This is a genomic window from Cupriavidus sp. KK10, from assembly GCF_018223725.1.
In the GTDB taxonomy this organism is placed as follows: Bacteria; Pseudomonadota; Gammaproteobacteria; order Burkholderiales; family Burkholderiaceae; genus Cupriavidus; species Cupriavidus necator.
The window spans coordinates 4,691,670-4,746,511 of record NZ_CP073677.1; the positions used below are offsets into that span (position 1 = coordinate 4,691,670).

The 54,842-nt window shown below is 66.1% G+C and carries 58 protein-coding genes and 2 pseudogenes (2 of these 60 cut by a window edge); 18 read left to right on the plus strand and 42 right to left on the minus strand.

Going from position 1 to position 54,842, the window contains the following annotated elements:
• The 3 genes from prpF to KB879_RS21845 form a co-directional block, all read left to right on the plus strand.
• Positions 1-437, plus strand: the final stretch of a protein-coding gene (gene prpF / locus KB879_RS21835; RefSeq protein ID WP_013956857.1) for a 2-methylaconitate cis-trans isomerase PrpF. The gene continues 754 nt to the left of window position 1, outside the view; the window shows 437 of its 1,191 coding nt (coding positions 755-1,191); its start codon lies off the left edge, out of view; it ends in the stop codon at positions 435-437.
• Positions 438-463: 26 nt separating this feature from the next.
• On the plus strand, positions 464-1,918 hold the full coding sequence (locus KB879_RS21840; protein WP_153955944.1) for a bifunctional 2-methylcitrate dehydratase/aconitate hydratase: 1,455 nt from the start codon (positions 464-466) through the stop codon (positions 1,916-1,918).
• Positions 1,919-2,144: 226 nt separating this feature from the next.
• A complete protein-coding gene (locus KB879_RS21845) occupies positions 2,145-3,269 on the plus strand; it encodes an asparaginase (protein WP_013956859.1) in 1,125 nt (374 codons plus the stop codon).
• A 28-nt stretch (positions 3,270-3,297) separates the two neighbouring features.
• On the opposite strand, the gene KB879_RS21850 is transcribed toward KB879_RS21845, so the two are convergent.
• The 3 genes from KB879_RS21850 to KB879_RS21860 all read right to left on the minus strand — a co-directional run bounded on the left by KB879_RS21850 (position 3,298) and on the right by KB879_RS21860 (position 4,777).
• Positions 3,298-3,774: a helix-turn-helix transcriptional regulator gene (locus KB879_RS21850; RefSeq protein WP_371827421.1), complete on the minus strand. Its 477-nt coding sequence runs from the start codon at positions 3,772-3,774 to the stop codon at positions 3,298-3,300.
• 28 nt (positions 3,775-3,802) lie between these two features.
• Positions 3,803-4,081: a hypothetical protein gene (locus KB879_RS21855; protein WP_153955946.1), complete on the minus strand. Its 279-nt coding sequence runs from the start codon at positions 4,079-4,081 to the stop codon at positions 3,803-3,805.
• 225 nt (positions 4,082-4,306) lie between these two features.
• Entirely contained in the window at positions 4,307-4,777 is a 471-nt protein-coding gene (locus KB879_RS21860; RefSeq protein ID WP_013956862.1) for a PaaI family thioesterase, read from the minus strand.
• 211 nt (positions 4,778-4,988) lie between these two features.
• On the opposite strand from KB879_RS21860, the gene KB879_RS21865 reads away from it, so the two are divergent.
• The gene (locus KB879_RS21865) at positions 4,989-5,240 is read left to right on the plus strand and encodes a DUF1289 domain-containing protein (protein ID WP_013956863.1); all 252 of its coding nucleotides are present in this window, start codon (positions 4,989-4,991) and stop codon (positions 5,238-5,240) included.
• Positions 5,241-5,251: 11 nt separating this feature from the next.
• On the opposite strand, the gene KB879_RS21870 is transcribed toward KB879_RS21865, so the two are convergent.
• The 4 genes from KB879_RS21870 to KB879_RS21885 form a co-directional block, all read right to left on the minus strand.
• Positions 5,252-5,971 carry an MOSC domain-containing protein gene (locus tag KB879_RS21870; protein WP_211979758.1) on the minus strand — a complete coding sequence of 240 codons (720 nt, stop codon included), beginning with the start codon at positions 5,969-5,971 and terminating at the stop codon, positions 5,252-5,254.
• Positions 5,968-6,675 (minus strand): glutamine amidotransferase, encoded by a 708-nt coding sequence (locus KB879_RS21875; protein WP_153955948.1) that lies wholly within the window; start codon positions 6,673-6,675, stop codon positions 5,968-5,970. The genes KB879_RS21870 and KB879_RS21875 overlap by 4 nt, the downstream gene beginning before the upstream one ends.
• 121 nt (positions 6,676-6,796) lie before the next feature.
• Positions 6,797-9,259: a penicillin acylase family protein gene (locus tag KB879_RS21880; protein WP_211979759.1), complete on the minus strand. Its 2,463-nt coding sequence runs from the start codon at positions 9,257-9,259 to the stop codon at positions 6,797-6,799.
• A gap of 122 nt (positions 9,260-9,381) precedes the next feature.
• Positions 9,382-10,815, minus strand: a complete 1,434-nt coding sequence (locus tag KB879_RS21885; protein WP_153955949.1) for an aldehyde dehydrogenase family protein — start codon at positions 10,813-10,815, stop codon at positions 9,382-9,384.
• Between the two features lie 206 nt (positions 10,816-11,021).
• Here KB879_RS21885 and KB879_RS21890 point away from each other — a divergent pair, with 206 nt between their 5' ends.
• Positions 11,022-11,651 carry a hypothetical protein gene (locus tag KB879_RS21890; protein ID WP_211979760.1) on the plus strand — a complete coding sequence of 210 codons (630 nt, stop codon included), beginning with the start codon at positions 11,022-11,024 and terminating at the stop codon, positions 11,649-11,651.
• Positions 11,652-11,697: 46 nt separating this feature from the next.
• On the opposite strand, the gene KB879_RS21895 is transcribed toward KB879_RS21890, so the two are convergent.
• The 6 genes and pseudogenes from KB879_RS21895 to KB879_RS39470 form a co-directional block, all read right to left on the minus strand.
• Entirely contained in the window at positions 11,698-13,320 is a 1,623-nt protein-coding gene (locus KB879_RS21895) for an ABC-F family ATPase (protein WP_013956869.1), read from the minus strand.
• A 274-nt stretch (positions 13,321-13,594) separates the two neighbouring features.
• Entirely contained in the window at positions 13,595-14,554 is a 960-nt protein-coding gene (gene ldcA / locus KB879_RS21900) for a muramoyltetrapeptide carboxypeptidase (protein WP_211979761.1), read from the minus strand.
• Positions 14,551-15,153, minus strand: a complete 603-nt coding sequence (gene tadA / locus KB879_RS21905; RefSeq protein ID WP_013956871.1) for a tRNA adenosine(34) deaminase TadA — start codon at positions 15,151-15,153, stop codon at positions 14,551-14,553. The genes ldcA and tadA overlap by 4 nt, the downstream gene beginning before the upstream one ends.
• Positions 15,154-15,162: 9 nt before the next feature.
• Positions 15,163-15,639, minus strand: a complete 477-nt coding sequence (locus KB879_RS21910; protein WP_013956872.1) for a 6-carboxytetrahydropterin synthase — start codon at positions 15,637-15,639, stop codon at positions 15,163-15,165.
• 123 nt (positions 15,640-15,762) lie between these two features.
• Positions 15,763-16,398 carry a 7-carboxy-7-deazaguanine synthase gene (gene queE, locus KB879_RS21915; RefSeq protein ID WP_013956873.1) on the minus strand — a complete coding sequence of 212 codons (636 nt, stop codon included), beginning with the start codon at positions 16,396-16,398 and terminating at the stop codon, positions 15,763-15,765.
• A gap of 286 nt (positions 16,399-16,684) precedes the next feature.
• Positions 16,685-16,923: pseudogene (locus tag KB879_RS39470) on the minus strand (hypothetical protein); the annotation flags it as partial.
• A 137-nt stretch (positions 16,924-17,060) separates the two neighbouring features.
• Between KB879_RS39470 and KB879_RS21920 the strand changes: the two are divergent.
• From KB879_RS21920 to KB879_RS39475, 3 genes are all read left to right on the plus strand, one after another.
• Positions 17,061-18,269, plus strand: coding sequence for an MFS transporter (locus KB879_RS21920; RefSeq protein ID WP_211979762.1), 1,209 nt, complete (start codon positions 17,061-17,063; stop codon positions 18,267-18,269).
• Between the two features lie 12 nt (positions 18,270-18,281).
• Positions 18,282-18,569, plus strand: a complete 288-nt coding sequence (locus tag KB879_RS21925) for an aldo/keto reductase (RefSeq protein ID WP_371827371.1) — start codon at positions 18,282-18,284, stop codon at positions 18,567-18,569.
• A gap of 232 nt (positions 18,570-18,801) precedes the next feature.
• Positions 18,802-19,029, plus strand: coding sequence for a hypothetical protein (locus KB879_RS39475; protein WP_080569570.1), 228 nt, complete (start codon positions 18,802-18,804; stop codon positions 19,027-19,029).
• 517 nt (positions 19,030-19,546) lie between these two features.
• Here the strand turns inward: KB879_RS39475 and KB879_RS21930 are convergent.
• The 7 genes from KB879_RS21930 to KB879_RS40435 form a co-directional block, all read right to left on the minus strand.
• Complete coding sequence (locus tag KB879_RS21930; RefSeq protein ID WP_211979763.1) at positions 19,547-20,032, minus strand: hypothetical protein; 486 nt, start codon at positions 20,030-20,032, stop codon at positions 19,547-19,549.
• A gap of 135 nt (positions 20,033-20,167) precedes the next feature.
• Positions 20,168-20,941, minus strand: coding sequence for an anti-sigma factor (locus KB879_RS21935; RefSeq protein ID WP_211979764.1), 774 nt, complete (start codon positions 20,939-20,941; stop codon positions 20,168-20,170).
• On the minus strand, positions 20,938-21,459 hold the full coding sequence (locus KB879_RS21940; RefSeq protein WP_013956879.1) for a sigma-70 family RNA polymerase sigma factor: 522 nt from the start codon (positions 21,457-21,459) through the stop codon (positions 20,938-20,940). The genes KB879_RS21935 and KB879_RS21940 overlap by 4 nt, the downstream gene beginning before the upstream one ends.
• A gap of 37 nt (positions 21,460-21,496) precedes the next feature.
• On the minus strand, positions 21,497-21,655 hold the full coding sequence (locus KB879_RS21945) for a hypothetical protein (RefSeq protein ID WP_153955951.1): 159 nt from the start codon (positions 21,653-21,655) through the stop codon (positions 21,497-21,499).
• A gap of 211 nt (positions 21,656-21,866) precedes the next feature.
• On the minus strand, positions 21,867-22,373 hold the full coding sequence (locus KB879_RS21950; RefSeq protein ID WP_153955952.1) for a DUF1993 family protein: 507 nt from the start codon (positions 22,371-22,373) through the stop codon (positions 21,867-21,869).
• A 103-nt stretch (positions 22,374-22,476) separates the two neighbouring features.
• Entirely contained in the window at positions 22,477-23,220 is a 744-nt protein-coding gene (locus KB879_RS21955) for a LysR substrate-binding domain-containing protein (RefSeq protein WP_319609857.1), read from the minus strand.
• On the minus strand, positions 23,207-23,419 hold the full coding sequence (locus tag KB879_RS40435; RefSeq protein WP_319609856.1) for a LysR family transcriptional regulator: 213 nt from the start codon (positions 23,417-23,419) through the stop codon (positions 23,207-23,209). The genes KB879_RS21955 and KB879_RS40435 overlap by 14 nt, the downstream gene beginning before the upstream one ends.
• 93 nt (positions 23,420-23,512) lie before the next feature.
• Here KB879_RS40435 and KB879_RS39480 point away from each other — a divergent pair, with 93 nt between their 5' ends.
• Complete coding sequence (locus tag KB879_RS39480; RefSeq protein ID WP_249221176.1) at positions 23,513-23,647, plus strand: hypothetical protein; 135 nt, start codon at positions 23,513-23,515, stop codon at positions 23,645-23,647.
• A gap of 168 nt (positions 23,648-23,815) precedes the next feature.
• Positions 23,816-24,217: a hypothetical protein gene (locus KB879_RS21965; RefSeq protein WP_013956882.1), complete on the plus strand. Its 402-nt coding sequence runs from the start codon at positions 23,816-23,818 to the stop codon at positions 24,215-24,217.
• Between the two features lie 18 nt (positions 24,218-24,235).
• Here the strand turns inward: KB879_RS21965 and KB879_RS21970 are convergent, their stop codons facing one another.
• From KB879_RS21970 to KB879_RS39485, 6 genes and pseudogenes are all read right to left on the minus strand, one after another.
• A complete protein-coding gene (locus KB879_RS21970) occupies positions 24,236-24,856 on the minus strand; it encodes a DUF2239 family protein (protein ID WP_211979765.1) in 621 nt (206 codons plus the stop codon).
• Positions 24,857-24,950: 94 nt separating this feature from the next.
• Positions 24,951-26,564 (minus strand): ABC-F family ATP-binding cassette domain-containing protein, encoded by a 1,614-nt coding sequence (locus KB879_RS21975; RefSeq protein WP_153955954.1) that lies wholly within the window; start codon positions 26,562-26,564, stop codon positions 24,951-24,953.
• A 182-nt stretch (positions 26,565-26,746) separates the two neighbouring features.
• Positions 26,747-28,519: an alkaline phosphatase family protein gene (locus tag KB879_RS21980; protein WP_013956885.1), complete on the minus strand. Its 1,773-nt coding sequence runs from the start codon at positions 28,517-28,519 to the stop codon at positions 26,747-26,749.
• A gap of 179 nt (positions 28,520-28,698) precedes the next feature.
• On the minus strand, positions 28,699-29,640 hold the full coding sequence (locus KB879_RS21985; protein WP_013956886.1) for a nucleotidyl transferase AbiEii/AbiGii toxin family protein: 942 nt from the start codon (positions 29,638-29,640) through the stop codon (positions 28,699-28,701).
• The gene (locus tag KB879_RS21990; RefSeq protein ID WP_013956887.1) at positions 29,624-30,445 is read right to left on the minus strand and encodes a type IV toxin-antitoxin system AbiEi family antitoxin domain-containing protein; all 822 of its coding nucleotides are present in this window, start codon (positions 30,443-30,445) and stop codon (positions 29,624-29,626) included. The genes KB879_RS21985 and KB879_RS21990 overlap by 17 nt, the downstream gene beginning before the upstream one ends.
• Positions 30,446-30,562: 117 nt before the next feature.
• Positions 30,563-30,754, minus strand: a pseudogene (locus KB879_RS39485) (Zn-dependent oxidoreductase); the annotation flags it as partial.
• Between the two features lie 19 nt (positions 30,755-30,773).
• On the opposite strand from KB879_RS39485, the gene KB879_RS21995 reads away from it, so the two are divergent.
• On the plus strand, positions 30,774-31,355 hold the full coding sequence (locus KB879_RS21995; RefSeq protein WP_371827372.1) for a TRAP transporter substrate-binding protein: 582 nt from the start codon (positions 30,774-30,776) through the stop codon (positions 31,353-31,355).
• Between the two features lie 137 nt (positions 31,356-31,492).
• Here the strand turns inward: KB879_RS21995 and scpA are convergent, their stop codons facing one another.
• Genes scpA through KB879_RS22040 form a run of 9 tightly spaced genes read right to left on the minus strand, consistent with a single transcriptional unit; the run spans position 31,493 to position 40,197 of the window.
• The gene (scpA, locus tag KB879_RS22000) at positions 31,493-33,586 is read right to left on the minus strand and encodes a methylmalonyl-CoA mutase (protein ID WP_211979766.1); all 2,094 of its coding nucleotides are present in this window, start codon (positions 33,584-33,586) and stop codon (positions 31,493-31,495) included.
• Positions 33,583-34,419 carry a Pnap_2097 family protein gene (locus tag KB879_RS22005; RefSeq protein ID WP_153955956.1) on the minus strand — a complete coding sequence of 279 codons (837 nt, stop codon included), beginning with the start codon at positions 34,417-34,419 and terminating at the stop codon, positions 33,583-33,585. Before KB879_RS22005 ends, scpA begins: the two co-directional genes overlap by 4 nt.
• Before the next feature lies 1 nt (position 34,420).
• On the minus strand, positions 34,421-35,707 hold the full coding sequence (locus KB879_RS22010) for an MSMEG_0569 family flavin-dependent oxidoreductase (RefSeq protein WP_153955957.1): 1,287 nt from the start codon (positions 35,705-35,707) through the stop codon (positions 34,421-34,423).
• Positions 35,708-35,742: 35 nt separating this feature from the next.
• Complete coding sequence (locus KB879_RS22015) at positions 35,743-36,030, minus strand: MSMEG_0570 family nitrogen starvation response protein (protein ID WP_153955958.1); 288 nt, start codon at positions 36,028-36,030, stop codon at positions 35,743-35,745.
• A gap of 8 nt (positions 36,031-36,038) precedes the next feature.
• Positions 36,039-37,034, minus strand: a complete 996-nt coding sequence (locus KB879_RS22020) for a sll0787 family AIR synthase-like protein (protein WP_211979767.1) — start codon at positions 37,032-37,034, stop codon at positions 36,039-36,041.
• Positions 37,031-37,585, minus strand: coding sequence for an MSMEG_0567/Sll0786 family nitrogen starvation N-acetyltransferase (locus KB879_RS22025; protein WP_211979768.1), 555 nt, complete (start codon positions 37,583-37,585; stop codon positions 37,031-37,033). Before KB879_RS22025 ends, KB879_RS22020 begins: the two co-directional genes overlap by 4 nt.
• Positions 37,582-38,685 carry an MSMEG_0568 family radical SAM protein gene (locus KB879_RS22030; protein WP_013956895.1) on the minus strand — a complete coding sequence of 368 codons (1,104 nt, stop codon included), beginning with the start codon at positions 38,683-38,685 and terminating at the stop codon, positions 37,582-37,584. The genes KB879_RS22025 and KB879_RS22030 overlap by 4 nt, the downstream gene beginning before the upstream one ends.
• Positions 38,678-39,694 carry a Nit6803 family nitrilase gene (locus tag KB879_RS22035; protein WP_013956896.1) on the minus strand — a complete coding sequence of 339 codons (1,017 nt, stop codon included), beginning with the start codon at positions 39,692-39,694 and terminating at the stop codon, positions 38,678-38,680. Before KB879_RS22035 ends, KB879_RS22030 begins: the two co-directional genes overlap by 8 nt.
• Positions 39,695-39,714: 20 nt before the next feature.
• Complete coding sequence (locus tag KB879_RS22040) at positions 39,715-40,197, minus strand: MSMEG_0572/Sll0783 family nitrogen starvation response protein (protein WP_013956897.1); 483 nt, start codon at positions 40,195-40,197, stop codon at positions 39,715-39,717.
• 414 nt (positions 40,198-40,611) lie between these two features.
• On the opposite strand from KB879_RS22040, the gene KB879_RS22045 reads away from it, so the two are divergent.
• Entirely contained in the window at positions 40,612-42,003 is a 1,392-nt protein-coding gene (locus KB879_RS22045) for a PLP-dependent aminotransferase family protein (protein WP_211979769.1), read from the plus strand.
• Between the two features lie 87 nt (positions 42,004-42,090).
• Here the strand turns inward: KB879_RS22045 and KB879_RS22050 are convergent, their stop codons facing one another.
• The 6 genes from KB879_RS22050 to catA all read right to left on the minus strand — a co-directional run bounded on the left by KB879_RS22050 (position 42,091) and on the right by catA (position 47,690).
• Complete coding sequence (locus tag KB879_RS22050; protein WP_013956899.1) at positions 42,091-42,786, minus strand: alpha/beta hydrolase; 696 nt, start codon at positions 42,784-42,786, stop codon at positions 42,091-42,093.
• Positions 42,787-42,882: 96 nt separating this feature from the next.
• On the minus strand, positions 42,883-43,668 hold the full coding sequence (locus KB879_RS22055; protein WP_211979770.1) for a 1,6-dihydroxycyclohexa-2,4-diene-1-carboxylate dehydrogenase: 786 nt from the start codon (positions 43,666-43,668) through the stop codon (positions 42,883-42,885).
• Between the two features lie 17 nt (positions 43,669-43,685).
• Positions 43,686-44,705 (minus strand): benzoate 1,2-dioxygenase electron transfer component BenC, encoded by a 1,020-nt coding sequence (gene benC / locus KB879_RS22060; RefSeq protein ID WP_211979771.1) that lies wholly within the window; start codon positions 44,703-44,705, stop codon positions 43,686-43,688.
• 21 nt (positions 44,706-44,726) lie between these two features.
• The gene (benB, locus tag KB879_RS22065) at positions 44,727-45,242 is read right to left on the minus strand and encodes a benzoate 1,2-dioxygenase small subunit (RefSeq protein ID WP_013956902.1); all 516 of its coding nucleotides are present in this window, start codon (positions 45,240-45,242) and stop codon (positions 44,727-44,729) included.
• Positions 45,239-46,663, minus strand: a complete 1,425-nt coding sequence (gene benA / locus KB879_RS22070) for a benzoate 1,2-dioxygenase large subunit (RefSeq protein ID WP_211979772.1) — start codon at positions 46,661-46,663, stop codon at positions 45,239-45,241. The genes benB and benA overlap by 4 nt, the downstream gene beginning before the upstream one ends.
• A 103-nt stretch (positions 46,664-46,766) precedes the next feature.
• On the minus strand, positions 46,767-47,690 hold the full coding sequence (catA, locus tag KB879_RS22075) for a catechol 1,2-dioxygenase (RefSeq protein ID WP_041227938.1): 924 nt from the start codon (positions 47,688-47,690) through the stop codon (positions 46,767-46,769).
• A gap of 147 nt (positions 47,691-47,837) precedes the next feature.
• Here catA and KB879_RS22080 point away from each other — a divergent pair, with 147 nt between their 5' ends.
• From KB879_RS22080 to KB879_RS22100, 5 genes are all read left to right on the plus strand, one after another.
• A complete protein-coding gene (locus KB879_RS22080; RefSeq protein WP_010811734.1) occupies positions 47,838-48,755 on the plus strand; it encodes a LysR family transcriptional regulator in 918 nt (305 codons plus the stop codon).
• 113 nt (positions 48,756-48,868) lie between these two features.
• A complete protein-coding gene (locus tag KB879_RS22085; RefSeq protein WP_211979773.1) occupies positions 48,869-50,014 on the plus strand; it encodes a muconate/chloromuconate family cycloisomerase in 1,146 nt (381 codons plus the stop codon).
• Between the two features lie 45 nt (positions 50,015-50,059).
• Positions 50,060-50,338: a muconolactone Delta-isomerase gene (gene catC / locus KB879_RS22090; protein ID WP_153955966.1), complete on the plus strand. Its 279-nt coding sequence runs from the start codon at positions 50,060-50,062 to the stop codon at positions 50,336-50,338.
• Positions 50,339-50,351: 13 nt separating this feature from the next.
• Positions 50,352-51,134 carry a 3-oxoadipate enol-lactonase gene (pcaD, locus tag KB879_RS22095; protein WP_013956907.1) on the plus strand — a complete coding sequence of 261 codons (783 nt, stop codon included), beginning with the start codon at positions 50,352-50,354 and terminating at the stop codon, positions 51,132-51,134.
• Positions 51,135-51,160: 26 nt separating this feature from the next.
• Entirely contained in the window at positions 51,161-52,015 is an 855-nt protein-coding gene (locus tag KB879_RS22100) for a 3-keto-5-aminohexanoate cleavage protein (protein ID WP_211979774.1), read from the plus strand.
• 241 nt (positions 52,016-52,256) lie between these two features.
• Here the strand turns inward: KB879_RS22100 and KB879_RS22105 are convergent, their stop codons facing one another.
• On the minus strand, positions 52,257-52,952 hold the full coding sequence (locus KB879_RS22105) for a TetR/AcrR family transcriptional regulator (RefSeq protein ID WP_013956909.1): 696 nt from the start codon (positions 52,950-52,952) through the stop codon (positions 52,257-52,259).
• A 291-nt stretch (positions 52,953-53,243) separates the two neighbouring features.
• On the opposite strand from KB879_RS22105, the gene KB879_RS22110 reads away from it, so the two are divergent.
• A protein-coding gene (locus KB879_RS22110; protein ID WP_211979775.1) for an AMP-binding protein crosses the window boundary here: on the plus strand, positions 53,244-54,842 show its 5' portion. The gene runs 126 nt beyond the window's last position; 1,599 of the gene's 1,725 nt are visible here — the first part of the coding sequence; its start codon is at positions 53,244-53,246; its stop codon lies off the right edge, out of view.

Below are 54,842 nucleotides of genomic sequence, written 5' to 3' on the forward strand. Positions count from 1 at the left end.
CCATCCGTGCCTATGGCGCGCTGCGCATGGGCCTGATCAAGAACGTGGACGAGGCCGCCAAGCGCCAGCACACGCCCAAGGTGGCCTTTGTCGCCAAGCCGGTCGACTACGTCGCCTCCAGCGGCAAGAAGGTGGCCGCGGCCGATGTGGACCTGCTGGTGCGCGCGCTGTCGATGGGCAAGCTGCACCACGCCATGATGGGCACGGCAGCGGTGGCGATTGGCACCGCCGCGGCCATCCCCGGCACGCTGGTCAACCTGGCCGCCGGCGGCGGCGAGCGCAACGCGGTGCGTTTCGGGCATCCGTCCGGCACGCTGCGCGTGGGCGCCGAGGCGCAGCAGGTCGATGGCGAATGGGCGGTCAAAAAGGCCATCATGAGCCGCAGCGCGCGCGTGCTGATGGAAGGCTGGGTGCGCGTTCCCGGCGACGCGTTCTGAGCTGAGCCGCACCCGCGAGGCCGTTCATGTCCACCGACACACCGTCCGCGCAACGCCCCGATCCGGACCAGGTGCTGGTCGACATCGTCGACTATGTCACCCGGTACGAGATCAAAAGCGGCCTCGCCTACGACACCGCCCGCAACTGCCTGATCGACACGCTCGGTTGCGGGCTCGAAGCCCTTTCCTACCCGGCCTGCACCAAGCTGCTGGGTCCCATCGTTCCGGGCACGATCGTGCCCAACGGCGCGCGCGTGCCGGGCACCCAGTTCCAGCTCGATCCGGTCCAGGCCGCGTTCAGTATCGGGACGATGATCCGCTGGCTGGACTTCAACGACACCTGGCTCGCGGCCGAATGGGGTCATCCGTCGGACAATCTCGGCGGCATCCTGGCCACCGCTGACTGGATCTCGCGCAACCACATCGCCGCCGGGCGCAAGCCGCTGACGATGAAGACGGTACTGGCGGCGATGATCAAGGCGCACGAAATCCAGGGCTGCATCGCGCTGGAGAATTCGTTCAACCAGGTCGGGCTGGATCACGTGGTGCTGGTCAAGGTGGCTTCCACCGCCGTGGTCGCGCAGATGCTCGGCCTCACGCGCGACGAGATCCTCAATGCCGTGTCGCTGGCCTGGGTCGACGGCCAGAGCCTGCGCACCTACCGCCACGCCCCCAACACCGGCAGCCGTAAGAGCTGGGCCGCCGGCGACGCCACCAGCCGCGCAGTGCGGCTGGCGCTGATCGCCCGCACCGGCGAGATGGGCTATCCGTCGGCGTTGACGGCAAAGACCTGGGGCTTCTACGACGTGCTGTTCAAGGGGCAGCCGTTCCGCTTCCAGCGGCCGTACGGGTCGTATGTGATGGAGAACATCCTGTTCAAGATCTCGTACCCGGCTGAATTCCACGCGCAGACCGCGGTGGAGGCAGCGATGCAGCTGCACGGTGCGCTGGCGCTCGCGGGGCGCAGCGCGGCGGATATCGCCGCCATCACCATCCGCACCCACGAGGCCTGCCTGCGCATCATCGACAAGCAGGGTCCGCTCAGCAATCCGGCAGATCGCGACCACTGCATCCAGTACATGGTGGCCGTGCCGCTGCTGTTCGGCCGCCTGACCGCCGCCGACTACGAAGACAAGGTTGCAGCCGACCCGCGCATAGACGCGCTGCGCGGCAAGATCACCTGCGTGGAAGACCCCGCACTGACGCGCGACTACCACGACCCCGGCAAGCGCTCGATCGCCAACGCGCTGACCGTGACGCTGGCAGACGGCACCGTGCTGGACGAGGTGCTGGTCGAATACCCGCTCGGCCACAAGCGCCGCCGCGCCGAGGGCGTCCCGCTGCTGGTGGAAAAATTCCGCACCAACCTCGCCCGCCGCTTCCCGCCGAAACAGCAGCAGGCCATCCTGGCCGCGTCGCTGGACCAGGCGCGGCTGGAGGCCATCCCGGTCAATGAGTACCTCGATATGTATGCGATTTGAGTTATCGCCCAGGCATTTTCATGCCGAATCGGCATAACCCTTGCAGCGCCCCTCCCGCGCCAAATTCTCCTCACGTATAGTCACTGCCGCTGCCTGAACGGGCCCTGCACCACAGGCCCCGTTCAGGCAGCCACCGACTGAACACGGACGGCACCATTCCACCCATAAGGTATGTCGTGCCGATTCCAGTACGGGCCACACGTTCGTATAAATACCGAGGAGAAACATGAAACACTTCGCCCGCGTCACCACGCTGGCCGCCGCCCTGCTGTCGGCGAGCCTGATCACCGGCACTGCCCACGCGCAGCTCGCACCCGCCGCACAACCAGGCGTCGCACCCGCCACGGCCCAGGCCGAAGCCCGCAAGGCCAATATCGTCATCATCGGCACGGGCGGCACCATTGCCGGCGCCGGCGCATCGGCGACCAACACCGCGGCCTACCAGTCCGCCGTGGTGCCGGTCGACAAGATCATCGCCTCGGTGCCCGAGATCTCCAAGGTGGCCAACGTCAAGGGTGAGCAGATTTTCCAGATCGGTTCGGAGAGCTTCAATAACGAACGCCTGCTGAAGCTGGCCAAGCGCGTATCGGAACTGCTCAAGCAGCCGGACGTGGACGGCATCGTCATTACGCACGGCACCGATACCATCGAGGAAACCGCTTACTTCCTGAACCTGACGCTCAAGAGCGACAAGCCGGTGGTGGTGGTGGGCTCGATGCGCCCGGGCACCGCGCTGGGCGCCGATGGCGCGCTCAACCTGTACGACGCCGTGCTGGTCGCGTCCAACCCTGCCTCCAAGGGCAAGGGCACGCTGGCCGTGCTGAACGACGAGATCCACACCGGCCGCGACGTCACCAAGAGCAACACCTTCAAGACCGAGACCTTCCGCTCGCCGTTCGGCCCGCTGGGCTACGTGGTCGAAGGCCGCACGCTGTTCTATCGCCTGCCGGCGCGTCCGCACACGCAGCAGACGCAGTGGGACATCGACAAGATCGACAAGCTGCCTGAAGTGGCAGTGCTGTACGCCTACGGCAACGCCAATCCGGCCGCGGTCGACGCCGCGGTGAAGAGCGGTGCCAAGGCCATCATCTATGCCGCCACCGGCAACGGCAGCGTCGGCGACTACATGGTCGAGTCGCTCAAGGCCGCGCGCGCCAAGGGCGTGCAGATCGTGCGCGCCTCGCGCACCGGCAGCGGCGTGGTGGTGCGCAATGCCGAGCAGCCGGACGACAAGTACGACTGGATCGTCACCGACGACCAGCTGCCGCAGAAGGCACGCATCCTGATGGCGCTGGCGCTGACGCAGACTAACGACTCCAAGGCACTGCAGCAGGTCTTCTGGAAGTACTGATGGGGTCGTGGAGCAAGCGGTATCGCCGCTAGACGCTCCTGCCCTCTCCCCCCGCCCCTCTCCCGCACGCGGGAGAGGGAAGCAAACCGGCGGCTGCATCGGCTGGCACCAGTTTCCCGGCCTCCTCCCCTGCGTTTTCCCCTTCTTCCCGTTCCAGCCATTGCCTTGGCGATTGGCCCATCCGTGCCGTAAACGCGCGCGACAGCGCCGACGCATTGGCATAGCCCAGCTCCAGCGCCACGGATTTAACCGGGCGGCCCAGCCGCAGTTGCGCCTGCGCCAGCGTCAGGCGCCAGTCGGTCAGGTAGTCGGCCGGCGGCTGCCCCACAGTGCGCCGGAAGCTCGCGGCAAAGGCGCTGCGCGACATGCCTGCGCGCACCGCCATGCGCGGCAGGTCCCACGGCTCGCCCGGCGCCTCGTGCAGCGCCACCAGCGCACGTGCCAGGCGCGGGTCGGACAGCCCGGCTGACTGGACCGCGGGGTCGTCCAGCACGATCTGGCGCATCGCCACCGCCATCTCCTTGTCGATTCCCTCACCCACCAGCAGGCAGGATCAGCAGCGTGGCCACGCCCGCCAGCAGCAGCCCGATCAGCAGTGATGGCGCCCCATCCAACACCGGCATATTGAGCCGATGGCTCACATACACCCCCAGTGCGGCGATCACCAGGCCGGCCAGCGCCGTGGCGTCCTCGGCCAGCACGGTCACCGTGGTCGGATCCTTGCTATTGCGCACTGCCCGCCAGAACGGCACATCACGCTTTTCCTGCAGGAACGCGCGCAGCGCAATGCTGAAGCTGATGCTTTCGAACACCAGCGCAAAGCCCAGCGCGATGTAGTTCCAGTACGGCTCATAAGCCGAGATGGCGCCGCCGTTTCAGGCCCATGCTGCATCGCTTTCCTCCAGGAAGCTGCCCCTTTGCATTGGAAGCAGTTCGCGCCAGCGTACTGGCGCGCTTGGGTGTGAAGGTGAAAATACGGCGGTTAATTGCGTTTTATGGACTGAAAAAAACGGACCTCCGATGCATCCACTCCGGAATCAGAACATGGCGCTGCTCATCAATGCCTTGGCCACCAGAACGCCCTCGTCCGGGGCTTGCGCATAGACCGACACGTCCGTGACCACCTGCCGGCGCCCACGCCGCACCACCATCGCCACCGCGCGCAGCGCCGCTCCCTGTGCCGGGGCCAGGTACTGGATAGACAGCGAACTGGTCGCCCCGCCCTTCACGTCGTCGGCACTGGCGCCAGAAGCTGCCGCCGCGGCGCCGGCGATATCGATCAGCGTGGCAATGACGCCGCCATGGACGATGCTGCCGTGGGTCACGTTGGTCGGCAGGAACGGCATTTCCAGCTCGACATGATCGGGCGCCAGGCTGGCCAGCCGCACGCCGAGGGCGCGCGCCACCGGGGAGCCTATCAGGACGTTGTCGATCATGGCACGCATGCGGGGGGCAACGGAGGCTTGGCGATCACATTGGCGAGGGAAGCTGGCAAGGGCTTGGGACATGGCTGGGCTCCTGGTTCAGGGTGGAGCGTAGCGAGTGAGAGGAACTCGCTCAATTACGTAAGACGTAGTTGTCCGTCCATGCATGCCAGCCGTTGGCAGCTCTCACCACATAGACGACGGGACATTGCGGGCGCAGTAGCGACCCCAGAGAGCCGCCCCCTTCCGACCCCGTATAATATCCCCCCGTTTCACCCCAATCCCTCCCGCCATCATGCCGTCGCCCTCAGAATCCGCCCCGCTCCGCTCTGAACCGGATCACGGCACCACGGATTCCACGCTGTCCGAGCGCCCGGACAGCCCCTGCATCGGCATCTGCTCGACGCTGTTCGACGATATCTGCCAGGGCTGCGGCCGCACCGCGGCCGAGGTCAGCAACTGGGTGTTCTTCAGCGAAGAGGAAAAGCAGGTGGTCTGGGAGCGCATTACCCGCGAGGGCACGGGGAAGCGGTTCCGCCAGGGCTGAGGCTGCGGCATTCAGCCGCCCGCCAGCCGCCGCTCCATATCTTCGATTTCGCGCCGTTCCACGCGCTGCCGGGCAAGCTTGCGCCAGTTCTCGGCCAGCGGTGCCAGCTCTGACATTTCCGCGAGCGCGGCATAGTCCAGCCGGTCGACATACAGCACCTGCAGCAGGCGCTGCAGCGACCATCGCGGACAGGGGCGCGCCACCAGTTCCAGCGTATCCCCCGCCGCCACGTCGCCAGTCTCCAGTACACGGTAGTACCAGCCGGTGCGCAGGCTTTGCTGCACGGCGCGCGACATGCCTGCATAGCCGAATCGATGATTGAGCTTCCAGCATGGCTGGCGCGCCTGCGATACCTCCACCAGCGCCGTGCCCAGACGGAAGCGGTCGCCGATGCAGACGGCGGCCTCGGTCAGCCCGGTGGTGCTCAGGTTCTCGCCGAAGGCGCCCGCAACGTCAAGCACACCGTTGCCTTGCGCACCCTGCGCAGCCAGTTCCTCACGCCACGCCGGGTAATGATCGAAGGCGTAGTGGTGCAGTGCCTTTTCCGGGCCACCGTGATGGCGCGGATCGCCCTGCCCATCGCCTTCAAGTCCAAGCGCAGTCACGCGAATCCGATCGAATGCCGCGGTCTTGGCGATGCCGCTGGGCACGCCCTTGGGCCCGAACGGGCGCACCTGTCCCATCAGCACAGCGCCGATCACCGCGCGCACGGGCGATGCCGGCTGGCTCATAGCCCGGCTTCCTCCAGCCAGCGCGCGAACATGCGCTCGCCCGCGGCCGCCACGGTGGCGCCGACTTCGGCAGTACGCGCGCGGATGGTGCGCGGATCGACGCCGGCCTTGGCCAGCTCGACGGTATGGCCGATCAGCCAGGCCTCGATATCGCGCGGCATGACCTCGGGGTGGAATTGCAGCGCCAGCACCTGGTTGCCGATGGCATAGGCCTGGTTCTGTACCGCGGCGGTGGACGCCAGCAGTTGCGCGCCGGGAGGCAGGTCGAAGGTATCGCCATGCCAGTGCAGCACCTCCCAGTGGGCGCTGGCCAGTTCGGCCAGCGCGGAATCCTGTCCCGCCGGCGTGGGCAAAATCGGCGCCCAGCCGATCTCGCGCGTGCCCGCGTAGACCCGCGCGCCGGCAGCACGCGCGATCAGCTGCGCGCCCAGGCAAACCCCGATCATCTTGCCGCCAGCCGCCAGGCGTTGGCGGATCAGGGCGATCTCGGCCTCCAGCCAGGGATAGGCATCGGTTTCATAGACACCGATGGGGCCGCCGAGGATCAGCAGCAGGTCGGCGGGATTATCCGCGATGGGTGCCAGGTCATCGACACCGGCCTGAAACACCTGCAACGTGTGCCCGCGCGCGCGCAAGGCATTGCCGATCACGCCCGCATGTTCAAATGCGACGTGCTGGATCACATGAGTGGTACGCGTTGCCATCCGGGACTCCTGCCAGTCGAAAGGGGTCCCCATGGTAGCGTCAATTGCTGCGCCCCGCGAAGACCATGGCAGGATCTCGCCTATTTGCGAGCATTCTCAGCACGACATGTCATGCCCTGCGCTATTTTTTCCCAGCCGGCACCAGGATCAGCGTATCCGGCGCAGCCTGCTGCGGCAGCGATGGCACGGGCGGGATGGTCACGTACTCGACCGCCGCCCATTTTCCGGTCCAGTCGCGGTAGCGCGGCAACAGCGCGTTGCCTGACTGCCCGGTGGAGTCCATGAACCGCGACGCCTCCAGGTTCGCCAGGTCATAGAGCGCACGCACGCTGGCCGCGTGGGTGTTCTCGAACGGCGCCTTGTCGTCGCGCAGGTTATGCCGGCCGACATTGACCGTATAGGTATCGCCGCCGGTCGGCACGCGCAGGTTGAACAGCGGCGACAGGTGCGCGATCTTGCCGAAGGGCTTGTGCTCGGAGCGGGCCGTGTGCGCCTCGCCCCAGCGCCAGCGGGCGGCGTCGTCGCCGTAGCGGCGCGACAGGTCCGCCATGGCCTGGGTCCAGGCGTCTGCGATGGCGTCGTCGCAGGTCTCGGCCGGGCGCGTATGCTGCCGGTCGCACCAGAACGCGCCCAGTGTGCGCGGATCGCGCAGGATGTTGAGCATGGGCTGCTGGACGTTACGCTGCTCCCACAGGCGGACAAAAATCGCCTCGCCCGCTTTCTCCTCGAACAGCCGCCGCGACAGCTCGCGCAGCCAAGCGGTGACCACCAGCGGCTCGGCGCGCGCCGGGTCCATGGTGCCGTCCCACTTGCGCAGCGCTTCCAGCAAGGCGCGTTCGCGCTCGGGCCGCGCTGCGTCCCGGCCGACGGGCGCGGCCAGCAGCAGCGGCAAGGCATCGCGCACGGCCAGCGAGACTACGTCTTTCTGGATCGCCGCAAAGCTGTCGAAGCTGTGCCTGGGCGTGGCCGCCAGCAGCGACTGGATCCGGTCAAAGCGATACGGCACGGTCCATTCGCTGGTGATGAAGTACGGGTAGTCCGGCGCAACGATGCGCTGGTTGGCCGTCACGATCACGCCGTCGGCCGGGTTGTAGCGGTGCGGCAGTGCCTCGAACGGAATAAAGCCGGTCCAGTCGTAGCGCGCATCCCAGCCGGGCGCCGGAGCCAGCCCCTTGAGGTCGTTGTCGGCACGGCGCAGCGGCACGCGTCCGGGCGCATAGAAGCCGATATTGCCGTCGACATCGGCATAGACAATGTTCTGCTGCGGCGAATGGAAGTCGCGCAGCGCCGCGGTGAAGCCGGCCCAGTCGCGCGCTTCGTTCATGCGTAGTCCGGCCTGGAAGGTGCGGTCGTCCGGGCGCAGCGCGGTCCACTGGAAGGCCACCACATACTGTGCGCCCAGCGGTCCTGCGGCAGCCGAAAGCGGCTCGGCCACATCGGAAATCACCGGGCCGTGGCGCGTGGCGCGGACCTTCAGCACCACGTCCGGGGCGCCCTTGACGCGGATGGTCTCGGTGCGGGTCTCGAATGCAGCCCAGCCGTCCGGGGTCTGGTACTGCGTGTCGTTGCCGGGGCGCAACCGTTCGATATACAGGTCCTGCACGTCGGGCGCGGTATTGGTCAGCCCCCAGGCGATGCGGTCGTTGTGTCCCAGCACCACCAGCGGCATGCCGGGCAGCGTGGCGCCGGTCACGTCCAGGCCGGGCGCCGTCATCCTGGCGAAGTACCACAGCGCGGGCGCCTGCAGCCCCAGGTGCGGGTCATTGGCCAGCATCGGCTTGCCCGATTGCGTATGCGCGCCCGACACCACCCAGTTGTTCGAGCCCATGCCCTCGACATAACCCGGCGGCGCCTTGTCGCCGACGCTGGCCATGGCATTCGCCAGCGGTGCCAGTTGCTTGTAAAGGTGGCCGTAATCCATGGTGCGCACCGGCTGCTCGCCCGGATACGGCGCCAGCAACTCGCTGATGCGGGCCACCGGCAGCACTTGCGCCAGCCGCATGCGCAGGGTTTCCTGGGTCCAGTTGCCGCCCAGGTCCCAGGCCATCATGGTCTGCCAGCCCAGCGTATCGGCCGGCTCCCAGCGCTCGGGCTGCGCGCGCAGCAGCAGGAATTCAGGCGGCAGCGGGCCCTTGCGATGGTCGATCCAGGCATTGACGCCGTCGGCATAGGCCTGCAACGCGGCACGGGTCTCGGGCGAGGCCTGCGCCAGGATGGCCTCGGCATTGCGCCGCACGCCCAGCGTTCGCAGGAACTTGTCGGTATCGAGCGCGGACGGCCCCAGGATCTCCGCGAGCCGGCCTGCCACGACGCGCTTGTTCATCTGCATCTGCCACAGCCGGTCCTGGGCATGGACGTAGCCCAGCGCAAACCAGGCGTCCGCCTTGCTGGCGGCGCGGATATGCGGCACGCCATGGCCGTCGCGCACGACCGCGACCTGGCCGCGCAAACCCGCCAGCGCTTCCTGGCCGGAAGCCGGCGGCTGCGCCGCATGGCGATACCAGACCAGGGCCCCGACGGCGCCGGCCACCGCCAGCACCAGCAGCCCCACCACAAACCTGGCCAGCCGACCAAACCAGCGCATCGTTGCTCCCCCAATGACTTTTGTCGTTATGTTTTGCGTGTTTTCCGCGCATTATCCGCACGAAAAAAATGCCCGGGCCAGCCGGGCATTTCCCATATTGCATCAACGCGCTCAGCGCCGCATCAGGCTGCCGGCTTCTTCAGCTGCAGCGACTTGTACTCCAGGAATTCCTCCAGGCCGTACTTGCCCGCTTCGCGCCCGTTGCCGGACTGCTTGTAGCCGCCGAACGGCGCCTGCATATTGAACGGACCGCCGTTGATATCGACCTGGCCGGTGCGGATACGGCGCGCCACGCGGATCGCGCGTGCCTCGTCACCGGACCAGACCCCGCCGCCCAGGCCATAGATGCTGTCATTGGCGATGCGCACCGCGTCTTCCTCGGTGTCATAGCAGATGATCGACAGCACCGGCCCGAAGATCTCTTCTTGCGCCACGGTGGCACGCGGCTCCACGTTGCCGAGCACGGTCGGCTTGACGTAGAAGCCCTTGTCCAGCCCTTCCGGGGTGTCCGGACCGCCAGCCACCAGTTCGGCACCCTCATCCAGGCCCCGGCGGATATAGCCGGTCACACGGTCCTTCTGCACCGCGGAAATCAGCGGTCCCAGCTTGCTGGTTTCCTGCAGCGGATCGCCCACGGTAAAGCCCGCGACCACCTTCTGCGCGATCGCCTTCACTTCATCGTAACGGGCCCGCGGCACCAGCATGCGGGTATGCGCCGAACAGGTCTGGCCGGAATTCAGGAAGCAGGCATTGATGGTGCCCTTCACCGCCGACGGCAGGTCGGCGTCGTCCAGGATCACCGAAGCGGACTTGCCGCCCAGCTCCAGCGCCACGCGCTTGACGGTCTGCGAGCCCAGTTCCGAGACGCGCTTGCCGGCGCGGGTCGAACCCGTGAACGACACCATGTCGACTTCCGGATGGCTGGCCAGCACCTCGCCCACCACCGGGCCATAGCCGGTCACCAGGTTGAACACGCCCGGCGGCAGGCCGGCGGCCTCGATCACCTCGGCCAGCACGAAGGCATTGAGCGGCGCCACCTCGGAGGGCTTGAGCACCACGGTGCAGCCGGCGGCCAGGGCCGGCGCCACTTTCAGCGTGATCTGGTTGAGCGGGTAGTTCCACGGAGTAATGGCACCCACCACGCCCACGGGCTCGCGCACCACCAGGGAGTTGCCGACCTCTTCCTCGAAGCGGAAACCGTCCAGCAGCTTGGCGGCCTGGCCCCAGTTGTAGACCGGCCCGCCCACCTGGATCGCGCGCGCCAGCTTGATCGGCATGCCGACTTCGCCGGCAATCAGCTGGGCCAGCTCTTCGCTGCGCGCCTTCAGGCCTTCGGCGATCTTGGCGATATAGCCGGCACGCACCGCCGGCGGCGTGGCCGACCAGCTGTCGAAGGCCGCGCGGGCCGCCTGGATGGCATCCTCGGCGTCGCGCGCCGAGCCTTCGGGGATGGTGCCCATCACCGCCTCGGTGGCGGAGTGGATGACGTCGATCTTGCCGTTGCCGTGGGGAGCGACCCACTTGCCGTTAATAAAGAGTTTGTCTCGTTGTTGCATGGCCACAGTTCTCGGTTTGGTGAATTGGCGATTGCAATTTTTTGTTACTTTTATGGTGCACGCACATTGTAGAGCGGATTCGGGACTATGTTTTTGCGCCGCGGAAAGCCGCGCATACCGCTCTGGACAAGAAGATGGCGATAATCGGCCGCAGCACCTGACGGGGACTCTCGCCAAAGGCGGCCGGACATAACAAGGGGTGAGACATGGTCGATCCGATCTACCGCAAGACGGATGCGGGACAGGACGAGATCCGGACGCGTGCACGCAAGCTTGACCACAAGCTGCGCGCGCTGCTGCTGATGGTCAACGGCGAGCGCCGCGGGCAGGAATTGCTGGCGCAGGTAGCCGGCATGGGGGTGGCCCCCGAGGCCATGGACACACTGGTGGCACAAGGCCTGGTCGAAGCCGTCCCGGAGCCGGCACGACCGCCCGCTGCAGTGGCACAGACGCAGGCACCGGCGCGTGTCACGCCTGCCGCCGACACCAATATGTTCTCCGTGTACGCAATGCGGCACGCGCCCGCCACCGAGGTGCCGGAGGCACCGCAACCGGCCGATACCGCGACCCATTCGCCCGCAGACATCGCGGCCTTCGAGAGCCTGTATCACTTCTATACCGACGTGATCGGGCAGCATCTCGGCCTGCGCGGCTACATGATGCAGGTGAAAGTCGAAAGGGCCACCGACCTGCCCGCGCTGCTGGCGCTGCGCGAACCGCTGCATGCGGCGCTGCTCAAGGCCAAGGGCGACATCACCGCGCGTGCCATCACGAGCCAGCTCGACCAGATCGCCGATCGCATCGCCGCTGGCTGGCATTCCGGCGCAGCAATGTAAAAGGCCGCCCGGAGGCGGCCTTCTTGCATCATCAAGGTCCCGACGCTCAGCCGTCGATACCCTGCGACTGCAGGTACTCGTCATACGTACCCAGGTAGTCCGTCAGCGTGCCGTCCGTGCGCACTTCAATCACGCGCGTCGCCAGCCCGCTGATCAGCTCGCGGTCGTGCGAAACGAAGATCAGCGTGCCCGTGAACTTGTCCAGCGCGATCTGCAGGGATTCGATCGACTCCATGTCCATGTGGTTGGTCGGCTCGTCCATGGCCAGCACGTTGTGGCGGCCCAGCATCAGCTTGCCCCAGATCATGCGGCCCTTCTCGCCGCCGGACAGCACCTTGACCGACTTCCTGATGTCGTCGGCCGAGAACAGCAGGCGGCCCAGGGTGCCGCGCAGCGAGGTCTCGTCGTCGCCGGCCTGCGTCCACTGGCTCATCCAGTCCATCACGTCACGGTTGTCCGGAAATTCCTCGTAGGTATCCTGCGGCATGTAGCCGACGTTGGCGTTCTCGGCCCACTTGACCGTGCCGCGGTCCACTTCCACGCCGCGCTGCACGCCGGTCTGCACCGCGCCGTTGAGCAGGCTGCGCAGCAGCGTGGTCTTGCCGGCGCCGTTTTCGCCGATGATCGCCACGCGCTCGCCGGCCTGGATCGCCAGCGACAGGCCGTCGATGATCTTACGGTCGTAGGTCTTGGTGATGTTCTCCACTTCCACGGCCAGGTTGTGCAGCTTCTTCTCGAACTCGAAGCGGATGAACGGGTTCTGGCGCGACGACGGCTTGATGTCGTCGACCTTGATCTTCTCGATCTGCTTGGCGCGCGAGGTGGCCTGGCGGGCCTTGGACTTGTTGGCCGAGAAGCGGCGCACGAAGTCCTGCAGCTCGCTGATGCGCTCCTTGGCGCGCGCGTTGGCGGCGACTTGGCGCTCGCGGGCCTGCATCGACGCTTCCATGTAGTCGTCGTAGTTGCCCGGGTAGACCTTGAGCGTGCCGTAGTCCATGTCGGCCATGTGGGTGCAGACCGAGTTCAGGAAGTGGCGATCGTGGGAGATGATGATCATGGTGGAGTTGCGCTCGTTGAGCACGGTCTCCAGCCAGCGGATCGTGTTGATGTCCAGGTTGTTGGTCGGTTCGTCCAGCAGCAGCACGTCCGGGTTCGAGAACAGTGCCTGTGCCAGCAGCACGCGCAGCTTCCAGCCGGGGGCCACGTCGCTCATGTTGCCCTGGTGCTGAGTGGTGGGGATGCCCACGCCCAGCAGCAGCTCGCCAGCGCGGGCCTCGGCGGTGTAGCCGTCGTATTCGGCGTACTTGGCCTCCAGCTCGGCGGCCTTCATGTAGTCTTCGTCGGTCGCTTCCGGGTTGGCGTAGATGGCGTCGCGCTCCTGCGCGGCACCCCACATTTCGGTGTGGCCCATCATCACCACGTCCAGCACACGCATGTCTTCATAGGCGAACTGGTCCTGGCGCAGCTTGCCCAGGCGCACGCCCGGCTCCAGCATGACGTTGCCCGACGACGGTTCCAGGTCGCTGCCCAGGATCTTCATGAACGTGGACTTGCCGCAACCGTTCGCGCCGATCAGGCCGTAGCGGTTGCCCTCGCCGAACTTGACCGAGATATTCTCGAACAACGGCTTGGGGCCGAACTGCATGGTGATGTTTGCGGTAGAAAGCACGTCTTGAACCTTGTCTGGAGATTGTGGCGCCGCGGCGCTGGCCGCGGCTTGCCGGTTTTGCACACGAGGCGCACCCCATGCCGCTCAGGGACGGGCCTTGCCGGAGATGCATCGCGCTGGCTCGGAGTATTCCGGCGGCCATGGCTGGCGATGCGGCACGGGCCGCGCCCGGTTCATGTGAGAACCCGGCAGGAAGTCAGGAAATAACCGCACATTCTATCATCCGGACGCATTCCTTGCGACCCGGATGCGCGGCATCGGACGATGCGGCCGGTTAGGCCAGTGGCGGCAGCACCGGATAGCCGGAAAACGCCATGCTGAAGCCATCCGCACGTGCGGCCAGCCGCACCTGGGCGCCGACCGGCAGCGTCAGCTTGCGCGCGCAGTGGCCGAACGGCAGCCCGGTCAGCACCGGCACCGGCAGCTGTTCGTGCACGTAGGCCACCACTGCGTCCATGTCGTAGCCGTTATCGTAGTCGGTGACGCGGTAATTGGAGAAATCGCCCAGCACGATGGCGCGTTGCGCGCCCAGCACGCCGGCCTGCTGCAACTGGATCAGCATGCGCTCCACCCGGTACGGCGGCTCGTTGATGTCTTCCAGGAACAGCACCCCGCCCTCCACCTGCGGCATGAAAGGCGTGCCCAGCAGGCTGCACAGCATGGCCAGGTTGCCGCCCCAGAGCGTGCCTTCCACGCTGCCGGAGAACGGTTGGCCGCCCGGCTGCGGCGCTGCCACGTCGACGCTGTACGCAGGGTTGCGCAAGATGCCTTCGAAATGCTCCCACATGAAGGGATCCACCACCTCGGCACCAAAATCCGCCAGCAGCATCGGCCCGGCAAAGGTGACGCCACCCGTCGCCGCCAGGTAGGCCAGTTGGAACGCGGTGAAGTCGCTGTGGCCGACGATGGGCGTGCCGCTGGCACTGGCCTGCGCGGCGATGCGGGCAAAGTCGACTTGCGCCAGCAGCCGCGCGATGCCATAGCCGCCGCGCACCGCCAGCGTCAGCGCGTGCGGCGCGCCAGTGCCGATGGCATGCAGATCGGCCAGCCGCTCCGCATCCGTGCCGCCAAAGCGCAGGTAGCGCCGCGCCAGCACGTCGGGGTTGGTCATGTGGTAGCCATGATGCTTGAGCCAGGCACAGCCGCGCGCGGCGATGGCGACGTCGTGCGGATACCCGGACGAGGCGATCAGTCGGACTTCGGTATGCGGCGGCCTGCTGTTCGGCGTGCTCATGCTTCAATATCGTTGTTCTTGTCGGGATCGGTGACAGGCGCGGCGGCGTCCTGCTGTGCCGCCTTCTGCGCGGCTTTCTGGGCCCGGCGGCGCGCGCCGAAGAAATCCTTCAGCATCTGGCCGCAGGTGTCGGCCAGCACCCCGCCGGCAATGGTGGTCTGGTGGTTGAGCTGCGCCTGCTCGAACAGGTTGAGCACGCTGCCGGCCGCGCCGGTCTTGGGGTCGGTTGCACCGAACACCACGTGGCGCAGCCGCGCGTGCAGGATCGCGCCGCTGCACATGACGCACGGTTCCAGCGTCACGTACAGCTCGCACTCTGGCATGCGGTAGTTACCGATCACCTGGGCGGCGGCGCGCAGTGCCTGCATCTCGGCATGGGCGGATGGGTCCACCGAGCGGATCGGCAGGTTGTGGCCGCGCGCGATGATGGTGTCGTTCCAGACCACCACCGCGCCCACCGGCACCTCGCCGGCGGCTTCGGCCAGGCGGGCTTCTTCCAGCGCGGCGCGCATGTAGCGCGCATCGCGCTCGGCAGCCTCGACCGGGTCTTCAGGCAGGGCGCGCAGCGCGCGCAACGGCAGCGGTGGCGTCTCTGTCATCGTCCCCGCTCAGTCCTGCGCCGGCAGCACGGCGGGCGCGCTCACTTCCGCCCAGCAGTTGGGCGTTTCGAACAGCACCAGCCTGGTCAGCTGCAGCTGGTGGCCGAAGCAGTCCTTGAACACCGGCGCCAGGATGTCGAACGCGACCTGGGCCAGGTTCTCGACCGTCGGGATCGCGTCCAGCACCACGGTCTTGTGCCCTTCCATCGATTGCAGGAAGTTCAGCAGCGCGGTGTCGCCACGGTAGATCAGGAAGGCGTGGTCCCACTTGTTGACCAGGTGCTCGTTGGCCAGCGCCTTGATGTCGCCGAAGTCCAGGATCATGCCGTCATCCGACGCGCCCTCGCGGTGCAGGACCTCGCCCGACAGCGTCAGGTCCAGCCGGTAGCGGTGGCCGTGGATATTGCGGCACTGGCCGCAGTGGTTCGGGATGCGGTGGCCGGAGTCAAACTCCAGCCGGCGGGTAATGGAAACTTGTTTGCTCATGTGTACCGGCGCCGGTGCCGGCCGCCTGCGTTGGAACGGACGCTGCGCGCGCGCCCGAAGCCTGTATTGTGTACGTTTTGCCGCCCCTTGGGCGACCTGTCGATACTGTCGATGCCGCGCCGCTCAGCGGATGCCCAGCAGCTTGTGGGTCTGCAGCGACAGCCGCCAGCGCGGATGGCGCTGGCAGAACGCCACCGCGGCGGCGGTATTTTCCCTCGCCAGCGGGCCATCCATGGCCTGCACCAGGAAATGGCGGAAATCAAGCTGCTCGTATGCGGCAAAGTCCTGGCCCTCTTGCGGGATCACGACCTTCAGCTCGTCACCACGCGTGACCACCAGTTCCGAGCCCATCTTGGGGCTGACGCAGACCCAGTCGACCCCCGGCGGCACGGCGATGGTGCCGTTGGTTTCGATCGCGATCTCGAAGCCCTGCGCATGCAGCGCGTCGATCAGCGGCGCGTCGAGCTGCAGCAGCGGCTCGCCCCCGGTGCAGACCACCAGCGGCTGGCCGCCGGCGCCCTGCGGCCATTCCGACGCGACCACCGCGGCCAACTCTTCGGCCGTGCGGTACTTGCCGCCGCGGGTGCCATCGGTGCCGACGAAATCCGTATCGCAGAACTGGCACACCGCGCTGGCGCGGTCGTCTTCGCGGCCGCTCCACAGGTTGCAGCCCGCAAAGCGGCAGAACACCGCGGCGCGGCCGGCGTTGGCGCCTTCGCCCTGCAGCGTATAGAAGATTTCCTTGACGGCGTAAGTCATGCGTGGGGGTCTCTCTGGGACCGTTCTGGGACCGTTTTTGGACCGTTAACGGGCATTCGGCCGCCCTTGGGCTGGCCGGGGTTTCAACAGGTATTGGGCAAAGGCCGGATAACAAGTATCACGGATCCGGGCTCGGGCTCCCGGATCGGCGCCGCAGGGCTGGCAGCGCGGGCGGTGTGCACCGGGTTTTCCGTGCAGGGCTCCGGGCACTGCCGGAGGAACCGCCTGAGGCCTGTCGCAGGCTGCGTCCGGCCGGTCCGGACGTAGCGCAAGTATACCAGAGGGGTCAGGGTTTTCGCTTAGAGGCTGGCGGGATGCGGTCCCCACCGCCGGCCAGGGCCAGGTGGCGCAAGGTTTCGCCGCTGGGTGCCGCCAGATGTGGCCGGATCGGCAGCTCCAGGCCGTCGTCGGTACGCAAGGGCAGCGGTTGAGCCCCTCCGGCTGCGTAAAGCCCAGCAGCGCATGCAGCGTTGAATCGCGCAGCCTGCCGATGCGGATGGCGACATCGGTGCGGTGCTCGATCAGGCATGGTCAGCTTCATTCTTGAATTTTAGTCAAATATCTTCTGCAGATCACCGGGTTTTTCTGCAAAAGCATCCCAGGCACACTCCGCCCTGTTCCTGGCTCCTTTTGCCATTGTTGCCCTTACCGGAGACTGCATCATGCCCATTGCCCTGTTCGCGCTGACCATCAGCGCCTTTGCCATCGGCACGACCGAGTTCGTGATCGTTGGCCTGATTCCCACCATTGCCGCCGACCTGCATGTTTCCCTGCCATCGGCCGGGCTGCTGGTCAGCCTGTATGCGCTAGGTGTCGCGATCGGCGCCCCGGTGCTGACCGCGCTGACCGGCCGGCTGCCGCGCAAGCTGCTGCTGTTGTCGCTGATGGCGCTGTTCACCCTCGGCAACCTGCTGGCGTGGAAGGCGCCCGGCTATGAATCACTGGTGCTGGCGCGCGTGCTGACCGGCCTGGCCCACGGTGTGTTCTTTTCGATCGGTTCGACCATCGCCACCGGGCTGGTGCCGCGCGAGAAGGCCGCCAGTGCCATCGCCATCATGTTCACCGGCCTGACCGTGGCGCTGGTGACCGGCGTGCCGCTTGGTACCTTCATCGGCCAGCACTTCGGCTGGCGCGAGACCTTCCTGGCCGTCTCGGCGCTGGGCGCGGTGGCCTTTGTCGGCAGCCTGCTGTTCGTGCCGCGCACCATCACGCATACGCCGCCGGCGTCGCTGCTGCAGCAGGCGCGCGTGCTGGCCGAGCCGCGGCTGCTGCTGGTCTACGCCAAGACCGCGATCGGCTATGGCGGTTCGTTCATCCCTTTCACCTTCCTCGCCCCGATCCTGCAGGACGTGTCCGGCTTTGACGCCGGCGCGGTCGGCCTGGTGATGCTGGTGTATGGTGTCTCGGTCGCCGCCGGCAACATCTGGGGCGGCCGCCTGGCCGACCGCCACGGGCCGATCCCGGCGCTGAAGCTGGTGTTCCTGCTGCTGGCCCTGGTGCTGTTCGTGCTGACCTTCACCGCGCCGCATCGCTGGCTGGTGGTGGCGACCGTGCTGGCCTGGGGTGCCGTGGCCTTCGGCAACGTGCCCGGCCTGCAGGTCTATGTGGTCAAGCAGGCGGAGCGCTTCACGCCTGACGCCGTGGACGTGGCTTCGGGCCTGAATATTGCCGCCTTCAATCTCGGCATTGCCGGCGCGGCATGGGCCGGCGGGCTGATCGTGACCCACCTGGGGCTGATGCAGACCCCGTGGATTGGCGCGCTGGTCGTGCTGGTGGCACTGGCCCTGACCGAGCTGAGCGGGCGCCTGGACCGCGCCGCCGGCTTCGATGCCCGCAGCGGCGGCGTTCCGGCCAGTGCCATGACGCACTGATAGCAGATCGAAATGCCCCCGTTCCTGCAGAACCGCAAGCTTGCCGACTTCACCCGCGCGCAAGGCATCCACATCACCGCATACGTGCCGCTGGCCTACGCCAAGGTGATGCACGACCCGGTGCTGCAGCGGATTGCACTGGCGCACGACGCATCTCCCGCGCAGGTCGCGCTGGCCTGGCTGCTGCAGCAGGGCTGTGCGGTGATTCCGTCGTCGACCAGGCGCGCCAAACTGGAGAGCAACTGCCGGAGTTCGCGCCCCCGCGGCGTGGGGCATTGTCAATGCTTTGCAAGCGCATGATGCGCTGTCGAATGTACTTCGCGTCGACACCAGTGGGCTGTTAAAAGGCAAGGGTCAACCTCCGGCAAATTCTGGCCGTTACCCCGATGGGAGCATGACGATTTGTGCTCGGTCGCACATTCCGCATGCATCAATACAGCGCCCTGGAGGCGCATGGAGGGGGCGATTCTGACAATTGTTGGGCGCTCTAGGAATGCTGCGACAGACAAGAACCGGGGTAATGGAGGGGGACATGAAAAGCACAAATGAGCAGTCACTGCGCTTTCAGGTCGATAAATGGCTCGCGCCTAGCCCAACGTCGTCCATCCACGTAGTCGAATTCAGTCGCACCCTATCGGGCCGGCGACGCTACGTATGCGTTGAGACCGTGCATCCGGCCGGTTTGCGCGCGTTGTTCTTCTTTAGGCACGATGACGGCTGCTGGCACGTGTTTCCGCCTGCAGTCGATGCCTGCCAATGAGTACTGACATTGTGCCGTTGTGAGCAGCCATTGCCAGTTCGTTTCAAATAGTCCGCCTCTGGTCGGCCGAATTGCCGCGCGGCAACTCGTACTGGACCGGGGCATGGTTGCGCACCACATCAAGGTCTCCCTCGGCTGGCTCGACGGGCGTACAGCTTGCTTGCGCCAATCCAGGTGCGCGAGAAATTCCTATGCTTGAAGCGTCCCCTCTAGTCTCGTTCACTTTGGCAGGACAATATGAAGCCGACAATTCACTATTTCCATACGCATCCACCCCATCACGGTGCACGGTACTACTTGACGCTAGCAGCTTGTCTTCTGATGCCCGCCGCTATCTACGCGCTCGTGGCGCTTTGGTCAAAGCTCTAACGGGCTTCCACGCTGGAATCACCAGGCACCGGGTTCACATCTGAACCGATACGCGCCTCGCGGACGGGAGAATGCCATCGGCCCTACAACCTGATCTCAGCGTTGGTTGGCCGTGCCGGCCGGGCGCTCAGCGCGCTGTGGATAGCCATCAGTGGTGCATGCCGCCGCCATGAAAGCCACCATGCGAGCCACCATGCGAGCCACCTCCACCCCCACCGTGGAACCCCCTATGGAAACCGCCATGGGAGCCGGAATGAAAGCCGCCATGGAAACCACCACGAACGATCACGCCCGGCCTGCGGACGAACACATGGTGCATATGGTGGAAGTGATGGAAGCGGTCAACAAAGATCACGCTGGCACCAAAGCCCACGCCGACCGGCGCCCAGTACCAAGGATCATAGTAATAGGCCGGGGCCGCATAGGTGACCACCCCGCTCGCTCCGTCGACCAACTGCCACGTCCCGTCCGGCTGCAAGCAAGCCACCCCTGAGATCACCTGCAGCACGCCGTCAATCTCGGCATGTCCAACCACTTGCTGGCAGGGCGCCGACACCAGTTCCTCGGCCGGCGCCGCCACGCCAAAGCTGAGGCCTGCGCACACGGCCGCTGCGGCCGCCAAAACCTTGCCCATGATTGTCACCCTGACCTCAAAGTCCCGACGTATGTCCTCGCGGAGCGCATGGCACATCGGTTTGCCGCCGGCCCGCACTGCATGAAGTAAACGGATTAGCGGCACGTTTTATTCCACAGGCGGTGAGGTTGCGCCTCACTGCCATCCCTGCGGATTTCCGCCCACGCTGCTGCAGACGTCCATCGCGATCTCGCGCAGGCGCGGCTCGCTGCGCTGGCCCGAGAGCGCGTAACCGGCACCCGCGCTGGCCCAATAGAACGTGCGCCGGTCCTCCTGGCGCAGCAAACGGAAGGAGGCGTGCTGCGGCGCAGCCTCGGTGATATACAGCGTGAGGCGCCTGCCCGCCTGGTTCTGATACATCAGCTGTGCCGCCGGGCCGGCCGCGCCGGGCAAGAGCCGCCCACCCATCAGCGTGTAGCCGTATTCGTTCAGCGCTGGAATCGTCAGCGTGCGCGCCAGCCGGCGCGACAGCCACTCCACCAGGTGCGCCTGATCGGTGGCAGCCACTTCTACCGGGTGGCGCTGCTCCGGCGCGTAGACCGCGTAGGCAAGGTCGGCATGGCGGGAGAAAGCCCAGGGATCGGCCTCGCGCGTCGACAGCCACACGCCGCCGGTGCCGAGGATCATCCCCGCGCCGGCCCAGGCCAGCGCAGCCGACACGCGCCGCCACCACGTACGGCGCGGCAGCACCAGTACATAGCGCACATCCGTCGGCAACGGAAACAACGACCTGAGTGCGGCACCCTGACGCCGGTAATCCTCCACACGTGCGGAGGCCTGTACATCGTGCGCCAGCGCGGCCGCGACCTCGGCCTGCTCGTGCGGCGCAAGCTCGCCATCGACCAGAGCCGAGAGCCGCTCCAACTCCGGGCCTGTCGTCAGCGCGGTGGAACTTCGATCATCAGTCATGGCCTCTGCCTCACGACTTTGAAAATCCCGGGCCGGCTTCCAGCATCGCTGCCGAGCAGCACGCGCAGGTGCTCGCGTGCCCGCGACAGCCGCGACATCACCGTCCCCACCGGCACCTGCAGGATGGCGGCAGCTTCCCGGTAGCTCAGTTGCTCCAGCGTCACCAGCAGTAGCACGTCGCGCTGCTCCAGCGGCAGGCGGTACAGCGCGCGCTGCAAATCGAGCAGCAGCAGCCCACCGACCTCCCCGACCGGCGCTTCCAGCCTCTGCCACACAGGGTCATCGGCATCAAGCGCTAGCTCGCGGTGCTTGCGCAACTGATCGATATAGAGGTGACGCAGTATGGTCATCAACCAGGCGCGCGTATTGCTGTGGGCGCGCAGCATCGAGGTGCGCGCGAGCGCGCGCTCGAGCGTGTCCTGCACCAGGTCATCCGCCCATGCGGCATCACCCGTCAGCGCGCGCGCGTAACGGCGCAGCTGCGGCAGGCAGGCGGCGAGGTCGTCGCGCAAGCTCACCGGGATGGATACTCCTCGGGCTGGCGGCCAGGACCAATTAGTAGCCGCCGCGATACATTGCGCCGCCAGAGCTCCGGCTACTGCCACTGCGAGATGAGGACGAACCGCCCGCCGGATCCGTGCCACTGTCGGTGGAGCACGCCGCCACCGCCATCATGGCAAGCAGCAGGCCAGAAATCAGATGGGGCACTTTCATTTCAGTCTCCAGGAGGCAGGCCGCGGCGCAGCATTCTCCACGTCGGGAACGCCGCGCCCGGGCAGCGCGATGTTGCTGCCGCCGGAGCCTGTCAACTGAGTAAACGCGCCGCGGCGGCGCTTTATTCCACTGTCATGGATTTTGTCCCACAAGCCCCGCCGCGTGGGAGGCTTCGCGCCCGGCATTTTTCCTACTGGCCCTGCTCGGCTTCTTACTTCAGCCCCAGATAGTCGCGCTTGCCGATCTGCACACCCTTATGGCGCAGGATGTCGTAGGCCGTGGTCACGTGGAAGTAGAAATTGGGCAGCGCAAAGCCCAGCAGGTAGGACTTGCCGTCGAACGTCATCGGCCCCTGGCGCAGCTTCAGCTCGATCGTGCGCTGCTCGCTGCCTTCCAGCTGCTCGGGCGCGATCTGCTCCAGGAACACGATGGTGCGGGCGATGCGGTCCTGCAGTTCGGCAAAGGTGGTTTCGGTATCGGCGAACGACGGCACCTCGATGCCTGCCAGCCGCGCGGCACAGCCCTTGGCGGCGTCGCTGGCGCGCTGCACCTGTGCCGGCAGCGCATCCATGTCGGCGATCAGGCGGGTCTGGATCAGGTCGGCCGGGTCCATGCCCTGCGCCTGGGCGTGGGCCGCGCCCTTGTCCAGGATCTCGGCCAGGTTGGCGAGTGCGCGGATGAACGGGGGAATCGAAACGTCGTACATCGAGAGTGCCATGGGGGATCTCCTGTGCAGGCCTTGGTTGGAAATTCTCATCGTCGGGGGCCGTCGGGCCGCACCGCTGCCGCGAGCATAGACCGGATCGGCATTTGCTGCCGGACTACCCCTGCGCACACGCGGCAGGCGGCTGGATGTCGCGCAGCACCTTGCCGACCGCGGCCAGGAAGCGGCGCCCCGCCAACGGCAACGGCGCCAGGCTGAAATGGGTCGCCCAGATTTCCAGGCCGACCGCGGGCAACACCGGCCGCACCGCCAGGGCCGCGCGCATGGCTGGCGTCACGCTCCACGCATCCACCAGCGCCAGCCCCAGGCCCTGCTGCACAAAGGCGCATGCCGTGACCGGGGAATGCACCTCGATGGCGGGCGCGCCGCTGTCGCTGTCGCCGAAGAAGCCGGCCAGCGCACGGCCCAGCGGCGTGTCGGGCGGATAGCCGATCCACGCGCTGCCGGCGAAATCCTCCGGCGTCACCGCCTCGCGGCCTGCCAGCGGATGGTCCGGCGGCAGGACACACAGCATCGGCTGGCGCCCGAGCAGCGTGGACGACAGCGTCAGATGCCCGGCCGGCACCATCGACACGCCGACATCGGCCCGACCGCTCAGGAAAATGCCGACCAGTTCGTCGAAGGTGACGCTGCGGTAGTCAATGCGCGTGGGCACGCCGCCCGCGCGCAGCTGCGCCAGCGCACGCGGCACCAGCTGCTGCGCGAACGCGGCGCTGGCCACTACGCGCAGCGTGCCGGCGCCTTCGCGGTGCAACGCCGCAGCCAGCTCGTTGACGCGCCGTACGCCGCTGTAGACCTGCTCGACCTCGGCAAACAGGCGCCGCGCTTCAGGCGTCGGCAACAGCTTGCCGCGCGCGCTCGAACAAGGGGTAGCCGAGCCGGCTTTCGGTCAGCGCCAGCACCCGGCTGACCGCGGGCTGCGACACAAGCAGCATGCGTCCGGCACCGCTGACCGAGCCCGCCAGCATGATGGCCTGGAACACCTCGATCTGGCGCAAGTTGAGCGGCCGGCCCGATGGCGCAGCCACCCCTGCTCCCATGCACTCGCCTGTGCCTGCCACTGCGTCCGACCGTCCGCGCTGCCTCATGCCAGCCCTAACGCAGCGCTGCAAGCTGCGCTGCAGGCATCGGACGTGCGCAAGGGCCTGGCGGCGCTGGGCGCCGAGCCGGCCGGCGGCTCGCCCGCGCAGTTCCGGAAGCTGATCGATGCCGAGACCGCCAAATGGCGTGCCCTGATTAAGTCGGCCCATATAGAGCAGCTGGACTGAACCATGCCCGCGCGGCCAGGCCAGGTGCCGCGGCCGGGGACCTGAGGGGCGCCTGAGGGGCGGCGGGCAAGATGGCGCACCCGCAGCGGGCAACCGGCGACCGGCAACCTGAATTAACATATCCGGTCATCGTCCCCGCTATCTTGCGGCCTTGTGGCCGCGCCCCACATGAATGCGCCGCTCCCTCTTCGCACGGAATGCCCGCCCGGCGCCTGCATCTGCGGGCGCGAAGCCTTGCTGAGTGACCCCAACGCCGACTTGCGCGTGCTGCGGCTCACCCGCGCCGAGGAAAAGCGGCTGGTCGAACGGCTTGAGAGCCTGACCAGCCTGGCGGAATTGCAGCGCATGGAAAGCCTGATGCAGGCCCAGCTGGGCATCGTGCTGACCATCACCCCCAGCGCCCGCGGCGTGCGCACAGTGCGCGGCATCAGCATCCAGGTGCAGGAGCAGCCCGGCCTGTGCCGCAAGATCCGCCAGTCGATCCCCGCCGCCATCCGCCGCAGCATGGAAGAGCATCCCGAGATCGCCTATGCGATCGTGGATGCGCATGACCTGCTGGGCGGCATCTGAACGGGACCGCGCAGCCGTTCAGGCGTTGCTGTCCGCAAGGCGCATCACGTGCTCGCGGATATCCACCGGCCATGTCTCGAGCCGCTGCGCAAAGCCCGCCACATCGCCCGCGAACAAGGCCCGCGTAGCTTCCTCGAAGCCGGGCAGATCTCCCGCCATCACCACCATGAAGTGGTAGGCGCGTTCGCTGGCGCGGCGGCCGCGGTCCTTGTCCGCGTTGTCCCGGCGCGCCTGCTCGACCAGCTTGCGCAGGGCCACGGATGCCCCGCCTGGCTGGGCGGCCAGCCATTCCCAATGGCGCGGCAGCAGCGTCACCTCGCGCGATACCACGCCAAGCTTCGGGCGCCCTCGGCCCCGCGGCTCGGCCACATCCGCTGCTTCGTCGTTGTCGCCGGCTGGCTGCCGCGGGGATTCGAGCTGCGCGGCGCGCTCGGCAGTCCGCTCAAGTAAGGCGGCCTCCGTCCCGCTCGTATCCAGGTCGATCGAGCGCCCGCTGCTGTCGTCGAAAACCAGCACGGGTCCGCCCGCGCCGGCTTCCAGCGCGCGCTTGAGCGCCAGCGCATTGGCTTGCAGCGAGCCCGTGGCGATACGCCGGTGGCCGTCGAAGGTGGTGTAGTTGTGAAGCGTTGCGTTCGTCATGGGGATGTCCCTTGGAGACGATTCCCGAATATTACCCGGATAAAATAAGATGTCAATATCATCCGGGTATAAATAAAACCACCCCGCTGTCGGGTCACCAGGGTTCCAGGTTCCAACCATCCGACGTAGCCGCCAGGCGATGGGTCAGCCCCAGGCTGCCCATGAACACATCGTCGTGGGACACCACCACCAGTGTGCCCTGATAGCCGCGCAGCATCGTTTCCACTGCCTGCACAGACGCCAGGTCCAGGTGGTTGCTGGGCTCATCGAACAACAGCAGCTGTGCCGGCGGATCGGCATACAAGGTACAAGCCAGCGCGGCCTTCAGGCGCTCGCCGCCACTGAGCAGGCCGCTGGGTGCGGTGACCTTCTGCGCATCGAGATCCAGCAGCGCAAGCCGCGTGCGCAAGGCCGCCTCCCCGGCGGTGTGGTTGGCGGCCAGCATCTGTTCGATGGCTGAGCGCTGCGGCAGCAGGCCGGCCAGCTGCTGGTCGAGGTAGGCGTTTTCGACATGCACCGCGCAGCGGCCAGCCAGCGGCTGCAACTGGCCGGCAAGCAGCTTGAGCAAGGTGGATTTGCCGCAACCGTTGGGGCCGACGACGCCCACGCGCTGCTGGCCAGTCAGCACCAGGCTGATGCGGCGCGTGGCGGCCGGCACGAACGGCAGATCGACCTCCTCCAGTTCAGCTACGCGGCGTTGCGCGGTCTGGCTGACAGGCAAGGCGAGCAATACGATCGCGGCATCGTCCTCCACCTGTTGCGCGGCGTCGCGCACGCGCGCATCGAGCGCTTCGCGCGTGGCGGCTTGCTGCAGGCGCAGCCTGCCTGCCGATGCCTGGCTGCGCTCCTTCTGCCGGCCCAGCAGGATGCTGGCCTGGTTGGCATCGTGCGCCTGCCGGTTGCCACGGGCCTGCCGCCGCTCCTGGCGTTCACGCTGCGCACGCAGCGACTGTTCTTCCCGCTTGCGTTCGAGCTTGCGCTGGTCCAGCTGCCGCAAGGCGTTCTCTCGCTCCTGCGCCTTGCATTGCGCATAGAACGAATAGCCGCCGCCATAGCTGCGCAACCCGAGCGACGACAGCTCGACGATGCGCGCCATGCCCTCCAGCAACCGCCGGTCATGGCTGACCACCAGCAGGCCGCGCTGCCAGCGTTGCAGTTGCGCGATCAGCGCCAGCCGGTTCGGCCGGTCCAGATGATTGCTGGGTTCGTCGAGGATCAGGAAATCGGCATCCGACAGCAACGCGCCGATCAGTGCCACGCGCATGGCTTCGCCGCCGCTCAGGGTGCTCGCCGGGGTATCCGCCTGCAGGTGGCCCAGGCCATTGCGTTCCAGCTCCTGCCGCAGCCGTTGCGGCATGTTCCAGTGCTCGCCGACGTCATCGAAGTCTTGTGCCGCGGTGCTGCCGGCCTCAAGGCGTTGCAGCGCATCCAGCACCGGTTGCACGCCAGCCAGCCCCGCCACCGACGTCTGCACGGCATGCGCAGCCTGCTGAGACAGGTAATGCAAGCTGCCCGACCGCACGCAACGCCCCGCGGAGGGCTCAAGCTCCCCGCCCAGGATGCGTGCCAGCACGGACTTGCCGATACCGTTGCGCCCGACCAGGCCGGTGGGGCGAACGTCGAATTGTTCGGACAGTTCAGAGAAGAGCGTCCGGCCGTCGGGCAGGACATAGGAAACGCTTTCCAGCGTCAGCTTGGGATTTGACATGCAAGATTCCAGGGATGCCAGGAACTCCCCCTGCTTTGGGGGCGGTGGAGACTGGCCGTCATGCAGACGGCGGCATCAATGGCGCATGGCTTGAATCCTCCGCGGATGGGGTTTGAATCGGCGAGGCATGGGGACGCATGCCTGAGTACGTCGCCCCGCCCTACTCTCTGACTCGGCTAAAACTATAAGTTCACCGGATCGGTAGCCAGCAGGTGATTGGAGAATGCTGCCTTGGTCTCGCACCGCCACGTCGCCCACAGCTTGCAGCCGTTCGGGTTGTCCGTGCCCCGGTCCAGCTCAATGGCAAGCCAGTTCCTGGCCGGCATCACGTACCGGTTGGATCCGGGAAAGAGCATCATTTCCGCAGACAGGTTGACATCCAGCGCCTGCTTCGACTGGGCAACGTTGTTCAGCACATGGAAGAACAGACGCTCCATGACCCCGACCAGCGAGGGATGCACCACGGCAGTACTGGTCAGCTGCTGTATCTGCGCCCAGTTGTCCTTCGGCCCCACGTCTTTCCTGTAGGCGACACCCCAGGCCGCGACATGGACATCACCAGAGATGATCGTCACGCGCAGCTGCTTCTGGCTGGCTGTCTTGAGCAACGTCTCTACCAGGCGCTTCCTCTCGCCCTCGTGATCGTCGTGGGTCCAGTGGTCCTTCAGGTCATCGGCACTGCTGTCGAGCACATGATCCTGGCCAAAGTTGTCCAGGAAGGCTTCGGCCAGCGACAGCTTGGGATGGACCACCGGCACGGAGGACAGCAGCAGCAGATGCTGGCAATTGATGCCGCCAGGGTTGACGGCGTGGCCCGATTCGACACCCGACAGCCACCGCTGCAGTGCGCCCCAGGTACCGGGTCCAAGCACCTGCTCCTGGGATCGTTCGGTCCTCAGGTCAGCAACGATCAGACTGACTGGGCCAGCCGAATGCGTGAACGTGAACCCCGGCTGCTCGTCCAGCAACGGCAGCGCAAGCTTGTCACCGGACAGCACCTGAGACCACTTGACCGGTTCGAACAATGGATCGTCAGACCGGACCCTGACGTCAGTGCGCGGCACCAGGTCGGGAAGCTGTTCGACAGCATGCTGCATCTGGAAGACCCAGAACGCCCGGCGCGCATGGAAGAACAGCCGCTGGAACAATGGACTGCGCTGCATCTCGGGGCTATAGGAACCCCAGCCGTCGAAGATGTCATGGTCATCCCACATCATCACCGTGGGGATCCGTGCCATGGCCTGGGCAGCGTCGAGCGGCTTCTCTGCACTACCCCACCCTGACCTGGCATGAGGCAGCCAGCGCTCGCTGTAGAGCTTGAAATAGTAGTCCTCGATTTCTTTCTCGAGGTCAGCGTCCACCGGGTACTGCAGCTGCTCCTCCCGCGTCAACCCGATCCAGCGCTTCAGCAGCTTGATGTCTTCCCAGATCGAATCGAAGTAGATCTGGTCGCCGCCCATCAGCATCAGATGGAAGCGCTGATTGCCCTGGTCATGGGTACGCGCCTCGTGCCAGAGCTGCTCCTTGTCCAGCTCATAGCCTGGCGGACGGATTTCCTTGTCGTGGTTGCACAGCAAGTCCGCCCATACCGCGTTCTCGGCCTTGACCAGCTTGCGCATGCCGCCCGGGTCGGAGAATCCGTTGCACGAAACATAGGCCATGCGCGGCGCGTAGCCCTTGCCGGGCACGGTAAAGTGCCACGCCTCCCCGACACCTTCGATGCTGTACGGTACCCGCCGTTCGTTCTTGCGCAGCTTGCAGGACAGGTCGTAGCGCAGATAGGTGCGGCCCGCATGCTGCAGCAGGGTCACCGGCTTGCCGGCCTTGCGGCCTTCCACGGTGACCTGAGGAACCCTGGCTTGATCTTCTATGCCAACGAGCGCCGTCACCTTCCATGAGCCATCCGTTCCGAGGCCACGAAACGACAGCACGGGTCCGAGCAGTAGCTTGCTCATTTGTGATGGTCTCCCTTTGGTCACCTTTTGTTGTTCGCCCGCGGGCTGCGCTGGCGCGATCGCCGCGAAAGGCCTGGCGCCGGCAATGGGACGCCTGGCCATCCATGCCGGGGACATAAGGTGAACGAAGAGAGAATGCGCGTCAAGCGCCACCTGCTGGCTCGCCAGGGGCCTGTGCTTCAGGCACCCCGCCCTGTGAGCCGCGCCAGCGTCTGTTCCAGCTCGCGACGATCCGCCTGCCGCTTGGCTGGCGAGCGCTGGGCCAGGTTATGCAACTTGCGCCGTATGCCCGGCAACTCAACTGCGTGAGGAAGCCCGATGAGCCCGAAATCCGGCTTTTCATCCTCCACGGATCCAAGAAACGCACGGGATGGCTCATCCAGCCACTCCGCCACTCGCGCCAGCAGGCGCTCGCGGCTTTCCAGCAGCGCTTCCGCACTGACAGGCTCGGCAGTCATCCCTTTGAAATGCGCGTCGAACGTTGCCGCGAAATCCGCCGGCGCGCGAGGGGCCAGCATCTCCCAGGCAGGTTTGGGGCTGCAGGTCAGGTACACCAGGAAAGTCCGCCAAAGCCTCTCATCCGCACGTTCGTCCTCCAGCAGCAGACTGACATCAAACAGATCGCGCGGATGCTGCCTCGACAACGCTGCGGCCAGCTTGCCGGCATAAAGATCGGCGAAATCAAGCACCTGCACGGAGGCGAAGCCAAAAGCCTCCTCCACCTTCGGCCTGACCACCATGCTGCGCACCGGATGCACTGTGCCGCGCATGACCGGTGTTGTCTCGACCTGCACGCGCGCGCGGCCACGGCTGGCCACCAATCGCGTCACCGACCGCGTACCCTCGCCCGCCGACGACTGCACCTGCAGTTGTAGCGGGCGGGCGCGCAGTGCATCGGCCAGTTGCTCCAATGCCGCAGCAATCGAGGCCGCATCCTCGGCGAAGTCATGCACGGGCAACCAGGCCAGGTCGATGTCCACCGACAACCGCGGAAGGTCATGCTCGAACAGGTTGATCGCCGTGCCCCCTTTAAGTGCGAAGCGCGGCTCTTTCGCCAGGACCGGCAGGATCTCGACCAGCAATTGCACCCGGTCGGTATAGCGCTTATCCCAGATGCTCATCCAGGTCTCCAGGCAAAGTAATCTGGTAGGTCGGATGCAGGCGTCCACCGGGCACCAGCGCGCGCTTGCCCCGGCCCAGATCGACGCCATCGAGTGGCACATGCGCTAGCCATGCATGCCGGTGGCGTTCGGCCAGCGCCAGGAACAGGCGCTTGGCCTTGATGCTGCGGCAATGGCGCAGCATCATGCCGACCCGTTGCGGCCGCAGCGTCGTCATCGCCTGCATCAGCGCATCGACCTCATAGACCAGGGCCGCATTTGCCACGCCATCGCACAGTTCCAGCATGGCCCGCTCCGGCGTGGAACAGGCCAGGGCATCGGTGCCTGGGCTGACCTCGTGCCATGTCAATCCCTGATCGAGCAACGCCTTTTCCGGCAGCTCGGGCATGAAGTGCAACGCAGTCAGTTCGAAAGGCCCCTTGCCGTGAAACTCGAAGTGTTCGTTCAATGGCAGCTTGCCCACCCAGCCTGGCAGCCGTTGTGGCCCGTAAAGCGTGATCGTGCCCGCTTCGCCCAGGCGCAGGTAGTGCTCATGCCCCTGCATGGCCAGCGCAAAGCGCCCACCGACGTGCACAGCCAATGCCTCGTTGGCCTGAAGGGAATGGACCACGCCTTGCCACTGCAGGCGCCCGCCCTGCCTCATGTAGACACCACGCGCTGGCGAAACCAGCCAGCCACTGGCCACATAGCGTGCGACAAGGCTGTTGGAATACCCATGCGCGCGCAGCCATCGGCTGGATACCAAGGTGGTATCACCAAGCCTTACCAGAAGCTGGTTTAGTTTTCCGTGATTTTGATCACTCATGGTGTTCAAAATACACGCTTAGCAAACCCTTGCCAACGAAAGGTTTATCCCGATGCCGATTTGAGCACTATAAGTGATCTTTTTTCAACAATTATAAACCAGCGTCGTTGTGCAATGTCAGCCACCATGGCCAAAATCAAGCAGCACCTTGCAGCATTCGCCCGGATTGCCCTCGGCCAGTGCAAACGCGCCGGCAACATCGCGAAAATCGACGTGGTGCGTGACAATTTGCCCGGGATTGACCAGGCCTTTCGCGATCTAGTCAATCACCGTCGGGAACATCGCGCAGTTCAGCCGCGAGGCCGGCAGTCTCGCGCTCGCATTGCCGGTGCGCCATGGCTTTGCCCAGGCTGCCAGCATCCGGCTCAAATACGGCACGGCATTTCTGGCGGACCACCCTGGCACGTTGCGCATCAAGGAAGCCGCGGAAGCCATCCGCAAGGACACCGGCGGCAAGGTGGATCTCCAGGTATATCCCGCCAGCCAGTTGGGCACCGAGCCCGACATGATCTCGCAGACCCGCGCCGGGGCCATGGATTTCATGTCCACCGCCGGTACCAACCTGCAGACACTGGTGCCGACCGCCGGCATCAACGGCGTTGCCTTTGCCTTCAAGGACTACGACACAGTCTGGGCGGCCATGGATGGTGACGTCGGCGCGCACGTGCGGGCAGCGCTGGGCAAGGTCAACCTGCACGTGTTCGACAAGTGCCTGGACAACGGCTACCGCAATATCACCTCGGCCAGCCGGCCGGTTCAGACACCTGCGGACCTGAAGGGCTTCAAGATCCGCGTGCCCGGCATCCCGCTCTGGATCTCGATGTTCAAGGCGCTTGGCGCCTCGCCGACCGCCATTGCGTTCGGCGAGCTCTACTCCGCGCTGCAGGCGTCTATCGCCACCCACTTCTAGGGATTGGCTGTGAGGCCTTACCGTCACTCTTACCGCCAACTGCACTGAGGATTTGCTGGCGCGGGAGGTGGCGCGATTTGCGGGGCGACGACTCCTGGACGCATGACGGAGGCGCTTGCCCACCGAACGCGCCGGTGTCAATGAAAGGGCGCGGACGCGGTAGGCATCCTAGACAACGTGAGCGCAGCCACGATGGTGCTCACGATGATCTCCATCGGCGTGCCCGGTCCGAAAATTCCCTGCACACCGCACTGGCGCAGCAAGCGCCTGTGGTCTGCCGGAACAATGCCGCCGACGAAGACCGGCACATCGAGCGCGCGCTGCCGCAAGGCGTGTAGCAACGCCGGCAGCAGTTCCAGATGCGCGCCGCCCAGCGTGGAGATGCCGATCGCATCGAAGTCGCCATCGCAAGCAGAAGACGCAACCGCCTCGGCGGACTGGAACAGCGGTGTCAGTTCGACCACGAACCCGGCATCGGCAAGCCCGGCCGCCACCGCCCTCGCACCACGGTCGTGGCCGTCCTGGCCGAGCTTGGCCACGAGGATCCGGGGCGCGCGGCCAAGCCGCTCGTGCAGCGCACTGACGCAATCGCAGGCCGCCAGCCATTCCGTGTTGCCGGCGCGAGCCGTGCCATACAGCGCTGCGTCGTAGGACGACTGGACAGTATGGCGCGGCCAGACCTGGAGCAGCGCCCGGGTACATTCCCCGACCGTGGCGCGGCAACGCATGGCGTCGATCGCACAGGCCAGCAGGTTGCGCTTGCCCCGCCTGGCCGCCTCGGTCAACGCCGCCAGCGCATGCCGGACCGCCCCGTCATCGCGGCGGCTGCGCAGCGCGTCCAGGCGGCATGCCTGTTTCACGCGCACCTGGGTACCGTCGATCTCCAGGCATTCCTGACCATTGTCGTCGGGCTCCTGGTAGCGGTTGACACCCACCACGACCTCTTCCACCGCATCGAGCCGAGCCTGCGTCCGCAGCGCGGCCTGGTGGATGCGCCGCTGCACCCAGCCGGATTCGAGGGCTGGCAGGATGCCACCCTGGGCATCGATGTGCGCCAGCACCGCGCGAACCTCCGTCACCATGCGGCCGGTCAGCGACTCGATCAGGTAGGAGCCCGCCCACGGGTCCGCCACCTCGCACAGGCCAAATTCATGCTGGAGGATCAGCTGCGTGTCGCGGGCCAGCCGCGAGGCCTGCGCGCCCGGCAATGCCAATGCCTCGTCAAAGCCGTTGGTATGCAGCGACTGCGTACCGCCAAAGATCGCAGCCATCGCCTCGACCGTGGTGCGCGCGATATTGTTGAGCGGCTGCTGCGCGGCGAGCGTCCAACCCGAAGTCTGGCAATGCATGCGCATGGCGGTGGCGCGCGCGCTGGTGCCGCCCAGCTCGCACACGATGTCGTGCCACAGGAGCCGCGCGGCGCGCAGCTTGGCGATTTCAACGAAGAATGGTTTGCCGACGCCGAAGAAGAAGCTCAGTCCGCCGCAGAACGCATCGACATCAAGGCCGCGCTCACGCAGCAGGCCGACATAGGTCCTGGCATTGGCCAGTGTCAGCGCCAGTTCCAGCACCGGATCGGCGCCCGATTCCTGGAAGTGATAACCCGAGATCGACATGCCGTTGAATTTCGGCGCATGCGCGGCCAGCCATTCGACCACGTCGGTGGCGATGCGCAGCGACGGCTGCGGCGCATGGATCCAGGTGTTCCGGACCATGAACTCCTTGAGGATGTCGTTCTGGATGGTGCCGCGCAGCTGTTCGAACGGGACGCCCGATTCCTCGGCCGCGACAAAGAACGCTGCCAGTACTGGGAGCACCGCACCACTCATGGTCATCGATGCTGACACACGGTCCAGCGCAATGCCTTTGAACAGGCGCCGCATATCGTCGACCGAGTCGATGGCCACGCCGGCCATGCCGACATCGGCCTGCGCCTGAGGGTCGTCGGAATCGTAGCCGCGATGGGTCGGCAGGTCGAAGGCCACCGACAAGCCCTGCGCGCCCTGCTTCAAGGCCTCGCGATAGGCGAGATTCGACGTCGCGGCGTCGCCGTATCCCGCGTACTGGCGGATGGTCCATGGCCTGCCGCGGTACATGGTGGAATAGGGGCCGCGAACGAACGGGGCCTCGCCGGGCATGTCGCCCAGGTGGCCAAGGCCAGTCAGATCGTCGGGCCCGTAGACCGGCTTCAGCTCCAGGGCGCCTGCCAGGTCGATCCGGTTCGCGTTCATCGTTGCCTCCAGCGTTTCTGCGTGACCACATCGGCGATCTTCTCGCCGTCGCGGCTGCGCCGGATCTCACACCAGTGCGTCAATCCCTCCTTGTCCTCGCGCAGTGCGGAAATGGTCAGCTCCAGCGACTCGCCGACATTGGCGTTGCCATGGAAGAACAGGTCCCGCGCGAACACCGAGGGCGGATCCGCGTCGCGGCGCCATTGCCATTCCGCGCGATCGACCATGGCCTGGAAGCTGGCGAAGTACAGCAGGTCGGCACCATTGAAGTCGTTGCAGGGGCACGGCAGGTATTCGGCCGCGTGGCAGACACGATGCCGGGCCTGATCGAGCCCGAGATGCGTGCCCCAGTCCCCGCAGCGAAACCGCCGTGCTAGCAGCGACAGTTCCGCCGCCTGTGCCGACGGGCCGGCGCCGGCCCACTTCGCGGCCACGGTCGGCATGGTGCGCACGACCGAGCGGTTGTCCCGCTCACGCGTGCGACGGATGAAGGTGGACAGCATCGTCACGCTGGCGCGGCGGTCCCCCTGCATGTCGACCGCATGTTCGCTGAGGTGCTTCACGCCGCCCGCTGGCAAGATGCGCGAGTCGATGCTGAACTCGGCGTGCTCGCCGACCGTTTGCGGCGCGGCATCGCGCACGCGGATCGCGGTGAACGCCGCATACACCGGATTGCCCTCGGCATCCCGGAAGTCCGGCACCGCCAGGCCGACGCCGGCGGCCAGCAGGCGCCAGTGCAGGTCGCCGCAGGTCTTCAGCAGCCAGTTCTCTGACAGGCCGGTGTATGCCAACTGGGGCATGCCGGCGACATGGCGCGAGACAAGGGCTTCCATGTCAGGCGGCCAGCGCGGTGTCGCTCTCGCCCGCGGCAATCAAACCCGCGAGGTATTCGGCGTCGCGCGCGATGCCGGAGAATCGCCCCGATCCCCACGTGTGCAACCACGGCAGCCCGAGGAAATACAAACCGGCGTGCGCTGTCACGCCACGTTCATGGCCTGGATAACCGCGGCCGTTGAATACCGGCACTTCGAGCCAGCTGAAATCCGGTCGGAAGCCGATGCACCAGATGATCGAACCGATGCCGGCTGCCTTGGGATCGAGTTCGGTGCGCTCGGCCGGTGGCGCCCATACGGGCGCATAGACGCTCGGCGGCGGCGCCTCCATGCCTCGCTCCGCGATGAACTTGTCGATGCTCGCGTTGATGCGGTTGTAGGTTGCATCGGCATCGTCCAGGTTGTGACGAAGGTCCGGCGCAAAACGAAGCTGGCCGTCGCGGTAGTCGCCCAGCACGCCGTAGAGCTCCATCCCCTCGGTGGCGAACTTGCGCAGGTCGATATCGCGGCCGCCGTCGCGACCGGTGACGTAGTGATTTGTGTTATCGCGCACGCCCTCGCGCAGCGGATGCTCGGTAACGGGCAGATCGTAGTACTTCATGTCCGCGAGCCAGTCCACGACGTCCCGCCCGCGATAGAAGCGCGCGCAACGCGGCGCCTCGCCGACGGCCAGATACACCTTGCGCCCGCCCAGGTGCAGGTCTTCGGCAATCTGCGCGCCCGACTGGCCCGAGCCAACCACGAGCACCGCACCCTCGGGCAGCGACCCGGGATTCCTGTATTCGGACGATTGCAATTGCCGGATCGACGTCGGCAGGCGCTCGGCCATGCGCGGCACGATCGGCGTGTGATAACCACCCGAGGCCGCCACCACCTGGTCCGCGGTGAATGCACCCTGGCTCGTCACCACGGAAAATCCCCCCTGGGCGCGCGCCTTCACTTGCCGCACCTCGGTATGCTCGAGTACCGGCGCGCCGACCGTCCGGATAAAGCCATCGAGATAGGCCGTGATTTCATCCTTCTTCATGAAGCCGTGCGGATCATCTCCCTGGTAGGGATAGCCCGGCAGCGCGCATTGCCAGTTCGGCGTCACCAGGCAGAACGCATCCCAGCGTTGCGTGCGCCAGGCGTGCGTGACGGTGTGCTTCTCGATGAGCAGATGGTCGATGCCGGCCTGCTTCAGGAAGTAGCTCATCGATAGTCCGGCCTGGCCGCCGCCGACAATGATGACGCCGTAGTGCCTGGGCTCTGCGGCCTGGCCCGGATTGGTGTTGATGATGTGGGACATGTTGGATCCTTTGAGGCGAGAAATTTGAAGAACGGTTAGCTGCCAAAGCCGAGAAAACGGACGGTGGCGCCGTCCTGGCCCCGGAACCGCTGCGCGGCAATTTCCAGGATGCGGAGCTGATCCATTGCGGAGGAGCAGGCGTAGCCATACCTGGCCCGCACCCGCTCGGATGCGGCGCCCAGCGCGGTACGCGCACGCTCGACGAACTCGTCCAGCGGATACGCTGTCCCTTCGACAAAGTGCTCCGTGACGATGGAGGATGGGGAATAGCAGGCCATCTCGGTCTGGTCAGGCCAGCGGATGCGGAAATGGGTAACCGGCATGGCAGTTCTCAGGTTGGGGAATCGATCGGCGTGGCCAGGCGCGTCGGCAGGATGAACCCCGCCTCGCGCAAGTCCCACAACGTGGCCCGTTCGCCGGCGTGCGTGAGCGTGGCGACACGGGAATCGTCGATGGCGCCGATCTGGGCGCAGGCAATGCCGCGATCGAGGAAGCGGCGTTCGACCGCCTGCGCATCGTCGTCATCGACGGCCAGCAGGAAGCCATAGCTCGGGAATGCCGTCAGCCATCGCTCCAGGGGCACGCCAGCGGGCCGGGGAATGCGCTCCAGCGCGATGCGGGCGCCCACCCCGGAGCATTCGAGCAGCATCAGCGCGGTGCCAAGCGGACCCGCCATGCTGATGTCCTTGGCTGCGGCGCAAAGGCCCTCTTCGGCCAGCACAGGCAAGAGTTCGAGATCCGCACGCAGTCGTTCGCCCGGTGCGCCCGTGGAGGCGTTCCAGAACGGAAATGGCTCCGCGAATGCGCCGCGCAGGTCCACGGCCATCAACAGGCGCTGGCCGGGACGCGCGGCGAAGCTCGACAGCAGCTTGCGCGCACGGCCGAGGATGGCCACGGCAAGCTGGCTTTGCTCGCTGCGCGCGTTGCTGTGACCGCCGACGATCGGCACGCCATAGGCGGCAGACGCCGCGGCCATGCCCTTGAGCACCTCGGCGGCGTCGGCGGCGCCATCGCTCCATAGCGCATCGACCACGGCCGTCGGCCTGCCGCCCATCGCATAGATATCGCTGATGTTCACCATGACCGCGCTGTAGCCGGCGAACCACGGCATGGTGCGGATGAAATCGCTGACCAGTCCTTCGATGGCGAACAGCAGGTAGCCGTCGCCATCCCGCAATGCCGCGCAGTCGTCGCCTACGCCCACGGCCATGGCCGCGTTGCGTCCGGCGGCCGCTGCGCCGAGCGGCGACAGCATGGCCGGGATATCGGTCTTATGCGCAAAACCGCGGCTGCTGCGCAGAGTGTGTACGAAATCGTCGAGGCTCATCTCACGGCCCTGCCTTCGGTAATCAGGCCCGCGTGCGGGGTATGGCAAGGCGGGTAATGGTTCAGGTCAGCCTGCATCAGGTGGTGAGGCCGCCCGAGCAGCGTCTCCTCGGCCAGGACGTTCCAATGCAAGCGCCTGAACAAGGGCACGTTCTGGCTCTGCACGTGTGCAAGGAAGCGCCGGCAGCCGATCGCGTGGGCGCTGCTCACCGCCAGGCGGATCAGCGTCGCACCGATCTTTCCCTGGCTTCGGTATGCAGCATCCACCGCAAGCCGCGAGCCGAACCACACGCCCGGCTCGCTTTCATGGATGCGCACGGTGCCGACCACGGTCCCGGGATGACCCGGCAACTCCGGCTCGAAGCGCACCGCCACCAGCAGTTGCGCCACATCGTCCACCGCGTCCCGGTCGTCGCCCGCGAAGATGCCCTGCTCCTCGCAGAACACGACCTGGCGCAGGCGATAGGCCTGCTCCGCCTCCCAGGCGTGCTCGGCCCAGCGGATGCGGAATATCGGGCTGCCCGGCACCTCGACGCAGAGATCGCTTTTCATGATGTCGCTCCGTCGGTCGCCAGTGCCGCCTCGCGCTCGTAGGTCGCCAGCGACGAGCACGCGCCGCACTTGCCGCAACCCGCCTTGATATCGGACGAGCGCATGCCGGCGGCGCCCAACATGGCGCCGAGCGGCTGCAGGATCGACTGCATGAAGGCCGGCGAGGGAGCCGGGTGGTCCTCCAGCGGCGTGCCGGAGATCGGCACGAAAGGCACCACGAACGGATACACCCCGAGTTCGATCAGCTCGCGCGAGAGCGACAGGATGGCTTCTGCGGTGTCGCCGAGTCCCGCGAGGATGTAGGTGCTGACCTGCCCCCTGCCGAACACGGCAACGGCGGCCCTGAAGGCTTCAATGTAACGGCTCGGCGGCACCGACGCCTTGCCCGGCATGATGCGCTCGCGCACCGCCGGCGTGACGACCTCGAGGTGCATGCCGAGCGTGTCAATGCCGGCGGCCTTCATGCGCTCGAACCAGCGGTCGTCATCGGGCGGCTCGCACTGCGCCTGGATCGGCAGGTCGACCGCGGCCTTGATGGCGAAGGCGCTCTCGCAAAGAATAGCCGCGCCCCGGTCCTGCGTCGGCGGCGTGCCGGTGGTCAGCACCATATGCCTGACGCCATCGAGCAGCACTGCGGCGCGCGCCACTTCGGCCAGTTGCTCCGGCGTCTTGCGCGCCACCGTACGGCCTGCCGCCAGCGACTGGCCGATCGAGCAGAACTTGCAGGTCTTCTTGCGGCTCTCGTACCGGATGCAGGTCTGCAGGACGGTCGTGGCCAGCACGTCGGCGCCATGCAGCGTGGCGATATGCGAGTATGGGATGCCCTCCAGGGTCTGCAGCGCATAGAAGCGCGGCGCCTTCGGAAAGCTGATGCTGGCAATCGGGATGGTGCCGCGCATCAGCGCGCTGCGCCCCGTTCCATCGGGCGCCTGCGCCACGAACGGCGAGTGCCACGCGGTGCTGGTATGCACCGGCACCATGATGGTCACGCCGTCGATGGTGACCGCCTTGTGGTCGGACGGACCGGCCCCGCCGCGCCGGCTGGCTGCGCCGGCATTCGGGTCTTCCAGGCGCAGCCCGACGGACTGCAGCTCAGTCATCAATTGCCGGCTCGACGCCGGCACGGTCGCGCTGGATGTCATCGCGGATGCTCCCATGGAAGTTGGAGAAGGCGCCTGCCATCGGCACTGCCGTCACCGCCGGCCGTTCATTGATGGCCAGGCTTAGCAGTTCCGGGCGCGCGTAGTGGCCCACCGAATCCATCATTCGCTTGCGCTTGGTGATGAGCGACATGTCGAGGTCGGCAATGACCATGCCCTCGCCCTCGCGCAACGGCGGCGCCAGGTGCTGGCCCTCCGGCGAGATGATTGCGGTGTTGCAGCCGCCGCGCAGCGCCTTCTGCAGCGCCGGATCGGTGGTCACGGAGGCGATCTGCGCTTCGGTCAGCCAGCCGGTGGCGTTGACGACGAAGCAGCCGGATTCCAGCGCGTGATGCCGGATGGTGACCTCGATCTGCTCGGCAAAGATCGGCCCGACCAGCGAGCCCGGGAACTGGCTGCAGTGGATTTCCTCGTGCTGGGTCATCAGCGCGTAGCGGGCCAACGGGTTGTAGTGCTCCCAGCACGCCAGTGCGCCGACGCGGCCAATCGAGGTCTCAGCGACTTTCAGCCCGGCCGCGTCACCCTGTCCCCAGATCATGCGTTCGTGGAAAGTGGGCGTGATCTTGCGGCGCTTGACCGCGAGGTTGCCCTCGGTGTCGAAGATGAGCTGCGTGTTGTACAGGCTGCCGTGGTCGCGCTCGTTCACGCCGAGCACCACGACCATGCCGTGCCGGCGTGCGCGCCCGGCGACGGCATCGGTGACCGGGCCGGGCACCACCACGGCCTGCTCGTATAGCCGCATGTGGTCGCTGCCGGAGTGCACCGGCGGCCGTACGAAGGAGAAGTACGGGTAGTACGGCACGAAGGTCTCAGGGAAGACGATCAGCTGCACGCCTTTCCCGGCGGCCTCGTCGATCGCCTCGCAGACCTTGGCCAGCGTGCCTTCGCCGCTCTCGAGGTCGGGCGCGATCTGGACCGCGGCCGCGCGCACAATGCGTTTCTGTAACATGGTGGCACCTGCCCTTTTGCTCAAACCGTCCAGGTGTCGATGATCAGCGCGTTCTCCTTGCGATGCAGGAGCTTGAGGTCGAGCACGTCGAGCGGATTGATCGGGCGGATGCCCTCAATCAGCGAGGCCTCGCCGTGGCCGTACAGGGCCTGCAGGGCGAAGCGGCAGGCGTAGACCTTGCCGCCCTCTTCCATGAACTTGGTGAGCTGCTTGTTGAAGTTCATGTGGCCGGGGAACGCCTCGTCGCCAAGCGTCGGGAAGCCGCGCTGAACGCCAAGGTTGACGCCGGGGCCGTACAGCAGGATCGAAGTCTCGAAGCCCTTGCGCAGCAGGCGTGTGGCCTGGAGCAGGTTGACGAAGCCGATCGAGCCTTCGAAGGCGACGGTGTGGAATGTCACCAGCGCCTTCTCACCGGCTTCTGCCTTTACGTCCTCGAATACCTTCTCTTCATAGTCGACCAGGAAATCGCCCTTCTTGTGGGCCGGTTTGCTGACAGCAGGCATGCTTCTCTCCTTTGCGTTGATGGGGCAGTGCGGTCGCTCGATCCCATGCCGATCGACCGTTCGGCGCCAGGCCGAACACGCCAACATCCGCAACCGATGTGCCACTCAATGCCCGCAGTCATGCGATCAATCTCCAATCAAGCCGAAGCCGACCAAATGATCGGCCCAATGATCGCAACGGCTTTGGCCATGGATGCCACCAAAGGCGCACAGCGCACGCCATGACGGCTTCGCCACAATGCACGTTTTTGAACGGGAGCAAGCCGCCTGGGTGCGCACGCGTGGTGCACGAGCGTTGATATCGCACCATCATTGAGAACTTCATATGCAATCGCTTGCGCGGCTTGGTGAGCGATCATTCGGATGCTACCCTCAGGCACTGAATTCCATCGCATCGCGCAGCGGGAGACCACGGTGTCCAACCTGACCAGCCATTGGGTAAAACGTATCGCCGGCAGTGCCAAGCCTGCCTATCTGCTGATTCCGGACCTGATCGAGGAGGCACTGGCCGACGGCCAGCTGCGCGCGCGCGACCGGCTGCCGCCGCTGCGCGACCTGGCCGAAGCGCTGCAACTGAACTACACCACCGTGGCGCGCGGCTACAGCGAAGCAAGGAAGCGGGGATTGATCGACACCAAGACAGGAAGTGGCACTTACGTGCGCGGACGTGCGCCCGCGGTGCCGCTGCGCGGCGGCACGGGTGCGGAGATGACCATGAACATGCCGCCGGAGCCGCCCGCGATGACGGAGCGGCTTCGTGCCACCATGGCGCAACTGCTGGAGGCCGCCGACCCCTACTCGCTGCTGCGCTACCAGGACTTCGGCGGCACCCCGGCCGATCGCTCCGTCGCCGCGAAATGGCTGCGCCGCTGGGTGCCGGCATGCAGCGCGGACACCGTGCTGGTCACGCCTGGCATCCACAGCGCGCAGGTCGCACTGCTGTCGCAGCTCGCGCGCCCGGCGCAGACGATCTGTGCCGACGCGCTTGCCTACCCCGGCATCAAGGCTATTGCCGCGCAGCTCACTATCCAGCTACAGGCGCTGCCCGGCGACGAGGACGGCCCGTTCGCCCACGCCTTTGAAGCCATGTGCAAGACACAGAAGCCCGCGGCGCTCTATTGCAATCCGACCATCCAGAACCCGAGCACGCGCACCATGCCGCAGGCACGCCGCGGGCAACTCGCCGAAGTCGCGCTGCGCTACAGCGTGCCGATCATCGAGGACGATGCCTACGGCATGCTGCCGCTGCGGGCACCGCAGACGTTTTCCGCGCTCGCCCCGGAACTCACGTATTACGTCACCGGCTTGTCCAAATGCCTGGGCGCCGGGTTGCGCATAGCGTTCCTGCACGCCCCCACTGCCCGGCAGGCGCAGCGCCTGGCTGGCACCCTGCGGGCAACGACGGTGATGGCGAGCCCCATCAACACATTGCTCGCTACATCCTGGATCAAGGACGGAACGGTAGACGACATGCTCAAGGCCATCCGCGCCGAAAGCGCAGCGCGGCAGCTGATTGCGCGCCATGTGCTCGAGGGCCTGGCCTATGACGCGGACCCGGAAGGCTTTCACCTGTGGCTGCCGATCCCGGCGGCTTCAGCGTGGAGCCCGTCGGAACTGGCGCTCCACCTGCGCTCGCGCGGCATCGGCGCGGTGTCGGCCGCCGCCTTCTCGACCGACGGCAACCCGCCCGATGCGATTCGTGTCTGCCTGGGCGGCCCGGGCGAGCGCGATGAGATCGAGGAGTCGCTGCGGATCATCGCGGAAACGATCGACAATCCGCATCATTTGCATTCAGCGATGCTGTAGCCGGGGGGCTCCCCTTGATTCCCGCGCAGCTTTCCGCTGTTCGGCGCACTGCGCAGCCTGGTCCGGCGGGCGCCGGCGTTCAGGGCGCTATCCTTTGACCGAGTCGGTCGCGGCTTCGTCGATCAACGCTGCAACCTCGGCGGGCTTCGAAGCCAGCGAAGCATGGCTTGCCGCCAGAGTAATGACCTTCCGGGGATTGAGGCGGGCCGACATCTTCAGTTGGTTTTCGGGGGCGATCATTCTGTCTTCGCTGGAAATCTGGTACCAGGACGGCTTCTTTTTCCAGGCCGGCGTCGTGATGATGTCGCCGAAGGTGCTTGCAAGCGGCGCCTTCTGCGTCACCGCCATCACCAGCGCGTCGTCGGGCGAAAGATCCTGGCAGAAGCTCTCATGGAACTTATCGGACTTGAGCCACAAGTAGCCGTCGCTGTCGGGTTCGAGATTGGGAGCCGCAACCGGAAGATGCTGCTGCGTAAGGCCACCAGGGCTCTCCCCCGCATCTGGCGCAAACGCCGCGATATACACAAGCCCCACCACATTGGGCTGGTCACCCGCCTGGGTTATCACAGCACCACCGTATGAATGCCCCACTAGGAGGACCGGCCCTTTCTGCTGGGCAATCATCTTGCGGGTACGCTCGACGTCGTCAGCAAGCGATGTCAGCGGCATTTCAACGGCGCGGACGCTCGTATACCCCTTTCGCGCCAGTTCAACGATGACTTTTCCCCAATGCGCGGCACCTCCCCAGAAGCCGTGCACCAGAATGATCGAGGGCTTGCTCATGATCTGACTCCTATCTGCTAATGAAAGCTGTAAGCCGAGCAATGCAACACGCTGCAGTCCCTCGGCGGTTGGACTGCGCTCCAATCGATGCCACCGTCAACCCTGATCCCCGCCGCCGACCGGCAGGACCGTGCCGGTAATGTACGAAGCCTCGTCCGAGGCCAGGAACAAGATGGCATGCACCTGTTCGTCGATCGTGCCATAGCGGTGCATCAGGCTCGAGGCCCTGGTCTGGTCGACGATGGCCTGGTACCAGATGGCCTCCTGCTCGCTCTGAGCTGCCATGTTGCGCGGAATCCTGCGCGGCGGTGCCTCAGTGCCGCCGGTGGCCACTGCGTTGACGCGCACGCCTTCGTGCGCATGCTCGAAGGCGAGGCTGGCCGTCAGTGCGTTGACGCCGCCCTTGGCCGCCGCGTAGGGCACCCGGTGGATGCTGCGCGTGGCAATCGACGACACGTTGACGATGACGCCCTGCCGGCGCGCGACCATGCCGGGCAGCACCGCTCGGCAGCACCACAGCGTGGGGAACAGCGAGCGCCGGATCTCGGCTTCGATCTGCTCCTCCTCATAGGCCTGGAAGGGCTTGGCCCAGATTGTGCCGCCCACGTTGTTGACGAGGATGTCGATGCGGCCGAAGGCTGCTTCGGCCGCTTGCGCCATTTGCGCGGCGCCGGCATAGCGCTCCAGGTCAGCGTGCACTGCGATGGCCTGCCCGCCTGCGGCAACGATCTGCGCCGCGACTTCATCGACCAGCGCTGAGCGGTCGACCAGCGCTACCGAGGCGCCCTCGGCGGCGGCGGCCAGTGCGACGCCGCGGCCGATGCCTTGCGCGGCCCCGGTCACGATCATGGCTTTGCCGGCAAAGCGTGTAGCAGTTCTCATGTTGTCGTGCTCCTTGCTCATGCCGCGTTGCTGGCCGAGAACTTCTCATAGTAGAAGCCGGCGGGCGTGATGCCGCTCTGCTGCAGCCAACCGCGCACGGCCTCCACCATCGCCACGGGGCCACACAGGTAGATGTCGACATCGCCGCCGTTAAGCCATTCCGGGTCCACATGGGCTGTGACATAGCCCTTGCGGGCGTGATTGCTGGCGGCGTCAGCAACACAGGTACGGTATTCGAAGCCAGGCAAGGCATCCTGGGCCGCATTGATGCGCGACAGCACCACCAGGTCGATGTCGTTGGTGACCCCGTAGACCATGCGCACCGGCTGCGCACAGCCGCTGGCGGCCAGTACATCGAGCATCGACAGGAAGGGGGCGATGCCGGTGCCCCCGGCCAGGAACAGCACCGGCCGCGCCACCTCGCGCAGGTAGAAGCTGCCGTAGGGGCCCGAAATAGCCACGCGCTCGCCGGCCTTCGCCTGGCTGGTCAGCCACGTACTCATCCGCCCTTCCGGCACGTTGCGCACCACGAAGCCGGTGCGCGCGCTGCCGGGCGCCGAGCTGAAGGAATAGGAGCGCGTCTGGCTGGTGCCCGGGATCTCGACATTGACATACTGGCCGGGCAGAAAATCCAGGCCGGCGGCCCCGTCCAGGTCGATGGAAAAGCCAATGGTCGAATCGGAGAGCTGTTCCAACTCGGCCAGCGTCCCCTGGTAGGTGGTGACGCCGGTCTTGCACGCGGCCGACGAGGCGGGCACGCGAATGACGCAGTCCGAACGCGGACGGGTCTGGCAGGCCAGCACGTAGCCCTCGGCAGCTTCCTCTGCGGTCAGTGCATCCTCGATATAGCTCGAGGCCGGCAGGTCATAGCTGCCCGACTCGCACAGCCCCCGGCAGGTACCGCAGGCGCCGTCGCGGCAGTCCAGCGGGATATTGATCTGCTGCCGGTAGGCGGCATCGGACAGGGTCTCGTGCTCGCCGCAGGTGATGAAGCGGGTGACGCCGTCCTCGAATTGCAGGGCGATGGTGTGTTCCATGGCGCGGTCCTCCAGCCTGGATCAGATGTGATAGATGTCGATGACCTGGTTGATGTAGTCGTTCTTGAGCACGACATACTTGTCCAGGATGCGCGGCTGCCCGCCGGAGAGGTCGAGCGTGTAGCGCGACATGCCGAAGTAGCTGTAGGTGGTCTGGTAGCGATGGCTGAGCGTGTGCCAGTTGAAACGCACGGTGCAGGTGTCGCCCTCCACCCCGAGCACTTCGACGTTGCTCAGGTTGTGGCTGGTGCGAGTGTCCGGAATGGTGGCGCTGGAGCGCTCGGTCTTGATGCGAAACACGCGATCCTCCAGGCCCTGGCGGGTCGGGTAATAGATCAGCGAGATCTCGCGCTGCGGGTCGGTAATCAGCTTGCCGTCGTCATCCCAGCAGGGCATCCAGAACTTTGCGTCGGGGTGATAGCACTCAATCCATGCGTCCCACTCTTCGTCATCCAGCAGCCGTGCCTCGCGGTACAGGAAGGACTGGATGGCGGCCACGTCGACCGGTTTGTCGAAGGTGATGTCGGCGGTGCTCATGCTGCGCTCCCTGCGGCGGCGTCGGTGGCTTCATTCGCGGCTTCGGCGGATTGCTCTGCCACGGCCTTCTTCATCACGTCCAGCCAGTAGCGGTGCTGCACTGTGTAGAGGCCCTCGTCCTCGGTACGCACCCCGCTCATCACGGGCTTGAGTCCGATGCGCTGCGCGGCCTCGTCGGCACCGTCGATCCAGTGCTTCGCGCCGCGGCACATGTCGTTCCAGGCCAGTGCCTGCCCGGCGTAGCCCTGCTGGCAAGCGCGGAACTCCTCAAGGTCGTCGGGCGTGGCCATGCCGCTGACGTTGAAGAAATCCTCGTATTGGCGGATGCGGCGCGCGCGCGCCTCGTCGGATTCGCCCTTCGGCGCGATGCAGTAGATGGTGACCTCGGTCTTGTCGACGGCCAGCGGACGCAGCAGGCGGATCTGAGAGCCGAACTGGTCCATCAGGTAGACGTTGGGGTAGAGGCACAGGTTGCGCGAGTTCTGGATCATCCAGTCCGCGGTCTCCGCGCCGCAGCGCTCGGCGAATTCCTCGCGGCGGCTGAAGTTGGGGCGGTCCTCCGGGTTGGCCCAGCGCGTCCACAGCAGCATGTGGCCGTGCTCGAAGGCGTAGAAGCCACCGCCCTGCCGCCCCCACTTGCCGGCGTCCATGGCGCGGATCTTGTCTTCCTGCGCGTTCTTCTGCTTGCGCTGGCTGGTGGTCGCAGCGTAGTTCCAGTGCACCGCCGACACATGGTAGCCATCGGCGCCGTTCTCGGCCTGCAGCTTCCAGTTGCCCTCGAACGTGTAGGTGGACGAGCCGCGCAGCACCTCGAGCCCGTCGGCCGACTGGTCAACGATCATGTCGATGACGCGCGCCGCTTCGCCGAGGAAATCCTGCAGCGGCGGCACGTCCGCGTTCAGGCTGCCGAACAGGAAGCCGCGGTAGTTTTCGAAGCGCGCCACCTTCTTCAGGTCGTGCGAGCCTTCCTTGTTGAAGCAGTCAGGATAGCCGGCGTTCTCGGGATCCTTCACCTTCAGCAGCTTGCCGCTGTTGTTGAAGGTCCAGCCGTGGAACGGGCAGGTATAGGTGGCCTTGTTGCCGCGCTTGTGGCGGCACAGCATGGCGCCACGGTGGCTGCAGGCGTTGATGAAGGCGTTCAGCTCGCCCTGGCGATTGCGCGCGATCACCACCGGCTGGCGGCCGATATGGGTGGTGTAGTAGTCGTTGTTGTTCGGGATCTGGCTTTCGTGCGCCAGGTAGATCCAGTTGCCCTCGAAGATGTGCTTCATCTCGAGTTCAAACAGGTCTTCGTCGGTAAAGGCCTGGCGGTGCAGGCGGTAGTCGCCGCTTGCCTTGTCTTCCACCAGGAAGGCATCGAGGTCGAGGCGCCTGGCGCTGGGGCGAACGGGGGCCTTGCCCTCCGGATAGATGGGGATCATGGAGTTGTCTCCTGCCGATGTCTGTCTGCGGGACGGCGCTGCGCATGGCGCTGCCGCCCGGACTGGATCTGCCGGCCCGCGCGGCGGGCGGCACTACGGAATATCAGGCAGCGGCGCGCTGGCGCTCCACCTCGGCGGCGGGGGCGCCGGCCTGCTCCGGCAGCAGCCGGAAATCGAAGTCGATCGAGGCAAACGGCTTGTCCACGCCGTGTTTGTCGAGCGCAGCGGCGTCGGTGACGCGGGTCACCGCCGGCACCAGCCCCTCGCGGCTGGCGAAGGCGAAGTCGTCCCACAGGTATTCGTCGCCGTCGATGTTGATCTGCGTGGTCAGCTTGCGGTGGCCGTCCGCCGACACGAAGAAGTGGATGTGGGCCGGGCGCCGGCCGTGGCGCGCGAGCTGGTCCAGCAGGCGCTGGGTGGTGCCTTCCGGCGGGCAGCCGTAGCCGTTTGGCACGTTGCTGCGGAACTGGTAGCGGCCGTTGGCGTCGGTGACGATGGTGCGGCGCAGGTTGAAGTGCGACTGGGTCTTGTCGAAGAACGAGTAGTTGCCCATCAGGTTGGCATGCCACACCTCGACCCTGGCACCGGGCAGCGGCTTGCCGTCGGCGCCGTACACCGTGCCTTGCATGAACAGGACCTCGCCCTTGCCGTCGTCGCTGCCGTCGTCGAGCCGGGCAAAGCCGGTGCTTTCCGGGGCGCCGGCCACGTAGAGCGGGCCTTCGATGGTGCGCGGCGTGCCGCCGGTCAGGCCGGCGCGGGCTTCAGCCTCGTCGGCGCGGACGTCGAGGAAGCGTTCCAGCCCCAGGCCAGCGGCGAGCAGGCCCAACTCCTGGGTGGCGCCCGCCTCGGCGAAGTACTCAATGCCCTTCCAGACCTCGCTGGCGCTCAGGTCGAGGTCCTCGATCGCCTTGAACAGGTCCGCGGTCAGGCGGACTACCACCTGCTGCACGCGCGGGTCGGGGGTGCCTTGCGTGCCGGTGGCGACGATAAAGCTGTGGACCAGGGCGTCGATTTCCGAGTGAGTCATGGGGGTCTCCATAGTTGTGGTTGCGGTCCGGGTTCATGCTTTGCAGGTATCGAGCTTGTCTTCCGGGCACGGATGGAGCATAGTCAACGGCAGTTTTGGCAGTCCAACACTGATTTAGTATCCGCTCGATACTCAGGAGGTATAGTCTTGGAATTGCGGCACCTGCGTTACTTCGTGGCCGTGGCAGAGGAACGCAACTTCACCCGGGCGGCCGAGCGGCTGCATATCGCACAGCCGCCGCTGTCGCGCCAGATCCAGCAACTGGAGGACGACCTGGGTGTGCAACTCTTCGAGCGCCACTCACGCCCGCTGAAACTGACCGACACCGGGCGCTTCTTCTATACCCACGCGCTGCAACTGCTGGCCCAGACCGCGGAACTGCAGGCGATGACCAAGCGGGTCGGCAAGATCGAGCACAAGATGTCGGTTGGCTTTGTCGGCTCCACGCTGTACGGGATGCTGCCGCGGATCATCCGGCGCTTCCGGCAGATGCACGCCGATCTCGAACTGAGCCTGCACGAGATGTCGACCATGGACCAGATCAAGGCGCTCAAGGAGGGGCGCATCGACGTGGGCTTCGGGCGCATTCGCCACGAAGACCCGTCGGTGCGGCGCGTGGTGCTGCGTGAGGAGCGCATGATCGTGGCGCTGCCGGTCGGCCATCCGCTGGCTGACGCCAAGCCCGAGCTCGCGCTGCACGACCTGGTCGGCGAGCCGCTCATCATCTTCCCCAAGGCGCCGCGCCCGAGCTTTGCCGACCAGGTGCTGGCCGCCTTCCACGACCGCGCCCTGAAGCCGCGCCGCCTGCACGAGGTGCGCGAGCTGCAGATCGCGCTCGGGCTGGTGGCGATGGGCGAAGGCATCTCGGTGGTTCCGAGCAGCGTCTACGGGCTCAAGCGGGGCGACGTGACTTACAAGGAACTGGACGATCCCAAGCTGGTGTCGCCCATTATCATGAGCACGCGCATGCTGGACGAGTCGGCCGACCTGCGCTCGCTGCGGGACATGATCTACCAGCTCTACGAGGATGAGGGCATGGCCTACCTGCCGCCGCCGAAGGAATAAGGCGCAACGGGCGGTCCATACTCTGGAGGTATCGAATCAGATGCCAACGGTCTTGGACACCCAAAAAATAGCCATCCATACTCCGATGCAACATCCAACTGCATCAGGAAGGTATGAAAGTGGCGACGCAGCAAAGCATCACGGCCATCGAGTCCATCGAGACCATCCTGGTCGATCTTCCGACCATCCGGCCGCACCAGCTCGCCATGGCGACCATGCAGCGGCAGACGCTGGTGATCGTCCGCCTGCGCTGTGCCGACGGCATCGAAGGCCTCGGCGAGGCGACCACCATCGGCGGTCTTTCCTACGGCGACGAGAGCCCCGAGGGCATCAAGCTGACCATCGACAGCTACCTTGCACCGGCGCTGCTGGACCAGGATGCGGCCAATGTGCATGGCGCCATGGCGCGCCTCGCCAAGGTCGCACGCGGTAACCGCTTCGCCAAGTCGGCGCTCGAGACCGCGCTGCTGGACGCGCAGGGCAAGCGTCTCGGCGTGCCGCTGGCGACACTGCTGGGCGGCGCCGTGCGCGACACCCTGCCGGTGCTGTGGACACTGGCCAGCGGCGACACCACGCGGGACATCGACGAGGCAGAGCGCCTGCTCGCCGAGCGCCGCCACGACACCTTCAAACTCAAGATCGGCCGGCGCAGCGTGCGCGAGGACGTGGCACACGTTTCCGCGATCAAGCGCGCGCTGGGCGAGCGGGCGCGCGTCACGGTGGACGTCAACCAGGCCTGGAACGAAGCGGATGCCGCCACCGGCATTGCCATGCTGGAGGCCGCCGGCATCGACCTGATCGAGCAGCCCACGCCACGCGAACAACGCGCCGCGCTGGCGCGCCTGGCGGCGCGTTTCGTGGTGCCCATCATGGCCGACGAAGCCGTGTGCGGGCCCGAGGACGCGATGGAACTGGCCCGCATCGGCGGCGCCGACGTGTTCGCACTGAAGATCGCCAAGTCGGGCGGCATCTTCGGCATGCTGCGTACGGCCGCGGTGGGCGATGCGGCCGGCATCGCGCTGTATGGCGGCACCATGCTCGAAGGCAGCATCGGCACCATAGCCGCCGCCCACGGCTTTGCGACCTTGCCGCAACTGGCATGGGGCACCGAACTGTTCGGCCCGCTGCTGCTGAAGGACGACATCGTGGCCGAGCGCCCCGTCTACCGCGAATTCGCGTTGCACCTGCCGCAGGGCCCTGGACTCGGCATGGCCTTGGACGAGGACAAGCTCGCCCACTACCGGCGCGACCGTGCCTGAATACCTGCAATCAGACCCCATCAGAATCGAAGCGAGGAGACACCAATGCTGTATCTGGTACGAATGGACGTAAACTTGCCGCACGACATGCCCGCCGCGCAGGCGGAGGACATCAAGGCGCGCGAGAAAACCTATGCGCAGGACCTGCAGCGCCAGGGCAAGTGGCAGCAGCTCTACCGCGTGGTCGGCGAGTATGCCAACTACAGCGTGTTCGACGTCGAGTCCAACGAGGCGCTGCACACACTGCTGTCGGGGCTGCCGCTGTTCCCATACATGAAGATCGCCGTCACGCCGCTGGCGCCGCATCCTTCATCGATCCGCTGAGGGAGCCCACGTCATGCGCTTTGCCACCCGCGACGGGCTTCGCCTTCACTATGAACTTCACGGTCCGGCCGGCGCGCCGGTGCTGGTCCTGTCCAACTCGCTGGGCACCACCCTGTCGATGTGGGATCCGCAGATGCCGGCGCTGCTGGAGCGCTTCCGCGTGCTGCGCTACGACACGCGCGGCCATGGCGCCTCCGGCGTGCCGGCAGCGCCGTTCGGCATGGCCGAGCTGGGCGCCGACGTGCTGGCGGTGATGGACCATGCCGGTGTCGAGCACGCCCACTTCTGCGGCCTGTCGATGGGCGGCATGACCGGCATCTGGCTGGCACGCCATCACCCCGAACGCTTCGGCCGCTTCGTGCTGGCGAATACCGCGGCGCTGATCGGCCCGGCGTCCGGGTGGAACACGCGTATCGAGCGCGTCCGCAACGAGGGCATGGCGGAGATTGCCGGGGGCGTGCTGGCACGCTGGTTTACGCCGGCCGCGCTGGCAGGCGATCCGGCGCGTATGGCACCCGTCCTCGACATGCTCGCAACTACGGATGCCGACGGCTATATCGCCAACTGCGCCGCCGTGCGCGATGCCGACCTGCGCGGCCTGCTGCCAGGCATCCGCTCGCGCGTGCTGGTGATCGCGGGTGCGCAGGATGCCGCTACCACGCCGGAACAGGGCCGCGAGCTGGCGCAAGGCATTGCCGACGCCGAATACCTCGCGCTCAACGCCGCGCATTTGTCCAACTGGGAGTTGCCCGAGGCGTTTTCGCACGCGGTGATCCGCTTCCTGTCACAGGCGTGATGCCATACATCCTTACCGGAGCCGACATGACCCAGCCCTGCATCATCTCCGTCGCCATCACCGGCTCGCTGCCGCGCAAGCGTGACAACCCTGCCGTGCCGATCACGGTCAGCGAGCAGGTCGAATCCACCCAGGCCGCCTTCGAGGCGGGCGCCACGCTCGTCCACCTGCACGTGCGCAATGACGACGAGACGCCCTCCTCCGAGCCGGACCGCTTTGCCCGCGTGCTGGAGGGCATCCGCAAGCATGCGCCGGGCATCATCACGCAGGCCTCCACCGGCGGCCGCTCCGGCGCGGGAAGGGAGCGAGGGGGGATGCTGTCGCTGCGGCCGGACATGGCCTCGCTTGCCACCGGCTCGGTTAATTTCCCGACACGCGTCTATGACAATCCGCCAGATCTGGTGGACTGGCTCGCCGCGGAAATGAAGGCCTACGCCATCAAGCCCGAGATAGAGGCCTTCGACCTGTCGATGATCTTCCAGGCGGTGGCCATGCAACAGGCCGGCAAGATCGACGGCGCGCTGCATATCCAGTTCGTGATGGGGATCAAGAATGCGATGCCGGTCGATCGTGAGGTGCTCGCCTTCTACGTGCACACCCTGCGGCGCCTGGCATCCGATGCGACCTGGACCGGCGCTGGCATCGGCCGGGACCAGTTGACGATGGCGCGCTGGTCGCTCGAACTGGGCGGCCACTGCCGCACCGGCCTCGAAGACAATGTGCGGCTTGACAAGCAGACACTGGCGCCCTCAAACGCCGCCCTGGTCAGCCAGGTGGCGGCCTTGTGCGAGGAATATGGGCGCCCCGTGGCGACAGTGGCCCAGGCGCGCGCGCTCCTGGGGCTGCCATCAATGGAAATCGGCGGACGTTCGCCCTTGTAGATTAACGCCTATTCGAAGACGTGCAGGGCCGCTGCGCCTTGCTGGCAGACCAGCAACCCCGCCGCGTAGCTCGACACGCGGGTTTCCCGTTCAACGCGCCCCCGTTTCTCTGCAGAGAGGTGTCGCGCTCACGGCGCTTCCAGCAGGCGATCGCGCATGGCGGCGCATGAATCCGGCAAGGGTCCCTCGCAAGAACTAGATCAGTGGATTAGTGGACCGCCGCTTCAAGGCGCGCCGCACGTCAACCGTTGCCCGCCCGTCTCAACGCCGCGCCGACTTCTCCATAGAATGCGCGCAATTTCTCCACCTCGACGTCTACAGGCAGCAAGGCGGGCCACAACAACGCCACCATATCCCTGGCCGTCTTCTCGATATCCACTTGCCGCTGCCGGGCGATCGCGTCCCACAGGATGTGCTCCATCGGGCCGAGGATTGCCGAGCGCAGCAGGCTCAACGGCAGGTCATCCCGGATCTCGCCGTTGTCCCGCGCCCGCGCCAGCAAGTCCATCAACGGCGCCGTATAGCGGCGCTGCAGCGGTACGAACACCTCTCCCAGCCCCGGCCCTTTGGCACGCCCCTCCGACAACACCAGCGCACACAAGCCCGTTCCCTGGATCAGGAACAACCTCAGGTGTGTCCTGACATAGAACTCCAGCTGCACCTTTGTGCTCTGCCCGTGCGGCATGCCTTGTTCCACGGTGCCGATGATCTCGTCATACCAGTCCTCGATCACGCGTGCGCATAGCTCGCGCTTGCCATGGAAGTAGGTGAACACCGTGCCCTCGGAGATGCCCAGGCGCTGGGCGATCTCGGTGGTCGTGGTCCGCTCATAGCCGAGTTCGGCGAATACCTCGCGGCTGACGCGCAGGATGTCCCGGATGCGTTGTTCCGCCTTGGCGCCCGCCGGCACACGGCGGGGCGATGTGACGTCTTCCATCTTGATTGAGTCCTTGCTTGCCCGAAGGCGAGATTATAGGGCCGGCTCAACCCTGACTTGAGCTTTACTCAATTTTAGGTTGCCATTTCGATTGGCACCATGTATTTTTCGATTATCGCAGCAACGAGCGTCAGGCAAACGTCGAAGGAATAGCTCAAAATAAGACAACCGCGCCGCAAATATCCGGGAAAACCCGGGGACGTCACCCCAGAATCCATCGATACGCTGTTTATTGAGTAACACTCACAAATATCCGACGTGACGAACCACAACCGGGCTTTGGAGACAAGTATGACGATGCAGGCCGAGTCCTCTCCCACCATCCTGCCGATTGGCGGGCTTTCGCATGTGAGGGGGGACACCATCATTCCGCTGTCGGAACAGACCGTGCCGGAGTTGCTGGCGCAAGCGGTGGCTCGCTACCCCGAGCGGGATGCCGTTGCCTTTCGCGAGCAAGGGGTGCGCTGGAACTGGCGCGAATTCTGCGATGCCGTGGACGCGCTGGCGGCAGGCCTGCACACGCTTGGGCTGGCCAGAGGCGACCGAGTCGGCATCTGGTCCCCCAACCGGGTCGAGTGGCTGGTCACCCAGTTCGCCACGGCGCGGCTGGGGCTGGTGCTGGTGAACATCAATCCCGCCTACCGCCTGTCCGAGCTGGAGTACGCGCTGAACAAGGTGGGCGTCAAGGCGATCGTCGCGGCGGAAGCCTTCAAGACCTCACGGTACCTGGAGATGCTCCAGGTACTCGCCCCGGAACTGGCCACCTGCGCGCCGGGCGAACTGCAGGCGGCGCGGCTGCCGGCACTGCGCTGCGTCATCCGCATGGGCGACGACCATACACCCGGGATGCTCCGCTATGCCGATGTGATTGCGCGCGGCACGGGCGTGGCGCGGGCAACGCTGGATGCCATCACGGCACAGCTGGATCGCCATGACCCGATCAACGTGCAGTTCACCAGTGGCACTACCGGTGCGCCCAAGGGCGCCACGCTGACCCATCGCAATATCGTCAACAACGCACGCTTCATTGCCATGGCGATGCGTTTCTCCGAGCAGGACAAGCTCTGCATCCCGGTGCCCTTCTATCACTGCTTCGGCATGGTCCTGGCGGTGCTGGCCTGCGTGTCCTCGGGCGCGGCAATGGTGTTCCCCGGCCAGGCCTTCGAGCCGGAAGCCACCATGCAGGCAGTCAGCGAAGAACGCTGCACGGCACTGCATGGCGTGCCGACCATGTTCATTGCCCAGCTCGATCACCCGAATTTCTCGCAGTACGACTTCTCTTCCCTGCGCACCGGCATCATGGCAGGGTCACCCTGCCCGATCGAAACCATGAAGCGCGTGGTGTCGCAGATGCACATGTCCGAGGTGACCATCGCCTACGGCATGACGGAGACCAGTCCGGTTTCCTTCCAGAGCAGCACCACCGATCCGCTGGACAAGCGCACCACCACGGTGGGCCGCATCCAGCCGCACCTCGAGGTCAGGATCGTGGACGCGACAGGTGCCACGGTCCCGGTAGGCGAAACCGGCGAGCTGTGTACCCGCGGCTATTCGGTGATGCTGGGCTACTGGGATGACGAGGCGCGTACCGCCGAAGCCATCCGCGACGGCTGGATGCACACCGGCGACCTCGCCACCATCGACGCGGAAGGCTACTGCAACATCGTTGGCCGCGTGAAGGACATGCTGATTCGCGGCGGCGAGAACATCTACCCGCGCGAGATCGAGGAGTTCCTGTTCCGCCACCCCAAAGTCCAGGCGGTCCAGGTGTTCGGCGTTCCCGACCAGAAGTACGGCGAAGAGGTTTGCGCGTGGATCGTGCTCAAGCCAGGCGCGAGCGCGATGGAGGATGAGATCCGCGATTTCTGCCGCGACCAGATCGCGCACTAC

Excerpts from the sequence above, each read along its gene's own strand:
- KB879_RS21840 (WP_153955944.1), top strand. The coding sequence starts at position 464 with ATGTCCACCGACACACCGTCCGCGCAACGCCCCGATCCGGACCAGGTG.
- KB879_RS21845 (WP_013956859.1), top strand. The coding sequence starts at position 2,145 with ATGAAACACTTCGCCCGCGTCACCACGCTGGCCGCCGCCCTGCTGTCG.
- KB879_RS21850 (WP_371827421.1), bottom strand. The coding sequence starts at position 3,774 with ATGCGCCAGATCGTGCTGGACGACCCCGCGGTCCAGTCAGCCGGGCTG.
- KB879_RS21860 (WP_013956862.1), bottom strand. The coding sequence starts at position 4,777 with ATGTCCCAAGCCCTTGCCAGCTTCCCTCGCCAATGTGATCGCCAAGCC.
- KB879_RS21865 (WP_013956863.1), top strand. The coding sequence starts at position 4,989 with ATGCCGTCGCCCTCAGAATCCGCCCCGCTCCGCTCTGAACCGGATCAC.
- KB879_RS21870 (WP_211979758.1), bottom strand. The coding sequence starts at position 5,971 with ATGAGCCAGCCGGCATCGCCCGTGCGCGCGGTGATCGGCGCTGTGCTG.
- KB879_RS21875 (WP_153955948.1), bottom strand. The coding sequence starts at position 6,675 with ATGGCAACGCGTACCACTCATGTGATCCAGCACGTCGCATTTGAACAT.
- KB879_RS21880 (WP_211979759.1), bottom strand. The coding sequence starts at position 9,259 with ATGCGCTGGTTTGGTCGGCTGGCCAGGTTTGTGGTGGGGCTGCTGGTG.
- KB879_RS21885 (WP_153955949.1), bottom strand. The coding sequence starts at position 10,815 with ATGCAACAACGAGACAAACTCTTTATTAACGGCAAGTGGGTCGCTCCC.
- KB879_RS21890 (WP_211979760.1), top strand. The coding sequence starts at position 11,022 with ATGGTCGATCCGATCTACCGCAAGACGGATGCGGGACAGGACGAGATC.
- ldcA (WP_211979761.1), bottom strand. The coding sequence starts at position 14,554 with ATGAGCACGCCGAACAGCAGGCCGCCGCATACCGAAGTCCGACTGATC.
- tadA (WP_013956871.1), bottom strand. The coding sequence starts at position 15,153 with ATGACAGAGACGCCACCGCTGCCGTTGCGCGCGCTGCGCGCCCTGCCT.
- KB879_RS21910 (WP_013956872.1), bottom strand. The coding sequence starts at position 15,639 with ATGAGCAAACAAGTTTCCATTACCCGCCGGCTGGAGTTTGACTCCGGC.
- queE (WP_013956873.1), bottom strand. The coding sequence starts at position 16,398 with ATGACTTACGCCGTCAAGGAAATCTTCTATACGCTGCAGGGCGAAGGC.
- KB879_RS21920 (WP_211979762.1), top strand. The coding sequence starts at position 17,061 with ATGCCCATTGCCCTGTTCGCGCTGACCATCAGCGCCTTTGCCATCGGC.
- KB879_RS21925 (WP_371827371.1), top strand. The coding sequence starts at position 18,282 with ATGCCCCCGTTCCTGCAGAACCGCAAGCTTGCCGACTTCACCCGCGCG.
- KB879_RS39475 (WP_080569570.1), top strand. The coding sequence starts at position 18,802 with ATGAAAAGCACAAATGAGCAGTCACTGCGCTTTCAGGTCGATAAATGG.
- KB879_RS21930 (WP_211979763.1), bottom strand. The coding sequence starts at position 20,032 with ATGGGCAAGGTTTTGGCGGCCGCAGCGGCCGTGTGCGCAGGCCTCAGC.
- KB879_RS21935 (WP_211979764.1), bottom strand. The coding sequence starts at position 20,941 with ATGACTGATGATCGAAGTTCCACCGCGCTGACGACAGGCCCGGAGTTG.
- KB879_RS21945 (WP_153955951.1), bottom strand. The coding sequence starts at position 21,655 with ATGAAAGTGCCCCATCTGATTTCTGGCCTGCTGCTTGCCATGATGGCG.
- KB879_RS21950 (WP_153955952.1), bottom strand. The coding sequence starts at position 22,373 with ATGGCACTCTCGATGTACGACGTTTCGATTCCCCCGTTCATCCGCGCA.
- KB879_RS40435 (WP_319609856.1), bottom strand. The coding sequence starts at position 23,419 with ATGGGAGCAGGGGTGGCTGCGCCATCGGGCCGGCCGCTCAACTTGCGC.
- KB879_RS21965 (WP_013956882.1), top strand. The coding sequence starts at position 23,816 with ATGAATGCGCCGCTCCCTCTTCGCACGGAATGCCCGCCCGGCGCCTGC.
- KB879_RS21970 (WP_211979765.1), bottom strand. The coding sequence starts at position 24,856 with ATGACGAACGCAACGCTTCACAACTACACCACCTTCGACGGCCACCGG.
- KB879_RS21975 (WP_153955954.1), bottom strand. The coding sequence starts at position 26,564 with ATGTCAAATCCCAAGCTGACGCTGGAAAGCGTTTCCTATGTCCTGCCC.
- KB879_RS21980 (WP_013956885.1), bottom strand. The coding sequence starts at position 28,519 with ATGAGCAAGCTACTGCTCGGACCCGTGCTGTCGTTTCGTGGCCTCGGA.
- KB879_RS21985 (WP_013956886.1), bottom strand. The coding sequence starts at position 29,640 with ATGAGCATCTGGGATAAGCGCTATACCGACCGGGTGCAATTGCTGGTC.
- KB879_RS21990 (WP_013956887.1), bottom strand. The coding sequence starts at position 30,445 with ATGAGTGATCAAAATCACGGAAAACTAAACCAGCTTCTGGTAAGGCTT.
- scpA (WP_211979766.1), bottom strand. The coding sequence starts at position 33,586 with ATGAACGCGAACCGGATCGACCTGGCAGGCGCCCTGGAGCTGAAGCCG.
- KB879_RS22005 (WP_153955956.1), bottom strand. The coding sequence starts at position 34,419 with ATGGAAGCCCTTGTCTCGCGCCATGTCGCCGGCATGCCCCAGTTGGCA.
- KB879_RS22010 (WP_153955957.1), bottom strand. The coding sequence starts at position 35,707 with ATGTCCCACATCATCAACACCAATCCGGGCCAGGCCGCAGAGCCCAGG.
- KB879_RS22015 (WP_153955958.1), bottom strand. The coding sequence starts at position 36,030 with ATGCCGGTTACCCATTTCCGCATCCGCTGGCCTGACCAGACCGAGATG.
- KB879_RS22020 (WP_211979767.1), bottom strand. The coding sequence starts at position 37,034 with ATGAGCCTCGACGATTTCGTACACACTCTGCGCAGCAGCCGCGGTTTT.
- KB879_RS22025 (WP_211979768.1), bottom strand. The coding sequence starts at position 37,585 with ATGAAAAGCGATCTCTGCGTCGAGGTGCCGGGCAGCCCGATATTCCGC.
- KB879_RS22030 (WP_013956895.1), bottom strand. The coding sequence starts at position 38,685 with ATGACTGAGCTGCAGTCCGTCGGGCTGCGCCTGGAAGACCCGAATGCC.
- KB879_RS22035 (WP_013956896.1), bottom strand. The coding sequence starts at position 39,694 with ATGTTACAGAAACGCATTGTGCGCGCGGCCGCGGTCCAGATCGCGCCC.
- KB879_RS22040 (WP_013956897.1), bottom strand. The coding sequence starts at position 40,197 with ATGCCTGCTGTCAGCAAACCGGCCCACAAGAAGGGCGATTTCCTGGTC.
- KB879_RS22050 (WP_013956899.1), bottom strand. The coding sequence starts at position 42,786 with ATGAGCAAGCCCTCGATCATTCTGGTGCACGGCTTCTGGGGAGGTGCC.
- KB879_RS22055 (WP_211979770.1), bottom strand. The coding sequence starts at position 43,668 with ATGAGAACTGCTACACGCTTTGCCGGCAAAGCCATGATCGTGACCGGG.
- benC (WP_211979771.1), bottom strand. The coding sequence starts at position 44,705 with ATGGAACACACCATCGCCCTGCAATTCGAGGACGGCGTCACCCGCTTC.
- benB (WP_013956902.1), bottom strand. The coding sequence starts at position 45,242 with ATGAGCACCGCCGACATCACCTTCGACAAACCGGTCGACGTGGCCGCC.
- benA (WP_211979772.1), bottom strand. The coding sequence starts at position 46,663 with ATGATCCCCATCTATCCGGAGGGCAAGGCCCCCGTTCGCCCCAGCGCC.
- catA (WP_041227938.1), bottom strand. The coding sequence starts at position 47,690 with ATGACTCACTCGGAAATCGACGCCCTGGTCCACAGCTTTATCGTCGCC.
- KB879_RS22085 (WP_211979773.1), top strand. The coding sequence starts at position 48,869 with ATGAAAGTGGCGACGCAGCAAAGCATCACGGCCATCGAGTCCATCGAG.
- catC (WP_153955966.1), top strand. The coding sequence starts at position 50,060 with ATGCTGTATCTGGTACGAATGGACGTAAACTTGCCGCACGACATGCCC.
- pcaD (WP_013956907.1), top strand. The coding sequence starts at position 50,352 with ATGCGCTTTGCCACCCGCGACGGGCTTCGCCTTCACTATGAACTTCAC.
- KB879_RS22100 (WP_211979774.1), top strand. The coding sequence starts at position 51,161 with ATGACCCAGCCCTGCATCATCTCCGTCGCCATCACCGGCTCGCTGCCG.
- KB879_RS22105 (WP_013956909.1), bottom strand. The coding sequence starts at position 52,952 with ATGGAAGACGTCACATCGCCCCGCCGTGTGCCGGCGGGCGCCAAGGCG.